Source organism: Micromonospora lutea (assembly GCF_016863535.1).
Lineage (GTDB): Bacteria > Actinomycetota > Actinomycetes > Mycobacteriales > Micromonosporaceae > Micromonospora > Micromonospora lutea.
Genome location: NZ_BOPB01000001.1, coordinates 283,737 through 335,549, shown reverse-complemented (window position 1 = coordinate 335,549; position 51,813 = coordinate 283,737). Strand labels below are relative to the sequence as shown.

Genomic DNA, 51,813 nt, shown 5'->3' with positions numbered 1-51,813 from the left:
CGTGGCCGATCCGGTGCCGGATGTGGCCGGTCCGCTGCCGGGGCCACCGGGGGCGGGCCGCCCGACGGCCGCCTCGACCACGGCGTGGTCACGGGTGGTCATGGTCTTTCCTCTCCGTCGCTGGCACACCGACCAGTTGCCGGGTGTGCCGATCAGGTCGCGGGCGCCCCTGCGCGGTCGTACACCCGCCCGGCCAGTGAATTTCGGGCACTGCCAGTGCGCTCGGGTGCGCTCGTTTCGCGGGCACGCCGAAGGTCGGGCTGCCACGGTGTGCGGCCCCGTTCGGCGGGTGGTGGTTCGGATGCCGGCCGGGCGGCCGGGTCAGGGTGCGGTGGGCAGTTGGACGTCCACCCGCAGCCCGCCGTACTCGGCCGGGCGGGCGGCGATCAGGCCGTCATGCGCCTGGGTGATCGAGCGAGCGATGGCCAGGCCGAGGCCGGCGCCACCGCTGTGGTTCGTACGATCCCGGGCCAGGCGCCGGAACGGCTCGAAGAGCCCCGCCACCGCCTCGGCCGGCACCACCTGGCCCGTGTTGACCACGGTCAGGGCGGGACTGCGACCGACCGTGACGGTGAGCGTGCCCCCCGGCCGGTTGTACTTGATCGCGTTCTCCACCAGGTTCGACACCAGACGTTCCAGCAGCACCCGCTCGCCCATCACCACCCGGGGCTCCAGGTGACTCTGCACCGTCACCCCGGCCTCGGTGATCCGGTCCTGGTACGCGGCCAGCACCCCGGTAACGATCTTGTCCAGCCGCTGCGGTGTACGTGAGTGCAGCCCCTGGTCGCTCTCGCTGAGCGCGAGCAGCCCCTCGATGAGCCGCTCGTTGCGTTCGTTGGTCTCCAGCAACTGCCCGGTCAGCAGGTCCAGTTGTTCACCGGTGAGCGTCCGGGACATGCCGACCTCGATCAGCGTCCGTTGGACCGCCAACGGCGTACGCAGTTCGTGGGAGGCGTTCGCCGCGAACCGCCGCTGCCCCTCGTAGCCCGCGGCGATGCGCTCCATCATCTCGTCGATGGACCGGGCCAACCGGGCCAGTTCGTCGTTGCCGCGCGGCCGCAGCCGGTGACCGAGATTCTGCGGTCCGACCTGGGCGATCGGCCCGGCCAGGTCCCGCACCGGGCGTAGGCACCACCGTGCCGCGGCCCAGATCCCGGCGACCGAGAGGGCGAGGATGCCCAGCCCGGTGAGCGGAACGGCCAGACCGATGAGTTCCCGCGCCGGTGCGCACACCAGACTCACGCCGGGCACCCCGGTGTGGCAGATCCCTCTGGCGCCCGCCCACACCCCGCCGAGCACCCACTGCGTCAGGCCGGGCAGGGCGCACCCGACGAGCAGGGCGATCACGCCGACCAGCACGATCCGCCAGCGCGGGGTCACTCGGCACCACCGATGCGGTACCCGGTCCGGGGAACGGTGTGGATGATCTGAGGCGAGCCGAGCTTCTTGCGCAGCGTCATCACGGTGACCCGGACCACGTTGGTGAACGGGTCAGCGAACTCGTCCCACGCCTGCTCCAGCAGGTCCTCAGCGCTGACCACCCGGCCTTCGGCGCGGAGCAGCACGTGCAGCACCGCGAACTCCTTCGGGCTCAGGTTGACCGGACGACCGCCCCGGGTGACCGTGTGCCGAGCCACGTCCAGACGTACGCCCTGTGCCTCCAGCACCGGCGGTACGGCCGGGGCGGAGCGGCGACCCAGTGCCTGTACCCGGGCCACCAGTTCGGCGAAGGCGAACGGCTTGGTCAGGTAGTCGTCGGCGCCCAGCCCCAGGCCCTCCACCCGGTCCCGGATCCCGGCGGCGGCGGTGAGCAGCAGCACCCGGGTACCGGATCCGGACTCGGCGAGGCTGCGACACACCTCGTCACCGGTATGTCCAGGCATGTCCCGATCCAGCACCGCGACGTCGTACCGGTTCACCCCGACCCGCTCGAACGCTCCGTAACCGTCGTAGCAGACGTCCACCGCCATCGAGAGGCGACGCAGCCCCTCGGCGACGGTGTCCGCCAACAACCGCTCGTCGTCCGCTACCAGCACCCGCACGCTTCCGCTCCCCGTTGGTCTCGCTGTCGGGGCATACGTTCCCAGGCCACAGTTAAGAGTTCCGTAAGCACCCGCCACCCCAATACTCCACGTAACCCCACCCCACCCCACTCCCCCGCTCCCCGCTCCCCGCTCCCCGCTCCCCGCTCCCCGCTCCCCGCGATCATGCAGTTGTGGCTCCCGTTGTATCCACATACGCCCCTTATGACAGGTGCCACAACTGCATGATCAACGGGGCGGGCGGGGGCGAGGGGGCGGGCGAAGGGCGGGGTGGGGGCGAAGGGGCGGGGTGGGGCGTGGGGTGGGGTGTTGTTAGGGGGTGAGGAGGGAGCGGATGGTGGTGGTGATGTGGGTGGGGCGGCGGTAGAGATCGTGGGCAGTGAAATGCCGCATCCGCCAGCCCTCGTCCGCCAGCCAGTTCATCCGTATCCGATCTTGGCGGAGACGATCAGGATCGAGGTGGGAAAGCCCGTCGTACTCAATGCCGATCCGGTACTCGCGGTAGGCCAGGTCGAGCCGGTAGACCCCCAGACCATCCCGGTCGTAAACCCAGCACTGAGGCTCCGGAACCGGCAGTCCTGCGTCCACGAGAAGCAGTCTCAGTTGGCTTTCCTGGCGGCACTCGGCGCGAGGGTCGGCCAGCTCGACCAGCCGTCGCGCCTGACGAATGCCGCGCAACCCGCGATGTGCTGCGATCTCACTCCGCAGATCGTCGATGCCGCAGGCGCCAACTCGTAGACAGAGGTCCAGCACCGGCAAGGCATCCATCCGTCGTAACGTCCTCGCAAGATCGATCGCGCAGCGAGCCGCAGGCGCACACGGTACGCCGCCAGTCCAGATCGGATCTCGTACCGGCACGACGGACTCGTGCGTGACAACGCCCCGCAGGCGCGGCACCACCAGACCGGCCGGCACGATCACGTGCAGATCGCCGGAGCGGATGTCGCCGAATCCGTGCAGCGACGCACCACTCTGGTAGCCGAGGGCGCACCCGTCCGGCAGCCGCTCGAAGACCGCCGCGAGCCGGTCTTCAGCGAGCCGGTCTTCAGCGAGCCGGTCTTCCGGGCCGGGGCTGGTCGCCGGCCCGTACACCCCCCGACTCAACCGGGCGATCGCACCCGCCTCAAGCCGGCACCTGACCCGCCCACGGCTCCAACCCGACGCCAACAACTCGGAGTATCGAAAAACGTCCGCCACACCACCGGACTGTGCTCCGATATCGAGCCGCCTTCAGCCCCCTGTGGACAACCAACAGCCCTGTGGAAAACCCCCACCCCACCCCACCCGTCTGCTAGCCCCAGCACCCCACCCCGCCCCGGTCCCGCCGATCATGCAGTTATGGCACGTGGCAAAAAGTACATAAGGTAGCGAAACGACAACCACAACTGCATGATCGACGCAGATAGGGGTGGGGGTGGGTTAGTCGCAGCCCCAGCCGTCGTTGTCGCGGTCTAGGTCGTAGATGTCTGTGCCGATGACTTTGACCGGACCGGTGACGTACGCGGGCCCGTTGCCGCTGCCGCCGGCGCAGTCGACATCGCTGGCGATCGGCACGCACGGGGTGTAGTTGGGGTCGCACCGGGAGGCCGGCTTGGTGCCCTCGGCGATGACCTCGGTGACCGGCTTCTTCGTCACGACTGAGCTGACCCGCTTCTTACTGGTCTGCACCCCGTCGACCACGGTCACCTCGTAGGTCACGGTGCGTACGCCATCCACGCCCCGGGTACGGACCACCCGTTTTCCCTCGGCCAACGACGAGTCCTGCACCGTGCGGGTGCCGTGCCGGATGGGTTTCTTCTCCACCACGCTGCGCGTCTGCACCACGGGGGTGGGGGCAGCGGTCTCCTCTGACCTGGTCGCCTCCGACGCATCACTCGCCGCCGGAACGGGCTCCGACGCATCGCTCGCCGCCGGAACGGGCTCCGACGCATCGCTCGGCGTCGGATCGTCGGAGCTTGCCGGTACGGGCTCCGCACCGTCGGGGGTGGGAGCAGCCGGCGCGGGTACCGCCGTGGCGACGATGGCCGGCGCCGGTTCTTCGGCGGCAGTGCCGGTACGCACCGGCTCCGGCTCATCGACCAGGGCGCCCACGAACGTGCTGCCCGCGCAGCAGAGCAGGACGAACGACATGAACACTCCACCCAGGATCATCGTGACCCGATGGCCAGGGCTGAGCCGGCTGAACCAGTTCGACGGTGGGGCGGAGAAGACATTCGGATTTGTCACATCCACGAGTCTCGTCGGCGGTACTCACCGTGCCATCCCCTGCCACGTTGATCGCCCTCACCGAATGCACTGGTCCGGTGACCGTCAGGGCTGCGACTCGGCTCCGATCGTCACCCCGCCGACACGACTGGCTGCCGACCGTCATCGAGGTCGACAGCGCCGCTCCTGCGAACGGACGAGTCGAGCCGAGCAGCGGGCGCACCGACCGGGCAGCGTCGTGGCGAGCACCAGCAGCAGCGCGACCAGGAACATGGCCGTGCCGATGACGTTGACCTGCGGTGGGACACCCCGCTGGGCGGCACCCCAGACGTACATCGGGAACGTGACGGTGCTGCCCGAGTTGAAGTTCGTGACGATGAAGTCGTCGAAGCTGAGCGAGAAGGCCAGCAGGGCGGCGGCCACGATGCCGGGCAGCACCAGCGGCAGCGTGATCCGGCGAAACGTCTGCCACTCGCTGGCGTACAGGTCCATCGCGGCCTCCTCCAGCCGCCGGTCCATCCCGGCCAGCCGGGCCTTCACGGTCACCACCACGAACGACACGCAGAACATGACGTGGGCGATGACGATGGTCCAGAAGCCGAGCGGCACCCCGGCGGAGACGAAGAGGGCGAGCAGCGAGGTGCCCATCACCAGCTCGGGCGTCGCCAGCGGCAGAAAGATCAGCACATGGAGCCCGGAGCTGCCTCGGAACCGGTGCCGGGCCAGGGCGAACGCCATCAGCGTGCCGAGGGCGGTGGCCGCCACGGTGGCGAGGAACCCGATCTGCACGCTGCGCAGCACCGCGTCGCACATGTCGGAACTCGCGCAGGGGTTGCGCCAGTTGTCGAGGGTGAACTCGTGGAAGTCGTACGACAGCCGGCTCGACGGGCGGTTGAACGACAGCGCGGCGACCACGACGACCGGCAGCAACAGGTAACCGAGCACCAGCAGGGCGACACCCATCACCCAGTGTTCGGCGAGCCAACGGGACATCCTCACAGGACGTTCTCCGTGCCGGCCCGGCGGAGGTGTACGACGACCACCGCGAGGATCACCGACATCAGCAGCATCGACAGCGCCGCGCCCTGCGGGTGGTCGAGCCGGACCAGGAACGCCGAGTCGATGACATTGCCGATCAGGTACTCGTTCGGGGTGCCGAGCAGTTCGGCGTTGATGTAGTCGCCGGTCGCCGGGATGAAGAAGAGCAGGGCGCCGGCGATCAGGCCCGGCCTCGACAACGGCAGCGTGACCCGCCGGAACGTCTCCAGCGGGCCCGCGTACAGGTCGCTGGCGGCTTCCAGCAGCCGGCGGTCCAAGCGTTCCAGGCTCGCGTACAGCGGAAGCGCCAGGAACGGCAGGAAGTTGTACGTCAGGCCGAGCACCACCGCGATCGGGGTGGCCAGCAACCGTCCGTCGGGGCCGAGCAGGTGCACGTCGCGCAGCAGCCCGACCAGCGCACCGTTGTCCGACAGGATCGTCTTCCAGGCCAGCGTACGCACCAGGAAACTGGAGAACATCGGCGCGATCACGCAGACCAGCAGCAGGTTCTTCCACCGGCCGGCCTTGCACGCGATGGCGTACGCCAGCGGATAGCCCATCAGCAGCGCCAGCGCCAACGCGACCCCGGCGTACAGAAAGGACCGTCCGAACTGTGGCCAGTACGCCTGAACCGCCGCCGGATAGTTGCCGAACGCCCAGCTCAGCGCGTATCCGGTGGAGATCGAGCCGGTGGGGTCGTAGAGGCTGGCTCCGGCGAGCTGCACCAACGGCACGGCGAAGAACAGCAACAGCCAGGCCGCGCCCGGCAGCACCAGCAGGTACGGCAGGACCCGGTGACGCCCCGATCGGGCGGCCGGCGGCGACGGCTGCCCGGCGCCGGCGGACAGGTGAGCCAGCACGTTCACACCGTGGCCCCGCTCATGCGGACACACCGACCGGCTCGCCCGCCACCGGCGCGGTCGGATCCGGTGTCTCGGCACGGCGGCCGAGCAGGAAGGCGTGCCGCGGATTCCAGTACGCCACGGCCCGCTCACCGATCGCGAAGCGCTGCTGGTCGCCGCTGTTGGCGACGAAGACGCTCAGTTCGACACCCCCGGCGGTACGCAGCAGGTACTGGGTGCTCACCCCAAGGTAGGAGGCGTCGGTGATGGTGCCGTCCAGGTGCTGGTGTCCGGCCGGCACCCGCAGCGCCGCTGTGGCCAGGTGCAGCTTCTCCGGGCGTACGCCCAGAAAGACCGGACCCCGGTCGGTGCGGGACCGGCCGGCGGGCACCGAGAACCGCGCGCCCTGCGCGGTGACCAGCAGATCGTCCCCGCTGCCGCCGGTGACGTCCCCGGCGATCAGGTTCGACTGGCCGAGGAACCTGGCCACGAAGGCGGTCGCCGGGAACTCGTAGATGTCAGCCGGTGCGCCGAGTTGCTCGATCCGGCCGGCGTTCATCACCGCGACCGTGTCCGCCATCGTCATGGCCTCCTCCTGGTCGTGGGTGACGTGCACGAAGGTGATGCCGACCTCGGCCTGGAGCCGTTTGAGTTCGACCTGCATCTGGCGACGCAGCGTGAGGTCGAGCGCGCCGAGCGGCTCGTCGAGCAGCAGCACCTGCGGATGGTTGATCAGTGCCCGGGCCAACGCGACGCGTTGCTGCTCGCCACCGGAGAGCTGGGCGGGTCGTCGCCGCTCGTACCCGTCGAGCTGCACCAGGGACAGCATCTGCCGCACCTGCCCGCCGACCGAGCGGATGCCGCGCCGCCGCAGCCCGAAGGCGACGTTCTCGAAGACGTCCAGGTGCGGGAAGAGCGCGTAGCTCTGGAACACCGTGTTGACCGGTCGCCGGTACGGCCGCAGCCGAGCGATGTCACGGTCGCCGAGCAGCACCTGCCCGCTGGTCGGTGTCTCCAGGCCGGCGATCATCCGCAGGGTGGTGGTCTTGCCGCAGCCGGACGCGCCGAGCAGGGCGAAGAACGAGCTCTGCGGGATCGTCAGGCTCAGGTCGTCGACGGCGGTACGCCTGCCGAACGTCTTGGTGAGGTTGGCCAGCGTCAGGTCGCCGGCCGGAGTCTCCCGCGTCATGTCAGGCTCCGATGACCTGCTGGAACTTGGTTTCGTACGCGCGTTCCTGCTGCTCGTCGAGGGTCATGAAGACCCGGGCCTTGGCGAGCATGGTCTCGTCCGGGAAGATCAGCGGATTCGCGGCCAGCTCTGGATCGATCTTCTCCATTTCGGCCTGCGCCCCCTGGACCGGGCAGATGTAGTTGACGTAGGCGGCGAGTCGGGCGGCGACGGCCGGGTCGTAGTAGTAGTTGATCAGCTCCTGGGCATTGGCTCGGTGGCTGGCCCGGTTCGGCACCAGCATGTTGTCCGACCAGAGCAGCACGCCGGAGTCAGGCACCACGAAGGTGATCCGTTCGTCGTCGAAGCCGAGCTGGATGATGTCGCCGGACCAGCCGATGCACGCGGCGACGTCCCCCTTGGCCAGGTCCGGGGCGTAGTCGTTGCCGGTGAAGCGGCGGATCTGGCCGGAATCCACGGCCCGCTGGAGTTTGTGCAGCGCGTCGTCGAACTGGGCTGGGGTGAACGCCGCCGGATCGTGACCGTTGGACATCAGCAGCAGGCCCATGGTGTCGCGCATCTCGCTGAGCGCGGTCACCCTGCCCTTGAGGTCGGGGCGGGTGAGCAGTTCGTCGACGGTACGGATCTCTCCGGTGACCCGGCCGTTGTAGGCCAGCCCGGCGAGGCCGGACTGCCACGGAATGGCGAACTGGTTGTCGACGTCGAAGGAGCGGCCCCGCAGCGACGGCAGGATGTTGGCTTCGACGTTCGGCAGCTTCGACGGGTCGAGTTTCTGGATCCAGCCGAGGCGGATCATCCGGGCGGCCATCCAGTCGGAGAGCACCATGATGTCGCGCCCGATGCTCTGGCAGGCGGCGAGCTGGTGCTGCACCTTGCCGAAGAACTCGTTGTTGTCGTTGATGTCCTCGGTGTAGGTCACCTGGATGCCGCTCTCGCGGACGAACCCGTCCAGGCTGGGACGCTTCGACTCGTCGTCGGAGTCCACGTCCAGGTACTGCGGCCAGTTGGAGAAGGTCAGCGTCTTCTCCGAGCCCGACAGGTCCTCGCTGACGCACCCCTGTTCGGTCTGCTGCCCGGCGGGGGTGCCGCAGCCGGCGAGCGTGCCGCCGGCCACCAGCAGGGCGGCCGAGCCGAGGGTGCCGGAGAGCAGACCACGCCGGGTGAGGGGCCGCAGGACACGACGCATGTGACTCCCATCGAGGATCATCATCGGCGGGCGGGGTGGGCACGCCGGTGAGAAAGGCGGAAGGGCCAGTGGCGAAGGACGCCTGATCCTGACATGAGTGCGTCGCGGTCGACGGAGTGCCGTCGACCGAGGCGCTGACCTTACGGTTGAGGCAGCGCGGGAGCCTGCGCGGTGGCGGCGACGAAGGACCGCCAGGCGTCGGGAGTGAAGGCCAGGGTGCCGTCGTCGCGGGCCTTGCTGTCGCGCACCAGGACCCGGCCGGGCAGATTGTCGGCCACCTCGACACAGTTGCCGCCGTTGTTGCTGCTGCGGGTGGCGGTGCGCCAGCGGGCGCCGGTCATCTCCATGTCGTCGCCACTTCCCTGATCAGCTCGATGGACCGTCGGCGGGGCAACGCCTCACCGGTGACGCTCTCCCACCTCGCGCCCAGGCTAGCAAGGTCGGCACTGTCGGTCACCACCTGACCGCGCAGCTGATTGTCCAGATAGGCCGCCTCCGCACCGTCGGGCATCCGGGCCAGCACGAACGGCCCGGCCAGGCCGGTGTGCCACGGGTTCTCCGCCGGAATCACCCGGACCTGGACGTGCTCCCGCTCGCCCAGTTCCGCCAGATGTGCCAGTTGCCCAGCCATGACGCCCGGATCGTGGCCCACCGGCCGCCGCAGCACGATTTCGTCGATCACCGCCACGAACTGGAGCGGGACCTCGCGCTCCAGCACCCGCTGCCGCGCCAACCGCGCCGCCACGATCTCCTCCACCTCCGCCGGCGACACCAGGCCACCGGTGGCCAGCACCGATCGGGCGTACGCCTCGGTCTGGAGCAGACCCGGCACGAGCAGCGGCTCGTACGACCGGATGGACCGGGCATCCTGCTCCAGTTCCGCCCACGCCCGGAACCAGGGCAGATCGCGGCGGCGGAACGGTTCCGGCCAGAGTTCGGCGGCCTTGCGCCCGAGCAGATTGGCGACGGCGATCCGGGTCCGTGGGTGCGGAATCCGGCCGTCCGCCAGCCAGCGAGCGGCCGTCTTCGGATCGACACCCACCTTCCCGGCCAGGGACTCGGCCGTCTCGCCCCGGTCCGCCATCGCCACCCGCAGCGCCTCGTTGCCCACCACTCCGTTGCCCATCGCACCCTCCCGACTCGCGTCACACTCCGGCGCACGCTAGTCACCCGGAGTCGCCATGTCGGCCTCCTGTCGGCGTGTTGCGCCCGGACCTGTTTCGCGCATCCGAGGTGCTCTTCAACTGCCCCCGAAATGCCCTGGCGGCGCCCCTCGCCCCGGTCCGGTCCGGTCCGGTCCGGTCCGGTCCGGCCGGGCCTACTCTTACGTCCTTACGTCCTTTGCTCTGCTTCAACTCACGCAACGGTTTGCGCTGGAATGCTGTGCGTCCGGTGAAGCAGAGCAAAGGACGCGCACGAGCTACCCAACCCCGGCCGCCGGACCTGGCTCGCACGACACCACCGTCGACGGCCCTCGTGATCAAGAGCTTTGATCGCCAGAGGTCTGGAATCGCGACGGAAACGTCTTGATCAACCCGAACAGGGCGGGCAGGGGGTCGACCTTCGGGGGGTCAGTGGGTGGGGGGAATCACGCGGAGGTGGCCGCGGCGGGAGGTGGAGGAGGAACCGGGGGGTGGGGTGGGGTGGTTCTGGTCGTCCTGGGGCGGACGGGGAGCGGGGCGGGCGGCCTCGCGGACCGCCTCGGCGAGAGCCACCAGGTCGTCGGTGGTGGGCGGCGGCGGCTCGAACTCGCCCTCGTGCCGGACCACTTCCCAGCCACGCGGAGCGGTCAGACTCCGGGCGTGCGGCTCACAGAGGTCGTACGTGTGCGGCTCGGCGAAAGCGGCAAGCGGGCCCACCACGGCGGTCGACTCGTTGTAGACATAGGTCAGCGTGGCGACCGCTTGCCGGGGGCAGCCGTTGCGGGAGCAGCGCCGTGGTGACCTCACCGGCGCAGGGTATCTCCATTACCGGCTCCGGCGCACCGGTTCGCGTTACGACACGCCCGTCTTGGTGATCACATTTCTTGGCTGGTGCCGCAACGCGCCAGGTGGTCGGCGCTGACGCGGCCCGGAGCGGACCGGAAGCTACGCTTTGGCTCATGACGAGCCCGGAACACCGCCGCCCCGGCACCGGCCGGCGCGCGCACCGCGACCGGCATGGACGCGGTCTGCGCGGGCGGCTGGTGCCGGCCACCGTGCCGCTGGCACGGACCAAGGCGGAGATCTTCGACGACCTGGTGCTGGACACCGTCGAGACGCTGGAACGTCGGTTCGCCAAGGAACTGGCCGGGGTGGAGTTCGCCGTCGAGGACGTCCCGCCCGACCTGAACGTCTACGACTCCGATGTGCTGGAGGACGGCGAGGTGCCGCTGGCCCGGCTGCTGCCCGGTCGACCCGGCCGCCAGGAGATGCCGCCCCGGATCGTGCTGTACCGGCGGCCATTGGAGTTCCGGGCCATGGACCGCGAGGATCTCGCCGACCTGGTCCACGATGTGATCATCGAGCAGGTGGCGAACCTGCTCGGCGTCGATCCGGACGAGTTGGCCTGATCGCGACCGCCACCCCAGCCCGGCAGCCCCCAGCCCGGCGACCCCAGCACCCCAGCCCGGCGACCCCAGCCGACAGGCCTCAGCCGGCCACCCCGGGCCGACCCGGATGGGGACGGCCCCCCAACCGTCCCGCCCCACGTCCGGTCAGGCCGCCCGGCGCTTGAGCTTGCGCCGCTCCCGTTCGGAGAGCCCACCCCAGATCCCGAACCGCTCGTCGTGGCCGAGAGCGTATTCGAGGCATTCCGTCTTGACCTCGCACCGCGAGCAGATGCGCTTCGCCTCGCGGGTCGAGCCGCCCTTCTCGGGGAAGAACGCCTCCGGGTCGGTCTGCGAGCACAGGGCCCGCTCCTGCCACTCCGGCGCGTTTCCGAGCAGGTCGGCCGCCTCGAGCTGGCCGTCCATTCAGTTGCCTCCTTGTCGCGCACCGGCGTCGTCGCCGCTGCAACCCCCCACGCGAAAGGCGTGCTTTGTCCGTCCCGTCCCGTTATCGTGCGTTCCGTGCGAACAACCCCATTCAAATTACACGCGTGTAATGCGTGCGCCGTCAAGCCAAACTTGATAATGGAGTCGCCCTCCCGACACGCGTCCCGGGCGGCCGTTCGCACCACCCGGTCTCGCCCTGCCCTATCGATTCAGACCCCGGCCGAGTAACGCCCTCCCCGGCGAGTTGCCCGAGTTTTCTCCCGTGGCGCGCCGAGCGCCGCAGGAGTGATCGGGCTTCGCGCCGACGCCGGAGAAGCCGTCCACCAAGATCCGTTGATCTTGATGCGCAAGGTTATCCCGACTTCGCCAACCCTGCTCGCCGAGCGGGCGAACAACGACCACGTCCAGCCCACAATGTGGACGGGACGCGGGTGGAACAGGGTCGGGCGAGCCAGCCGGTCGAGGTGGTCAAGCTGGTTCGCAAGGCGAATCCGGCGACCTGCGGCCGGTGACAATGGTCGATCAGGCCGGTGCGTCGCTGTCTCACCACACGGTACACACATCGGTCGGACGGTTCGGACAGGCAGCACTGTGGAACTGCCTGTTCCGATGGTGCATTTCGAAGCGGTAGGTGCCGTCCGTCAGGCCGCGATATGACCGTACGCGGTCGTACGCCTCCGCACCGGCCGGCCGGCCGCCGCAGCGATTGCCCGCAACTGCTCCTCGGTACGCGCCGACCCGTTGTCGGATCCGGCCATCCGCGAGATCGTCTCCTCCATCAGCGTGCCGCCCAGATCGTTGCAGCCGCTCCGCAACAGCTCGGCGGCACCGGCGTCACCCAGCTTCACCCAGGAGCACTGGATGTTGTCGATCCGGCCGTGCAACAGCACCCGCGCCATTGCGTGCACCACCCGGTTCTCCCGCCAGGTCGGCCCGGACCGGGCGATGCCGGCGAGGTAGATCGGCGCGTTGGTGTGCACGAACGGCAGCGCCACGAACTCGGTGAACCCGCCGGTACGGTCCTGCACCCCGGCCAGTACCCGGAAGTGCGCCAACCAGTGCGCCGGGTGGTCGACGTGGCCGTACATCATCGTCGAACTGGACCGGATGCCCAGCTCGTGGGCCGTGCTGACCACCTCGACCCAGGCGGCGGTCGGCAACTTGCCCTTGGTGAGCACCCAGCGCACCTCGTCGTCGAGGATCTCCGCCGCAGTCCCCGGGATGGTGTCCAGTCCCGCCTCGCGCAGTCCCGTCAGCCACTCCCGCACTGACACGCCGGCCTTGGCCGCGGCGGTGACGATCTCCATCGGCGAGAAGGCGTGCACGTGCATCTCCGGCACCCGGGCCTTGATCGCTCGGACCAGATCGGCGTAGATCGTCACCGGCAGCTTCGGGTCGATGCCACCCTGCAGGCAGACCTCGCCGGCACCGGCGTCCCACGCCTCCTGCGCCCGATCGGCCACCTGCTCCACCGAGAGCCGGTACGCGTCGGCGTCCCGTTCCCGCTGGGCGAAGGCGCAGAACCGGCAGCCCACGTAGCAGACGTTGGAGAAGTTGATGTTGCGGTTGACCACGTAGGTCACGTCGTCACCGACGGCGGAGCGACGCAGCTCGTCGGCGATGCGGCACAGCTCGTCCAGGGCCGGTCCGTCCGCGCCGAACAACGCCAGCGCGGCATCGGTGTGCCGGGGCTCCAGCAGGGCCGCCGGGTCGTCGGCGGCCAACCGCAATCCGGCCCGCAGGTCGGCGTTTCCGGCGTCGACACCGACCGGCCGACCAGCGTCGGCACCGCCCACCGCCTTCGCCGCCTCCGGAGCATTCTCGCCACCCGCTCGTGCCGGTGGCACAGCCGCCTTCGCGGCGACCTCCGCCCAGTCGCCGTAGACGTGGTCGAAGTCTCCCCGGCGGTCGTCGGTGCGCCCCGTCGTGTCGATGGTGGCGTGCAGGTCGGTACGCCCGCCGAAGGTTTCGTCCGGCTCCTGCCACGGCCGGCCCACCGGACGGGCCGCCTCGACCGCCAGCCCGGTCGCCGGGTCAGCCAGCGCGGTCACGTGGGGCAGCAGCCGGGCGTCCAGCCACGGTTCGCCGGCCTGGACGTACTCCGGGTAGACGGTCAAACGCTCGCGGAGGGTGAAGCCGGCCGCCGCGGTGCGGGCCGCCAGGTCGTCGAGCTGCGGCCAGGGGCGTTCCGGATTGACGTGGTCCGGGGTCACCGGCGAGACGCCGCCCCAGTCGTCGATGCCGGCGCGCAGCAGCAGGTCGTACTCGCCGGCGATCAGGTTCGGTGGCGCCTGGATACGGGCCTTCGGGCCCAGCAGCACCCGGGCCACCGCCACGGTGGCCGCGAGGTCGTGCAGCTCCGCGTCGGGCATCCCGCGCATCGCCGTGTCCGGCTTCGCCCGGAAGTTCTGCACGATCACCTCCTGGAGGTGGCCGTACTCACGCTGCGTACGCCGGATCGCGAAGATCGCGTCGACCCGTTCGGTGAGGGTCTCGCCGATGCCGATCAGGACGCCCGTGGTGAACGGGACGCCGACGCGTCCAGCGTCGTCGAGCACTCGCAACCGGACCGCCGGTTCCTTGTCCGGGGAGCCGTAGTGCGGGCCGCCGGGCTCGGACCACAGCCGGGTGGCCGTGGTCTCCAGCATCATCCCCATGCTCGGTGCCACCGGCTTGAGCCGCTGCAGTTCCGCCCAGGAGAGCACACCCGGGTTCAGGTGCGGCAGTAGACCGGTCTCCTCCAGCACCGCCACGGCGCAGGCCCGGAGATAATCCAGAGTGGAGCCATAGCCGCGTTCGTCCAGCCACTGCCGGGCCGCCGGCCAGCGCTCCTCCGGCCGGTCGCCAAGGGTGAACAGGGCTTCCTTGCAACCCTGCGCCGCACCGGCGCGGGCGATGGCCAGCACCTCGTCGCGGTCGAGGAAGGCCGCCGGCAGCCGGTGCGGCACGGTGGCGAACGTGCAGTAGTGACAGCGGTCCCGGCAGAGCCGGGTCAACGGGATGAAAACCTTCTTCGAGTACGTCACCACGCCGGGCCGACCAGCGTCCCGCAGACCCGCGTCACGAATAGCACCGGCGATGCCGAGCAGTTCCTCCAGCGCCGCGCCCCGGGCGGTCAGCAGGGTCGACGCCTCGTCGACGTCGAGCGCCCGCCCGGTGGCGGCGCGGCGCAGAGCCCGCCGGACGCCCCCGTCACCCGACCCGCGCTCGCTCTGATCAACCATCCGCTCAGCCTAAGCGCTGAGGTCCGGTCCGGCCCCCGCCCGTGGGCAACCGCACGTGCTGACGACCCTCGCTCAGCTCGACTGGTCGCCCGGGTCGATCCGCTGGGTACGGTCGGCCTCCCCGTCCCCCGACCGAGGAGTCGACCGGTCGACGTCACCGTCACCCGATCTCGGAATCGCCTGGGTCGGCTCGGCTGCCTGATGCGGGATGGCCTGGGTCGGCTCTGCGCCCCGATGCGGGATGGCCTGGGTCGGCTCGGCACTCTGGCGCGGGTCGTTCCCGGCCGGGTCGCCCTGGCGCGGGATGCTCTGCGTCGGGTCGGCCGAGGCCGGTTGTCCGAACGGCGGTGCGGCCGGGGAGGACGGCGGTGCGGCCGGGGAGGACGGCGCCGTCGATGGCGGTGGCACCGCCGGCTGCCCGTGCGGCGGCCAGGTGTGCGGCGACTCGGGCGGCCCTCCGGCGGAAGGTGACCCGCCTGCGGAAGGTGATCCGGCGGTCGGCCAGCCCGGCTGGCCGTGCGTCGCGCTGCCTGCCGGGTAGCCGCCGGGCTGGTCGGAGCCGGGGTGACTCGGTTGACCCCCACCCGGTTGACCGGCGTAGCCGGCCGGATAGCCGGGGCGGTCGGCACCCGGCCAGCCGCCCGACTGGCCAGGCTGTGCCCAACCGCCGCCCTGGTGACCAGGCTGGCCACCGAACTGACCCGGACCACCCGGCGGCTGCGGCCAGCCCGGCTGCGGCGTGCCGTACAGGCCAGGCTCGGACTTGGGACGCGGCACGTGGTAAAGCCGCTGCCAGACGCTCCACACCACGTACGCCGCCGCCGCGAACAGCGCCACCCAGGCGATCCGGATGAGCAGACCGGTCATGGCGTCGAAGAGCTGCGCTTCGGCCAGCCGGCCGACCACCCAGATCAGCAGGGTCAGACCGCCGAGCACGGTACTGACCGCATACTCGATCAAAGCCACCTGCGTGATCAGTTTCGCCCGCCCGGCGACCGGGGCCAGATGCGTGGCCAGCAGCACCGCCAGCACCGGCAGGACGACCGCCTCCACGCCGATGAAGGCGAAGAACGAGTTGCCGGCACGCCCGGTCACCGTGCTGTAGGCGCCCTGCGGGGTCAACAGCCGGATCAACCCCACGAAGAGGAGAACGGCGTTCGCGCCAAGGAGCACGAGGGCGATGAGTTCACGCAACGGTCCGGTCACCTGTCGGGCCGGGGTCGGGTCGGTGGGTGGCGGCTCGGCGGGGCTGGTCACGAACTCTCCCTGGGGCGAAAGCGGACAGAGGCCGACGTGAGCCTAGTCTCCCGGGGCGCGTGGCTGCCGAAGGCGTCACGTAGGCGAGGATGGACGAATGCGCATCGTGGTTCTGACCGGCGGAATCGGCGGTGCCCGGTTCCTGCTGGGGGTGCGGGCGTACGCCCGCGAGGTGGGCGCCGAGGTGACCGCGGTGGTCAACGTCGGCGATGACCTACGGCTGCACGGGCTCCGGATCTGCCCGGACCTGGACAGCGTGCTGTACACCCTCGGCGGCGGTGCCGACCCGCAGCGGGGCTGGGGGCGCGTCGACGAGAGCTGGACGGTCAAGAACGAGCTGGCGGCGTACGGTGCCGAGCCGAGCTGGTTCGGGCTGGGTGACCGGGACATCGCCACCCACCTGGTACGCACCACCATGCTTGACGCCGGCTATCCGCTGCACCAGGTCACCGAGGCGCTGGCCACCCGCTGGCAGCCCGGCGTACGCCTGCTGCCGGCGACCGACGACCGCCTGGAGACGCACGCGGTCACCGACCTCGACGGTGGCCAGCGGGCGATCCACTTTCAGGAGTGGTGGGTGCGGTACCGGGCGGAGATCCCGACCCACCGGTTCGTCTTCGTCGGCGCGGAGTCGGCGAAGCCGGCACCCGGCGTGACGGAGGCGATCGCCGGGGCCGACGTGCTGCTCGTGGCACCCAGCAACCCGGTGGTCAGCATCGCGCCGATTCTGGCCGTGCCGGGCCTGCGCGAGGCGGTGACGACCAGTCCCGCCCCGGTGGTGGGCGTCTCGCCGATCATCGGCGGTGCGCCGGTGCGCGGCATGGCGGACCGCTGCCTGGCGGTCGTCGGTGTGGAGTGCACCGCTGGCGGGGTCGGCGGGCTGTACGGGAGCCGGGCCGCCGGTGGTCTGCTCGACGGCTGGTTGGTGGCCGAGGAGGACGCCGGAACACTGGTGCCGGACGTGACGGTCCGCGCGGTGCCGCTGCTGATGACCGACGAGGCGGCGACGGCGGCGATGGTCCGTGCCGCGGTGGAGTTGACGTGAGACTGGAGATCCTGCCGGTGCCCGGCATCGGGCACGTGACCGAGGGCGACGACCTGACGGCCCTGATCGGAAGCGCGGCACCGTGGCTGCGCGACGGGGACGTGCTGGTGGTGACCAGCAAAATCATCTCGAAGGCCGAGGGACGGCTGGTCGACGTACCCGCTGACGGCCCGGACCGGCAGACCGTCCGGGACGAGGTGCTGGCGGCGGAAACGGCCCGCGTGGTGGCCTCCCGCGGTCCGACCCGGATCGTGCAGACCCACCACGGCTTCGTGATGGCCTCGGCCGGAATCGACGCCTCCAACGTCGACAAGACCCGGTTGGTGCTGCTGCCGGTGGACCCGGACGCCTCGGCCCGCGCGCTCCGCGCCGGTCTGCGCGAACGGTACGGCGTGGACGTCGCGGTCGTCGTCAGCGACACCATGGGTCGCCCCTGGCGTAACGGGCTGACCGATGTGGCCCTCGGCGTCGCTGGGATGGACGCCATCCGCGACCACCGGGGCGAGGTCGACCCGTACGGCAACGAGCTGGTGCTCACGCAGATGGCGGTGGTCGACGAACTCGCTGCCGCAGGCGAGCTGATCAAGGGGAAGTGCGACCAGATGCCGGTCGCGGTGATCCGCGGTTACCTGACGCCGCCGCTGACGGGCGACGGTGAGGGGGCCCGCGTCCTCGTCCGGGACGCCTCGATGGACCTGTTCTCGCTCGGCACCGCCGAGGCGACGGCGGCCGGGTTGGCGGCCGCCGCCACCCTGCCGGACCGCCCGGGTGAAGCCGCAGCCGACCCGGCCGCCGTCGACCGGGCGATCGCCTCGATCGTCGACGTGATCGCGCCCGGCACCGTCTTCACCCAGGTCACCGACGATGACGTACGCCACGCGCTGGCGGCCATCGTGCCGGGTTGGCCGGCCCGTGCCACCGGCCTGGTGCTCTGCTCACCGCCCACCCCCGTGGGTCCGGTCCAGTTGGTCCGGTTCGGCACGGACGTGCAGCGTCTGCGCACCGCCCTCGCGGCGGTCGACGTCCCCACCCAACTCCTCCCCCCACCCAACGGCACCACCGCCGCCGCCACCCTCGCCCTCTGACCCGCGCACACCGCGCCGGCGTACCCACCAGCACCCGTACGCTGGCACGGACGATAGGAGCAACAGTTGTCGACGCCCCCGATGGTGGACGAATCCCCGCGCGGCGACGCGGACGGCTGGACGGTGTTGCACGCCGACGCGGTCGCGGTGCTCACCGCTTGGACGCCGACCAGCCCGGACGCGGCGGAGGCCACCGACCGCACCCTCGATCTGCTCAGCGCCGGGCCGATCGCGATGAGCCGCGAACACCGGGCCGGTCACGTCACCGCCAGCGCGTTGGTGTTCGACGCGACCGGCACCCAGGTGCTGCTCTGCCTGCACGGAAAGTTCCACAAGTGGGTGCAGTTGGGTGGTCACTGCGAGTCCGGCGACCGGACGCTGGCCGGCGCGGCGTTGCGGGAGGCCACCGAGGAGTCCGGCATCACCGGTCTGTCGATCGATCCGACGCCGATCGACGTGGACGTGCACCCGGTGGCCTGCCAGGGTGGGTCGCTGCACCACGACGTGCGTTTCGCCGTGTTCGCTCCGGTGGGAGCGACGGAACGGGTCAGCGTGGAGTCCGAGGCGCTCGGCTGGTTCCCACCGGAGCACCTACCGCAGCCGCTGGCCGGCGGCACGGCCCGGCTCGTCACCCCGGGCCTGGCAGCCTTCAGACGAGCCTCTCCGCACCCCGTTTCCTGAGCCTGCCTCAGGCCCGCGCCCTGGTCCACGCCGCGATGTGCACCTCGGCGCTGGACCCCCAGGTGAATTCCTTCGCCCGGTCGAAGCCCGCCTTGGCCAGCGACAACCGGCGCGGCTCGTCGTCGAGCAGCGCGCTCAGGTCGACGGCGATCTGGTCAGCGTCCTCGCTGGTGTACGCCACCGCGTCGCCCCCGACCTCGGGCAGCGACAACCGGGGGGTGGTGAGCACCGGGGCGGCGCACGCCATCGCCTCCAGGATGGGCAGTCCGAACCCCTCGCCGTAGGAGGGGTACGCGGCCACCAGCGCCCCGCCGAGGAAGCCGGGCAGGTCGCCGTAGCGCAGGTAGCCGGGACGCAGCAGGCGCAGGTGCGAGGGCACCTCGGCCACCGCGCGGTCGATGTCGTCGTCGTGTCCCTGCCCGCCGGCCACCACCAACGCGGGCGGGTCCTGCCGGTCGGTGACCGCTCGGGCCCAGCCCCGGATCAGGTTCGGCACGTTCTTGCGGGGCTCCTTGGCCCCGAGGAACGCGACGTAGCTGCTGCCGCCGAGCCCCAGGCGGGCGCGAACCCGGGCCTTCTCCTCGTCACTGGGCTCGTGGAAGGCATCGTGGTCGACGCCGTGGTAAGCCACGTCAATCTTGGTCGGGTCGGCGTCCAGCAGCCGGATCAGCTCGTCGCGGGTGGCCTTGCTGGGCACGATCACCCGATCCGCGCGTCGCAGCGAGGTCTTGATGGCGCTGCGGAAGAACGTACGGCGGGACTTGTCGTAGTGCTCCGGCTCGGTGAAGAACGTCGCGTCGTGCACCGTCACGGTCACCGGACAACCGGCCCGCAGCGGGCAGGTGTAGAAGGGTGCGTGCAGAACCTCGGCGCCGACCTGTTGGGCGAGCAGGGGCAGGCCGGTCTGCTCCCAGGCGAGCCGGGCGGGCCGGTGCGCGACCGCCGCCGGAGCCGGGATGATCTCCGCGTCGGGGAGCATCCGGCGGTACCGCTCCAGATCGGTGCGGAGGCTGACCACGACCAGGTCCACCGCCGATCCGCACACCTTGCCAAGGGCGCCGAGCAGGCCGTCGACGTATCGACCGACGCCACCGCGATCGGCGGGAACACTCGTGGCGTCGATGAGCACGCGGGGCGGACGGCCGGCGGTCACAGGGCGACTCCTTGCAGTGGCAGGACTGTGGGGAACAACACTCCGGCAAGCCTACGCCGGAGTCGGGTACGGACGCTGACTGCGACCCGACGGTACGCCGACTTGTCGCTGTCATCGAATACGGACGCCGGGCGCGTATCGTTCGCGTCGATGGCCGACAACATTGCCCGGGTGTTCGCCGACGCGATCGCGACCGACCCGAACCGTCCGCTGCTGACCTGGTACGACGACGCCACCGGCGAACGCACCGAGCTTTCCGGTGCCACGCTGGCGAACTGGGTGGCCAAGACGGCCAACCTGCTCGTCGACGAACTGGCCCTCGGGCCGGGTGGCACCGCGGCGGTGCTGCTGCCACCGCACTGGCAGAGCGCAGCCGTGCTGCTCGGCTGCTGGTCCGCCGGGTTGACGGTGCGACCGGCCGGGTTGACGGTCGCGGAACGCCCCGGCGACGTGGACGTACTCTTCGCTGCCGCCGACCGTGTCGCGGAGGCTGACGCCTGGTCGGCGGATGAGCGGTACGCGCTCGCGCTGCACCCGTTCGCGCTGCCGTTGCGGGAGGTCCCGGCGGGCTTCGCCGACTACGTCACCGAGGTACGCGCGCACGGCGACCACTTCACGGCGTACCCGCCGGGTGGTCCCGACCACGGCGCGCTGCGCGACCGGGCCGCCGCCCGCGCCGCCGAGCTCGGCATCTCCGCTGGCGACCGGCTCCTGGTGGACGTCGACCGGCACCCGGACCCGCTCGACTGGCTGCTGGCTCCGCTCACCGTGGGCGCCACCCTGGTGCTCTGCGCCCATCTGGATCCGGCTCGCCTGGCCGAGCGTCAGGCGACGGAGCGGGTCACCCGCACCCTGAGCTGAACCTCCCGGCCAGCCCGGCTGAGGACGGCCTGACCGGGGCGACCCGGTCAAAGAGACGTCCTCCCAGCTGCCACCACCTCCCACATCACCGTTAGTGACAATTACCCACCGTTGCCGTGCCGGCAGGGGCGGACCTACCCACCTCGACGCTTTGCTCTGCTTCAACCGACGCACAACCGGCTGAGCTGGACCGACGTGGTTGGCGCGCGGTGACAGGCAGGCGTCCGAAGCTGCGGAGGGTAACCGTTGCGTGGGTTGAAGCAGAGCAAAGGGCGCGGAGGGGTGCTGGGGTGGTGGGCGGCGGCGGCACGCTCAGTGAGGTGAGGCGAGTTGAGGTGAGGTGAGGTGAGGGGAGGGGAGGGGAGCCGCCGACCGGGTGGAACTGGCAAGGGGTTGTCAGGTGGCGGGGTGCTGCGGGGCGCGGTGCTGGGCCAGGGTGGCGAAGGCGGCCAGGGAGTCAGGGTTGGCGAGAGCACCCTTGGCGGCGGCCTGATCGACCGGAGTCCCGGTGAGGATCTTCTTCACCGGCACCTCCAGTTTCTTCGCGGACAGGGTGCGCGGCACCGCCCGGACCTGGTGGATCTCGTCGGGGACGTGCCGGGGAGACAACGACGTCCGCAGCTCGCGGCAGATCTTCTTCCGCAGCTCGTCGTCGAGGGAGAGCCCCTCCGCGAGCACCACGAACAGCAGCAACTCACCGGCGCCGCCCTCGTCGTCTTCCAGGTGCACCACCACCGAGTCGACGATGTCGTCCAGCCCTTCCACGACCGAGTAGAACTCGGCGGTGCCGAGCCGTACCCCGCCCCGGTTCAGGGTGGCGTCCGAGCGGCCGGTGATGACGCAGCCGCCGCGCGCGTTGATGGTGATCCAGTCGCCGTGCCGCCACACACCGGGATAGACATCGAAGTACGCCTCCCGGTAGCGGACCCCGTCCGGGTCGTTCCAGAAGCCCACCGGCATGCTCGGCATCGGCTTGGTGATCACCAGCTCACCCAGCTCACCGATCACCGGGGTGCCGTCCGGCGAGCGGGCCTCCACCTTGGCTCCCAGGGCCCGACAGGTGATCTCACCGGCGTGCACCGGCAGCAGCGGGACACCACCGACGAAACCGGTGCAGACGTCGGTGCCGCCGGACAGCGACTGGAGCTGAAGGTCGCGGCTGACCGTGTCGTACACCCAGGTGAAGCCCTCGGCGGGCAGCGGCGCGCCGGTGGAGCCGAGACCGCGCAGCGCGGAGAGGTCGGCGATCTCACGCGGGACGAGCCCGGCCTTACGGCAGGCCAACAGGAACGGTGCCGAGGTGCCGAAGTAGGTGGTGCCGGTCTGCTCGGCCAGCCGCCACATCGCGCTCAGGTCGGGGTGGCCCGGGTTGCCGTCGAACAGCACGATCGCCGCGCCGACCGCCGGCCCGGAGGCCAGGAAGTTCCACATCATCCAGCCGGTGGTGGTGAACCAGAAGAACCGGTCCGTCGGGCCCAGGTCGTGATGCAGGGCGAGCATCTTCAGGTGCTCCAGCAGGATGCCGCCGTGGCCGTGCACGATGGGCTTGGGCAGCCCGGTGGTGCCGGAGGAGTAGAGCACGTACAGCGGGTGGTCGAACGGCACCGGGGTGAAACTCAACGGTTCGTCGGTTTCGGCTGCCAGCTCCGCCCAGGCCAGCGCCTCGTCCGGTGACGAACCGTCGGGATCGAGGTAGGGGATCGAGACGGTGTGCCGCAGCGTCGGCAGCGCGGCCCGGATCGCGGCCACCTCGGCCCGCCGGTCCACCGGCTTGTCGCCGTAGCGGTAGCCGTCGACGGCAACCAGGATCTTCGGCTCGATCTGCTGCCACCGGTCGGTGACGCTGCGGGTGCCGAACTCCGGCGCGCAAGAGGAGAAGATGGCGCCGAGGCTGGCGGTGGCCAGCATCAGCACGTACGTCTCCGGGATGTTCGGCGCGTACGCCGCCACCCGGTCGCCGGTGGTGACGCCGAGCCGACGCAGCCCGGCGGCGACCCGGCGGACCTGCTCGCGCACCTGCCCGGCGCTGAGGGTGACCGGTGCCCGGGTCTGCCCGTGTGCCACGACCACCGGCTCGTCGTCGGCCCGGCCCGGCATCCGCAGCACGTTCTCGGCGTAGTTCAGGGTGGCACCGGGGAACCACCGGGTACCCGGCATGTCCCGGTCGGCCAGGGTGGCGGTGGGCGGAGTGTGCGCGACGACCTCGAAGTGGTCCCAGATCGACCGCCAGAAACCGTCCAGGTCGGTGACCGACCACCGCCACAGGGCGTCGTAGTCGGCGAACGTCAACCCCCGGTGCTCGGCGAGCCACCGCAGGTAAACCCCGATCCGTGACCGTTGGAGCACGTCCGTCGGTGGCGTCCACAGCACGTCCGTCACTGGTCCACTCCTCCCCTGGCCCGGCACGACGCTGTGCGGTGGGCCGTGGCGCCATCTTGCCCTACCTCGAAGCGTCATTCTCCGCACCCGCGCCCGGCGGGCGCATGTGCCCAGACCACATCCCCCGCAGCCGACCAGTGTGGCCGTGACGCGGGGAAGACCCACGAATCAGGTCGCAAGGCCTCAGGGTTCGTTGCGGGCCGCCTGGATCGCGCGACGGCGGGCCAGCCGGTGTGCGCGGCGGATCTCCGCCTCGCGCCAACGTCGCTCGTCCTCCGGCGTCTCCGGCAGCACCGGCCGCACCGGCCGGGGCGCTCCGCCCACCTCGACCCCGACGAAGACGAGGTACGCGGTGGCCACCCGCACCGGCAACTCGTCGGCGGTGTCCCAGCGCTCGGCCATCACCCGTACGCCGACCTCCATCGAGGTCTGTCCGGTCCAGTTCACCTGGGCGTACGCGTGCACCAGATCGCCCACCCGGACCGCCTCGGAGAAAACGATCTCGTCGATCGCGGCGGTCACCGCCGTGCCGCCGCTGTGCCGCGCCGCCGCCGCGCCGGCCACGTCGTCGACGAACTTCATCAGCACCCCGCCGTGCACCGTTCCGTACAGGTTCACGTCGACTGCGGTCATGATCCGACTGAGGGTCACCCGGGAGTACGAGGTCGGTTTACCCGGCAGTGTGGTGGCGGGGTGCTCGGTCATGCCGGAAACGGTACGGTGCGCGGATGCGACATCTGTGGAGCTTCCTCGCAGGGCTGGTGGTGGTGCCGGTCACCTGGGTGCTGGTCACCCTCGGCCAGGATGGGTCGGCAGGCACCGTCAACCGGTGGGTGGAGATCGGCACATCCAACACGGCCAACCTCATCGAACCGGCCGTATACCTCGCTGTCGGCGGCATCGTGCTGGGTCTGCTCGGCACGCTGCGCATCTCACCGCTCGGTCCGCTGGTGGCCGGGCTGCTACTGGTCACCCCGTACGTCGGGCTGTTCATCGCGCCGTTCCGGGTACGGGAGCGCATCCCGTCCGGCTGGGAGTTCCTCGGCGACCCGCTGCCGCTCCGGCTGCCGGTGGAGAACGGAACGCTCTTCCTGATCGGCATGCTGCTGCTGATCGCGACGTTCAGCGGGCAGCGCTGGCGCCGCTGGCCGACCACGGTGCCACAGCCGGTGCCGGCGACGCCCGAGAAGTCGACACCGGACCCGACGTTGACCGACTGGTCAACGACCCCGTCGGCGGAACGCGACACCGAGCCGCTGAGCCTGGGTTATCCGGACCCGGATCCGACACCCACCGAGCCGCTGCCCCGGCGTACCGGAGGTGGCTCGCCCTGGTCAGCTCCACCGGGCAACCTGCCCCGACGTGACGACGCCACCAACTGATCCGGCAGCCTGTTGGTCACCTCCGCCCGGCGAGCGCACGGGCGGAGGTGACGGCGGTCAGCCCCTGAGCAGTTGGCGGGCCATCACGATGCGCTGCACCTGGTTGGTGCCCTCGTAGATCTGGGTGATCTTGGCGTCGCGCATCATCCGCTCGACCGGGTAGTCACGGGTGTAGCCGTACCCGCCGAGCAGCTGGACCGCGTCGGTGGTGATTTCCATCGCGGCGTCCGAGGCGAAGCACTTGGCCGCCGCGCCGAAGTAGGTCAGATCGGCGTCGCCCCGCTCCGACCGGCCGGCCGCCGCGTACGTCAACTGCCGGGCCGCCTCCAGCTTCATGCCCATGTCGGCGAGCATGAACTGCACGCCCTGGAACTCGGCGACCGCCTTGCCGAACTGCTTGCGCTCGGCGACGTACCCCTTGGCGTAGTCCAGCGCGCCCTGGGCGATGCCGACGGCCTGCGCGGCGATGGTGACCCGGGTGTGGTCCAGGGTCTTCATCGCGATGGCGAAGCCGGTGCCCTCGGCGCCGATCATCCGGTCCGCCGGGATCCGGACGTTGTCCAGGTAGACCTCGCGGGTCGGCGAGCCCTTGATGCCCAGCTTCTTCTCGGGGGCACCGAAGCTGACCCCCGGATCGGACTTCTCGACCACGAAGGCGGAGATCCCCCGGGACCGGGCGGTGGGGTCGGTCGACGCGAAGATGGTGTAGAACTCCGACACACCGGCGTTGGTGATCCAACGCTTCACGCCGTTGAGCACCCAGTGATCGCCGTCGCGTACCGCTCGGGTGGTCATCGCGGCGGCGTCACTGCCGGCCTCCGGCTCGGAGAGGCAGTACGAGAACATCGCCTCGCCGCTGGCGACCGGCGTCAGGTAGCGACGCTTGAGTTCGTCGGAGCCGGCCAGCAACAGCGGCATGGTGCCCAGCTTGTTCACCGCCGGGATCAGCGACGATGAGGCGCAGGCCCGGGCGATCTCCTCGATCACGATCGCCGTGGCCAGTGCGTCCGCACCCGCCCCGCCGTACTCGACCGGGATGTGCGGGGCGTGGAAGTCGGCGGCGCGTAGCGCGTCGTACGACGCCTTCGGAAACTCACCGGTCTCATCGGCCTCGGCGGCATGCGGAGCCACCTTGGCCGCACAGACCTCACGTACGGCTTCCCGAATCGCCTCGTGCTCCTCGGGCAGGCGGTACGCGTCGAACGACTGCTCTGCGGCCATGTCAGCCCCTCCCCTTCACCGCTATCATGCGCAGTCTGTAGCGTCACCTGGACGTCCACCGCGCAGACTGAAGGATAACGACCACAGCTCAGGTGATGTTACCGGCGCGTAGGCTGGGCCATGACGAAGCCCGACGCCGCTCAGCGATGATGGAACCAGCAGACGAAACCACCTCTCCGGCGCCCGGCCCTGGCGCCGCAGCGGAACGCGACGCAGCCACGCGGCGCCAGTGCGAGCGGAGAAGACAGGCGTGACCATCCCGTACCCGAACACCCAGCCGGTGCCCGCCATCGCAGCGGTCACGCCGCCCTCGGGCGCCTCCCGGCCGCGGGTCACCTTCCTGGGCACCGGCTACCTTGGCGCGACCTACGCCATCTGCTACGCCGAACTCGGCTACGAGGTACTCGGTTTCGACGTCGACGCGGACAAGATCGCCAAGCTCAACGCAGGCGAGGTGCCGATCCACGAGCCCGGCCTCGACGAGTTGCTGCGTCGCAACCTGGCCGCCGGGCGGCTCCGGTTCAGCACCGACATCGCCGAGACCGCCGAATTCGGTGACGTGCACTTCATCTGTGTCGGCACCCCGCAGCGGGCCGACGGGATGGGCGCCGACCTGTCGTACGTCGAGGCGTCGGTCACCGGCCTGGCCCAGCACCTGACCCGCAAGGCGCTCATCGTCGGCAAGTCCACGGTCCCGGTCGGCACCGCCGACTGGGTGGAACAGCTCGTCGGCAAGCACACCCCGGCCGACCTCGGTGTCGAGGTGGCGTGGAGCCCGGAGTTCCTCCAGGAGGGCTTCGCCGTCGACGACGTGCTCCGCCCCAACCGCATCGTGGTCGGCGTCAAGAGCGAATGGGCCAACGGCATGCTCTACGCCGCGCACAAGGGTGTGTTCGACCTCGCCGCCACCGAGGACCGCGAAGTACCCCTGGTCGTCACGGACTTCGCCACCGCCGAGTTGGTCAAGGTCGCCGCGAACGCCTTCCTCGCCACCAAGATCTCCTTCATCAACGCGATGGCCGAGGTCTGCGAGGCCTCCGGCGGCGACGTCACCCAACTCGCCCGCGCCATCGGCTACGACCCGCGCATCGGCAACCGCTTCCTCCAGGCCGGTCTCGGTTTCGGCGGCGCCTGCCTGCCCAAGGACATCCGCGCCTTCCAGGCCCGCGCCCAGGAACTCGGGGCCGGGGAAGCCCTGCGCTTCCTGCACGAAGTCGATCTGATCAACCTGCGTCGCCGGACCCGAGTCCTGCAACTCGCCGCCGACCTGCTCGGCCGTCGGTCCGGGCCCGCCGGCCCCGACCTGTCCGGCACCCGCATCGCCGTACTCGGCGCCACCTTCAAACCCAACACCGACGACGTACGCGACGCCCCTGCCCTCTCCGTCGCCGCTCTGCTGCACAAGGCCGGCGCGGACGTCCACGTCTACGACCCCGAGGGCATGGACAACGCTCGTCGGGCCGTACCGGAACTCACCTACGAACCCGACATCGCCGAAGCGGTCACCGACGCCGACCTCGTCTGCGTTCTCACCGAATGGGCCGACTTCCGCAACGCCGACCCCAGCCTCCTCGGCGACCTCGTCGCCGGCCGCCGCGTGGTCGACGCCCGCAACTGCCTCGATCCGGCACTGTGGACCCAGGCCGGCTGGGAGTACCGGGGCATGGGGCGCCCCTGAGCTCTTGCGGCGCCGTTCGCGGCCGGCTTCGGCGCCATGCCCCTCAGGGGTCCGAGCGGGTTGCCGTTGATCGCGTCGTCTGGTGATGTTGGCGCTTGACCCGCCGACAACTGTCGAATTCCCGGCCCGCTTTGGGCATGCTGCGACAGTGGGAATCCACAGTGCGGGTGGAGGGGTGTCGTGGCGAGCTTTCAGTGCCCTTCGTGCGACCGGGAGATCAAGCCGGCGGTGCGCTGCCCGCACTGCGGTGCGCACCAGCCACAATGGTCCGAGCACCTAGCGGATATCGACCGGTCGATCGCAGAGATCAAGGCCCGCGAGGCCGCCATCGCCCGGGAACAACGGCAGCTCGCCGCGAAGATGCAGGCCGCGCTCTTCCAACGGGACATCCTCTCGCACGCCGGCAGTCAGGGTGACGAACGACTTCGGCAGGCCACCCGTCCGCGCCGCGTGCTACGCCGTCGGCCGCCGCGCCGCCCGACGGCCGAGGATGCCTCGTCGCCCCGCGACGGTGCGGGCCCACCGCCCCGGGTACCCCGACAGGGCACCACCGGAGCCCAGGAGCCACCGCCACCGACCGAGCCGGTCTGGCTGGACGCCGACGACCCTGAGCACCCGCCGGAGGCCTCCTCACGGGAGGTCCAGAACATCCCGCTCGGCCTCGGTGCGCTGCTGCTCGGCGTCGCCGCGGTGGTGTTCGCCGTGGTCGCCACCAGCTCCATGGACGCGTTGGTACGCCTCGGCATCCTGCTGCTCGCGACCGTGCTCATGCTGCTTGCTCCGCCGGTACTGGTCCGCCGCGGACTGACCTCCACCGCCGAGACCATCGCCGCCGTCGGTCTGCTCCTGGTACCGCTCGCCGGGTACGCCCTCTGGGCGGTGGACCGGATCGGCAACGGTGGTGCCTCCGGTGCCGTCTTCGCCGGGGTGATCTTCGCGGTCACCGCCGCCGTCTCGGTCGGCTATGCCGGGTGGACCAGGTTGCGCGCGCCCCGGTTCGCCACCGTGCTGGCCGCCCAGCCGGTGCTGCCGCTGCTGGCGTACGACCGGATCACCGGCCCGGCGGGCTGGGCGCTGGTGCTGACCCTGGTGGCGCTGCTCGACCTGTGGCTGGCCCGTTCCCCGGTCACCGTGGAGCAACCGCTCACCGACGCCACGGTCGACCCCGGCCGATCGGGTGCCCCCCGGCAGCGGTCGGCCGAGGAGAGGCCAGCCGACGGTAGGCCGGAAGCGGCGCCGGAGGAGGGCGGCGAACTGCTGGACCTCACCGTTGGCGGTGCGGGGGCGACACCGACCCGACCGGTGCCGGGGCTGCGGGAACTGACCTGGGCGCTGCACGGCGTGGCGGTCGCCATCGCCCTGGCGTACGCGGTGACCGCCCTGCTGCGAACCACCACCGTGCCGGGCGCGACCGGCACCGGGCTGGTGCTCCTCCTCGCCGCCGCCGTCTGCCTGGCCGGGACGCTGGTGCTCCGTCGCCCACCCCTGCCCGACCTGGGCGCGGGCGTGTTCACCCTCGCCGTCATCGGTGCCCTGGGACGGATAGCCTCGGTGGCGCTGCCCGGCCGCGCCCTGCTGTTGATCGCGATGGTCATCACGGTGACCGGTCTCGCGGTCCGGGCGGTACCGGAGTCTGCCCGACGGGGCCCCCAGTTGGCCTCCGCAGTGGCGTTGACGGTCAGCGGAGTGGTGGTCGCCGGCAGTGCGCTGCGCGCCGGGATCGCCCCGGTCGAGGCGGCGCTGCCGGCCTGGGCCGCCGACCTCGACCGGTACCCGGCCGAACTGGCCGCCGCCGTGGGACCAGCCGCCTGGCAGCTCGCCGCCAGCGCCTTCCTGCTGACCGTGGCTGCGGTGCTGGCCCTGCCATCGGAGATCCGACGGGAATTCGCGGTGACCGGTGCGGCGCTCACCGCACTGGCCGTACCTGCCTCCTTCGGACTGGCCTGGACGTTGGCGCCGTGGCCGATGGTGCTGACCGCGATCGGCATCGGGGCGGCCGGCCTCTCCGCGCGTGCCCCCCGCGCCGCGCTGGCGCACGCGGTTGCCGCCGCCGTGGTCGGGCTCGCCGGTGCCGGCGCGGCCCTCGCCCGGCCGGCGCTGACCGCCGCCGTGCTGCTCACCTTCGTCGTGGCCGGTGCGGTGATCGCCGCCGCCCCGCGGATCCGGCTCGCCCCGGCCGCAGCGGACACCGTCTCCGCCTGGGCTGCCGGAGGGGCCGCCGCCGCGCTGCCCGGAGCGGTGGCCGCCTTCGTCGCGGCCACTCTGCCGGTCGACACCACGCCGACCCCGGCGAGCCTGCGCGAGGCGACCGTGCCGGTGCTCGCGGCCAGCTTCCTCGCCGTCTGTGTCACGCTCGGCTACGCAGCCGTCGTGCAGGTGTCGCAACGTCAGATCCCGGTACCGCTGTCGGTGGGCACCGGCCTGGGCGCATTGGTGGTCGCCGCGGCCGGGTTCGGCTCACCGGGCGCCACCGTGGCGGACGCCTGGGTCGCCGCGCTGCTGCTGGTCGCCGCGGTACTGCTCTTCCTGGCCCCCTCCATCGACACCGGCCGCCGCTCCGATCTCGCCCTGGACGGCTCCGACCTGGCGGCCGCCGCGGTGACCGTCGCGCTGGTCGCCACCCTGCTGCGGATCGGCACGGTACTGGCACCGGCCGGGCAACTCGCCATCGCCGCCGCGCTGGTCCTGGTGGTCGCCGTGGCGGCGCGGGCGATGCCCGAGGAGTGGCGTCGCGGGCCGGTGCTCGGCCTCACCGCCGGTGGGGTGCTGATCGGGCTGCTGGCCGGCTGGATGGCGGTGCGCGGTGGCGTGGGCGTGCTGGCCACGCCCGGACCGATCTGGAACGGAGACCTCAGCGGCTGGCCGGCCGCACCGACCGGCGGTACGACCTGGCAGGGTCCGATCGCCCTGGTGCTGCTCGCGATCGCGGCGGGCATCCTATTGCCACCACCCTGGCGCTACGACGTGGCTGGGGTGGCGGTCGTGCTCGCCACCATCGGCGCTCCCGCCGCGTTCGAGCTCACCTGGTGGTCGCCGGTCCTGATCGGCGGCATGGTCGCCACCGTCTTCGGGATGGCCGCGGTCGCCACCATCGATCCCAGGGCGGCGCTGTCCCGGATCACCGTGGCCGGGGTGGTGGCGCTGCACGCGGCCGGCGCCGGCCTGGTGCGGCCGTGGACGACGGCGCTGGCCCTGGGCAGCATCGTGCTGATCGGCACGGTGGTGGCCGCGCTGGCCCGCAACATGGCGGTGCCACTCGTCGAGGACATCGAGACGGAGGGCATGCCGCCGCACCTGGCGCAGATCGGTGGCGCGGGCGTGGGCGCGGCACTGCTGGCGCTGCCGGGCGCCACCGCCGCCCTCGCCGTCGAATTCGGCCACGCGCCTCAGGTGGTGCTCACCGCCGGGCTGGCCGCGTCCAGCCTCGGTCTGGCCGCGGTGGCCGCAGTCCGCCGGCAGATTCCCCAGTACCTGCCCTGGGCCAGCGCCGGGGTGGTCGGCGGGGCGAGCGTGACCGCCCTCGCCGCCGTACCCATCGCCCTGCCCATCGGGGTCTACGCCGCGGCGGCGGCACTGCTCGGGGTACTCGCCGAACTGGTACGCGGGGCGACCGAGCCACCGGCCGGCGCAGCCCAACCGGTGCGCCGGTGGACCGTACTACTCGACGGGGCGCTGCGCCGGCTGCCCGACGACAACCGCCGCCAGTGGCGGGTGAGTCCGGCCGCCGGTGCCCTGGCCGCCGCCGCCCTGCCGACCGTCCTGGCCCTGGTCTCCATCGCCCCAGCGCTGGTCGCGGCTCTCGTCGACCCGCACCGCACCATCGGTCGGGTCTGGCAGGGACCACCGGCGGCCCTGCTCGATCCGCCATCGGCAGCGGCCAATCCGACGCATGTGCTGACGGCGCTGCTGCTCACCGTGACGGCGGCCCTGGCCGCCACCGGGTTCAGTGGCGGTCGCCGGTCCCGGGCTGTGCCGGTGGTCCTGCCCGGTGCCGCCGTCACCCTGCTCATCGCCCCGATCGCGCTGGGCGGCGGCTGGCCGGCGAGCACCTTGTCGGCCCTGGCCGTGTTCACCATCTCGATGCTGGGTCTGGCGCTGACGCCGCCACCGGCCCTGGTGGAGCCGGCCCGCTCGTTGCGGCTGGCCCGGGTCCTGGTCTTCATGATCGGGCTCGCTGCGGGTGGGGCCGGTCTCGCCGGCAGCCTCGCCACCCGGGAGTTGACCCTGTTCACCCTCGGTGGGGCGGTCGGGGTCGGGTTGGTGGCCGCCCTCTACGGCCTCACCTCCCGAGCCCGTCTCCTCGGTTGGCTGTTCACCTCACTGATGGCGCAGCTGTTCGTTCTCACCGCTGGCCTGGTGGCCGGACTCGCCCCGGTCTGGTCGGCGTTCGGGGTGCTCGCGGTCGGCGCGGCGTTGCAGATCTTCTCCGCCACCCTGCCCCGGCTGCGTCGCCCCGAGGCACGTCGCGAGGCGGCGACCGTGGAGTGGAGCGGACACGCCGCCGCACTGATCGCGCTGGCGCTGGCCTTCGACTCGCCGCGGCACATCGCCGCGCTGCTCGCCGCCTGGGGTGCGGTCCTTGGTCTCGCCGCGACCCGGCCGGGCCGCCAGCCGGCGGAGCGACGGGTCCTGTTCTGGGCGGTGGTGCTCTGTGAGATCACCGCCTGGTGGATCCTGATGCGGGTCGCCGAGGTGGCCCTGCCTGAGGCCTACACCCTGCCGTTCGCCGCGCTGGCCCTGTTGGTCGGGGTGCTGGAACTACGCCAGCGCACCGACCTGAGCAGCTGGGTGGCGTACGGACCAGCGCTGCTCGCCGCCTTCGTACCGACCCTGGCGATCGTCCTGGCCACGGATTCGAGCACGATGCGTCAGGTGCTGCTGCTGCTCGGCGCGGTCGCCGTGCTGGTCTTCGGTTCGATGACCCAACAGCAGGCACCGGTCATCGTCGGTGCGGTGGTCACCGCCATCACGGCCGTGCACGCGCTGTTCAGCCTCGGACCGTGGCTCGCGCTGATCCCGCTCGGCTTCCTGCTGCTGATCCTCGGCGCCAGCAACGAACGCCGCCGCCGCGCCCAGGAACGCCTGCAGACCGCCCTGCGCGGCATGCGCTGAACCGCTGCTCGTTAGGAAGGGCCCCTTCCTATACACCAGGCGTTAACAAGGTGCCCTTCCTTACAGGGAGGCGCGGAGTGCGGCGTCCTTTTCGGCAACCAACTGCTCCAGGTCGGCCTGGTACGCCGACATCCGGTCGAGCAACGCGCGGTCAGCGGCGGCGAGAATGCGGACGGCGAGCAGACCGGCGTTGCGGGCATTGCCGATCGACACGGTCGCCACCGGCACACCGGCCGGCATCTGCACGATGGACAGCAGCGAGTCGATGCCGTCGAGATGCTTCAGCGGCACCGGTACGCCGATCACCGGCAGCGGGGTCACCGAGGCGACCATGCCGGGCAGCGCCGCGGCACCGCCGGCCCCGGCAATGATCACTTTGAGCCCACGGCCGGCGGCAGCCCGACCATAGTCGATCATCTTGACCGGAGTGCGGTGCGCCGAGACCACCTCGACCTCGTACGGCACCTCGAACTCGGCGAGCACCTCGGCGGCGGCCTTCATCGTCGGCCAGTCCGAGTCGCTTCCCATGATCACACCGACCGTGCTCACGCCGCTCATTCCTCCGCTGTTCCGTCCCGCAGCCAACTGGCGGCCCGGGCAGCCCGGGCGCGTACCTCGTTCAGATCGTCGCCGAGCACCGTGACGTGGCCGATCTTGCGGCCGGGGCGCACCTGCTTGCCGTACAGGTGGACCCGGGCGGTCGGCTCGGCGGCGAAGAGATGGTGCAGCCGCTCGTCGACCGACATGCCGCCGGGCTGTCCACCCAGCACGTTCGCCATCACCACCACCGGAGCGGTCAACGAGGTGTCGCCCATCGGGTAGTCCAACACCGCCCGCAGGTGCTGCTCGAACTGCGACGTCCGGGCACCCTCGATGGTCCAGTGCCCCGAGTTGTGCGGACGCATCGCCAATTCGTTGACCACGAACCGGCTGCCACCCGGCGCCGCCGGATCGGCCACCTCGAACAGCTCCACGGCCAGCAGGCCCACCACGCCGAGCGCGGTGGCCAGGTCGATGGCGAGCTGCTGCGCGGCGACCGCCAGTTCCTCCGCCAGGTCGGGAGCCGGGGCCAGCACCTCGACGCAGATCCCGTCGCGTTGCACCGTCTCGACCACCGGATAGACCGCGACCTGCCCGAACGGCGAGCGCGCCACCTGCACGGCCAGTTCCCGGCGCAGCGCCACCCGCTCCTCGACGATCAGCTTCGTGCCACCGGCGAGCAGCGTCTCCGCCAGCTCGGTCGCCGAGGCCGGGTCGGTGGCCGGCCAGACCCCTCGCCCGTCGTACCCGCCCCGGGCGGCCTTCAGCACCACCGGCCAGCCGACGTCGTCGCCGAAATCGACCAGGTCGGCAGGAGACGTGACCGGTCGCCAGCGCGGGTTCGGCGCGCCCAGCACGCCGAGCCGCTCCCGCATCACCTGCTTGTCCTGAGCGTGCACCAGCGCGTCGGCGGGCGGGAACAGCTTCACCCCCTCGCCGGTGAGGGCCCGGATGTGCTCGGTCGGGACATGCTCGTGGTCGAAGGTGACCACGTCGCAACCCTTGGCGAAGGTGCGCAGCGCGGCGAGGTCGGTGTGGTCGCCGTACTGGACGTCGGCGGCGACCAGGGCCGCACCGTCGTCCGGGGTGAGCGCGAGCACACGCAACGACTGGCCGAGGGAGATGGCAGCCTGGTGGGTCATCCGGGCCAGTTGGCCGCCGCCCACCATGCCGACAACGGGCAGACCGGTACGGGAATCCATAACGGCGTCAGCCTATCCGGGCCGGTCCCGGCACCGATCGGCGCATCCGGCTCAGCGCAGTTGCCCCACCAGCTCCTCGACCCCGGTGACCGGTCGCTGGCAGACGAAACCCCGACAGACGTACGCGGCGGCGCGCCCGTCGACCAGCGGACGGTCAGCCAGCAGCGGCACCCCCGGCTGGTCCGGCTGCCCCGCCACGATCACCGCACCGGGTGGGGCGTGCCGGTACGCCGCCGCCACCAGCGGGTCACCCGCCGGATCCTCGGTCGCCACCGCGATCTCGTACGGCCCGGAGAGCAGCGCCTCGCCCACGGTCGCCGCGTACCCGGTGAAGCGGGCGTGCCGCCCGACGATCGGCGCGACGGTGGACAGCGCCGCCTCAGCCGCCTCGCGGTAGCGGTTCTCCCCGGTCAGCGCCGCGTACGCGACGAGGGCCGCGACGATCGCGGACCGACCGGAGGGGGTGGCATTGTCCGTCGGGTCGGCCGGCCGGGCAACCAACTGCTCGGCGTCGTCGGCGGTGTCGTGGAACGCCCCACCGGGCGCGGCGAAATGGCGCAACGCGGCGTCGACCAACTGACCGGCCAGTTCCAGCCACCGTCCCTCGCCGGTGACCTGGTGCATGGCGCAGAACGCCTCGGCCACGCAGCCGTAGTCCTCCAGCACGCCGGCCGGATCGCCGACCCGGCCGTCGCGGGAGGCGCGGCGCAGCCGTCCGTCCACGACGTGCACCCGGGCAAGGTACTCGGCGGTGTCCCGCATCGCTCCGTCGGCGACGATGGTGACCCCTTCCAGCAGGTTCGCCTCACCCTCGGTGCCGATTCGGCCGCTGGTCTCGACCAGCCGGACGAACTCGGCGAGCGCGGTGATGGCCAGCCCGTTCCAGGCGGCCACCACCTTGTCGTCGCGGGCCGGTTGGGGGCGGGTGTCCCGGGCGGCCAACAACCGGCCGACCACTGCCTGCCAGCGCTCCCGCACCGCCGGATCGGCATCGTCGACGTCGCGGGCCAGCCGCAGCACGCTCGCGCCCTTCTCAAAGGTGCCGGCCTCGGTCACCGCGAAGAGGTCGGCGGCCCAGCGGCCGTCCTCCTCGCCCAGCACCTCGACCAGTTGGGTGGGCGTCCAGACGTAGGTGAGACCCTCGACGCCCTCGGTGTCCGCGTCCAGCGCGGAGGCGAAGCCCTGTCCGGGCCGATGCAGCTCGTCGGCGAGGAACCGGGCGGTGTCCCGGGCCACCCGCAGCGCCAGCGCGTCACCGGTGAGCCGCCACAGCTGGGTGTAGACCCGCAGCAGCAGGGCGTTGTCGTAGAGCATCTTCTCGAAGTGCGGCACGGTCCAGTGCGCGTCCACCGAGTACCTGGCGAAGCCACCGGCGAGCTGGTCGTGGATGCCGCCCCGGGCCATCGCCTCACAGGTGTGCCGGACGATCTCCAGGCTCCGCGCCGAGCCGGTGCGCTGGTGGTGGCGCAACAGGAAGAGCAGGTTCATGTGCGGCGGGAACTTCGGCGCGCCGCCGAAACCGCCGTTGACCTCGTCGTACTCGCTGGCCAGTTGGTCGGCGGCGGCGTCGAGCAGTTCGGCGGTGAGCGGGGCGGTAGGGCCGCCGACGGCCTGGGCGCCACCGATCGCCTCCACCACTGCGGCGCCCTGCCGCAGCACGGCGTCGCGCTGGTCCCGCCAGGCGGTGCCGACCGACTCCAGCAGCCGGATGAAGTTGGCCCGGGGGAAGTAGGTGCCGCAGAAGAACGGGGTGCCGTCCGGCGTGGCGAAGACCGTCATCGGCCAGCCGCCCTGGCCGGTCATCGCCTGGGTCGCGGTCATGTAGACCGCGTCGACGTCGGGCCGCTCCTCGCGATCCACCTTGATCGAGACGAAGCCCTCGTTGAGCAGCTTGCCGACCGTCTCGTCCTCGAAGGACTCGTGCGCCATCACGTGACACCAGTGACAAGCCGAGTAGCCGACCGAGATCAGCACCGGCACGTCGCGCCGTTTCGCCTCGGCGAACGCCTCCTCACACCAGGGCCACCAGTCCACCGGATTGTCGGCGTGCTGGAGCAGGTACGGGCTGGTCGCCTCCGCAAGTCGATTCACCCGTCGACCATAACCACCCCACCACCCACTCCGTGTTGATCAAGAGGTTTTCGTCCTCCGGGAGCGCTCTCGCATTCCCGAACTTCTTGATCGACGCGGTGCGGGTCGGGTCAGGAGGCGCCGTCGGCGCGGAGGGGGAGGACGTTGCTGGGGGCGCTGTCGCGTAGCGACCCGAGGACGGCGGCGATCTTGTCGGCGGGCATCGGCTTGAAGAAGTGATAACCCTGGGCGGCGGTGCAGCCCAGCTCGACCAGCGCGGACCGCTGCGCGGCCGTCTCCACCCCCTCGGCCACCACCCGCAGGCCCAACTGGTGAGCCAGCCCGACGGTGCTGCGTACGATGGCCGCCGCCTCCGGCGACTCCGCCATCTGCAGGACGAAGGAACGATCCACCTTCAGCTCGTCCACAGTGATCCGGGCGAGGAACGCCAGCGACGAGAAGCCGGTACCGAAGTCGTCCACCGCCAACTGCACACCCATTGACCGCAACGCGATGAGCACCTGGTCGATGACCTCCAGTTCGCTCATCACCACCGTCTCGGTGATCTCCAGGACGAGCCGGTCCGCCGGCACCTGGTGCCGGCGCAGCGCCTCGGCGATCTCCGCCGGCAACCTCGGATCCAGCAGGCTACGCGCGGAGAGGTTGACCGAGATGGGGACGTCGAGGCCGTCCCGGGCCCAGTCGGCGGCCACCGCGAGTGCCTTGTCCAGCACATAGCGGGTGAAGGCGCCGAGTTGCTCGCTGTTCTCCACCGGCCGGATGAAATCGGCGGGCCCCAGCCAGCCCCGCCGAGGGTGCCGCCAACGGATCAACGCCTCCACACCGGTCGGCGCCCCGGTGACCAGGTCCACCGCCGGCTGCAACACGAGCACCAACTGGTCGTCGACCAGCAACGCCTCCCGCAGCTCAGCGAGCAGGGCCAGCTGGTCGGTGCTGGCCGCGTCGCGGGAACTGTCGTACGCGGCCACGCTGACACCACCCGACTTGGCCTGGTACATCGCGATGTCGGCGCGACGCAGCAGTTCGGTCAGATCGGCGGTGCCGGCCGGAGCCACCACGACCCCGACGGAGACCTCGACGGACATCCGCACCCCGGCCACCTCGGTGGGCGCGGCCAGCCGCTCGGCGATCTCCCGGGCCTGACGCAGCGCGTACGCCATGGGTGCGGCGCGGTCGCCGACCACCGGGACCGAACTCAGCAGCAGGGCGAACTCGTCGCCGCCGAGGCGGGCCAGCAGGTCACCGGAGCGGGTCACGGCACCCAGCCGGTTCGCGGTCAACCGCAGCAGCTGATCGCCTGCGGCGTGCCCGAGGGTGTCGTTGACCTCCTTGAACTGGTCGATGTCCAACAGCAGCAGGGCGACGGGATGGTCATGGGCCAACTTCCGCAACGCCTGGTCACCCTTGCCGAGCATCGCCGCCCGATTGGCCAGGCCGGTCAGCGGGTCGTGCACCGCCTCATACGAGGAGCGGGCGGTGACCAGGCGCAGTTCCCGGTGGGTGGCAGCATCGTGCAGAGCCCCGGCGAGGGTGTCGGCGAAGGCCGCGTGGGCGTCGCGTTCCCGCCCGGTGGGTGGTGCCGTGTCAGGGAATCGCACCCGCAAGCGGCCGACCCGGGTGTCGCCGACCACCAGGTCGCGGACCAGTTCCACCGGTTCGGGTTCGTCATTGCCGGGCGGGGCGATCTCCCGGTCGACCACCTGACCGCCGGGGTCGCCCCGGTAGCGGCGCCACCGTCCGTCGCCGCGGATCACCTCCACGTCGACCAGTTCCGCCTCGAACAGCGCCAACGCCCCGGTGACGCCCGCCGTGGCCGCGCCCCGCTCGTCGAGTTGGTTGAGGGTGTTCGTGGCCTCGGCGAGTGATCGCCACATGCGCCGGTCGCGGTCCTCACGCAGTCGCTGCCGGTAGGTCTGCTGCAACAGCCACAGCGGGGCGGGCAACACCAGCAGCCACCGTGGGTCGATCTCGATCAGCACCACCACCAGCAGGCCGATCACCACGTTGCCGACGAACATCAGCAGTTTGCCGCGCAGCGCGGCGAGCAACGGACGCCCGATCGGCATGCCGTGCCGCAGTGCCAGCATCATTGCGCCCAGCCAGACACTGGCCAGCAGGTAGGCGGCGGCACCGGCAGCCACCGCGAGCGCGAGCGTTGGATTCGGAGCGGCCAGCATCGGCTGCGCCAGGGCGGTGGTGATCGCCACCGCCAGCGCGGTGGCGGCGGTCTGCGCGCCCGCCACGCGGACCACGTCCCAGGTGGTGCGGCCGTCGTCGACCACCGAGAGAGCCGTCCAGGCGAGCGTGACGCCGAGCAGCGCGGCTCCCGGCAGCCAGCCGGGTGGCACCAGGTAGAGGCAGACGATCAGGGCAGCTTCGGCCCAGGTGGCACTGACCACGCCAGCCGCGGCGCGGAATCGGAGCCGGGCCAGCTGAGAGAGGGCGAAGAGGGCGATCGCGAGGCCGAACCGAACCGGCCCACCGAGCGGGTCGTCGGCCGGCAATCCGGCCGGCAGGCTCAGTCCCACCACTGCGGCGACCAACGCGGTGCCCATGAGCGCAGCGGTGAGCAGGCGCAGCCCGATCGGCGTACCACGGCCTGCGGGCCGGTCGAGCGGTTGACCGGCCCTGCCGGAGGTCACCGACCCCCTCCCGCCGACCTGAAACAGGCCACGCGGCGGGCGGAGTTGACTGCGGTGGTCATCGGCGCCCCCTCCCGCGCAGCTTGGGGACTTCTGGTCCCCCCGGCGGAAGGCTAAGCCAAACCGGATGGTCGCAACAGGGGTCGACCATCCGGTTCGGCGTGAATCATGCCCCGATCAGCCGTCGCGGCGCTGCTGGTGCCCGTTGGGAGTGTCTGTGGATGAATCCTCCGTCACGATCCCACCTGTCGGATCACCGGCCGAGCGCTCCATTGCCCCCGTGCCCGGTGACGTGGGCTCCTGACCAGGGAATTGCTGCGGAAGTCGGCGCAGCCGAGCGTTCATGTTCCGGATCAGCAGCACGGTGGCGGCACCGAGAACGAGGATGAGAAACAGGCCCATCGGCCCAGCCAGGCCACCCGTGCGGGTGTCCCCGAAGTTGTTCTGGGCGAGCACCTCGACAGTGGTCAGCATGGGATTCCTCCGGTTCGCGGTGTGCGACCAGGGTAGCCCGCAGCCCGCTCAGCGGGCATGGGCCGTGCCCCGTACGCCGGCGAACAGGTCGGACTCCGGCGTGGGGCTGTCGACCGACGACCGAACCAGCTCGAAATCCTCGGTCGGCCAGGCATGCTGCTGCAACTCCATCGGCACCTGGAACCAGAAGCCGTCCGGGTCGACCTGGGTGGCGTGCGCGCGCAGCGCGTCGTCACGGACCGGGAAGTACTCGGCGCACGGGACCCGGGTGGTGATCCGTGGGCCCTTGTCGGGGCGGTCCTCCCAGCGGGTCAGCCACTCCGCGTACGGCGACTCGACACCGGTCGCGACCACGGCCTCGTGCAACGCCAGGATCTTGCCCTTGGAGAAGCCGATATCGTAGTAGAGCTTGAGCGGCTGCCACGGCGCTCCCAGCTCCGGGTAGCGCTCGGCGTCACCGGCCGCGTCGAAGGCCGCCACGCTGATCTTGTGACACATGATGTGATCCGGGTGGGGGTAGCCACCCTGCTCGTCGTACGTGGTGACCACGTGCGGACGGAACTCGCGCATCAGGCGGACCAACGGACCGGCGGCCACGTCCACGTCCTGGAGAGCGAAGCAGCCCTCGGGCAGTGGCGGCAGCGGGTCACCCTCGGGCAGGCCGGAGTCGACGAACCCCAGCCACGCCTGCTCGATGCCGAGGATCGCGCGCGCCGCGTCCATCTCCGCGCGACGGATCTCGGCGATGTTCGCCCAGACGTCGGGCCGGTCGAGCTTGGGGTTGAGCACACTGCCCCGCTCACCACCCGTACACGTCACGACCAGCACGTCCACCCCCTCGGCGACGTACTTCGCCATCGTCGCGGCGCCCTTGCTCGACTCGTCGTCGGGGTGCGCGTGAACGGCCATGAGTCGAAGTTGCTCTGCCAAGGTCGGCGCTCCTCGTCTCTGCCCACCGGCGACCCGCCCCGGGCCCCCGTTGACCTGACCTGCCAAATTCCTCCCCGTAGCGGCACTGGGCCGCGCCGGCCTGTCATATTTGACCCCAGCCGTACGCGACGCTGAGCCAGATCTGGCGACCGAGTCGAACAGGAATGGCGGACTCTGCCATTCTTGCCGATACCGCTGACAACAACGCCAGGGAGATACCTGCCGGTGACCGAGACGCACGCCACACTTGGACCGAACGCGCCGGTCTTCCCGCCCGGTCGGTACGGCCACCGTCGCGCGCCCCGACGCCGCCGGCCGGTGCTGGCGGCGCTGCTGGCGCTCATCACGGTCGCGGTGCTCACCGCCGTCTCGGTCCGGCTCTACCGGCAGTACGGCGACCCGGCGTACGACGCCCAGGTGATCAGCTATGGCGACATCACGGACAAGCAGGTCGTGGTCGACTTCCGGGTGAACCTGCCCGACGGCGGCTCGGCGGTGTGCGTCCTGCGTGCCCGGGACCATGCCGGCGCCGAGGTGGCCCGCGAGCAGGTGCCGGTGACTGCCGCCCCCGGGCAACGTCAGGTCACCGTGCGGCACCGCCTGGCCACCGAGGCTCGGCCCTTCATCGGTGAGGTCGTCCGCTGCCGGCCGGCCGCCTGAAATCTGGACGTTGGTGATCCCGCAGCCCTCGGCAGACAGCGGCTCGCCCTGACCGGCGCGCTCCCCCCGCCTTCCCGCGCCGGCCGGCGGATCCGCTGCTCAGGCGGCGACGCCGTCGCCCGCCGGGTCGGGACAGCCCCCTCCGCGCGGCCGTCGTGATCGCCGACCCTCGTTGTCGTGGGGCACTGGTAGCTTGGAGGTTCACCTGTCAGCCAGCACGCACAACCGAGGAGGACCGCCTGTGTCCAATGGCAACGAGGCGCCCGCCACCTGGCTGTCCCAGGACGCGTACGACCGCCTGAAGGGCGAGCTCGACGAGTTGATCGCCAACCGGCCGGTCATCGCCGCCGAGATCAACGCCCGGCGCGAGGAAGGCGACCTGCGCGAGAACGGCGGCTACCACGCGGCCCGCGAGGAACAGGGCAAGGCTGAGGGGCGCATCCTCTACCTCAAGGAGTTGCTCCGCACGGCCCAGGTCGGCGAGGCACCGACCGTCGACGCCGTGGCACCCGGGATGGTCGTGACGATCTACTTCGACGACGACGCCGACGACACGGAGACGTTCCTGCTCGGCTCGCGTGAGATCGCCTCCACCACGGACCTGACGGTCTACAGCCCCGAGTCGGCCCTCGGCCAGGCGATCCTGGGCGGCAAGGCAGGTCAGGCCTGCACCTACACCGCACCGAGCGGCGCCGACATCAAGGTGACCGTGGTCAGCTTCGAGCCCTTCTCCGGCTGATCCTCGTCCGCCGGCCCGGCCCGGCAATCCGTTCGTCCAGAGGCGTGACGCCGCCGCGTCACGCCTCTGGTGCGATCGTCACCTGGTAGCCGCTGGCCCGCAGAGCGCTGATCAGCATGTCGGAGTGTTCGACACCACGGGTCTCCACCGACAGCGCCACCTCGACCTCACCGAGGTGCAGGTGCGGGTTGGCCCGCTGGTGCACCACGTCCACCACGTTCGCCCGGTTCTCGGCGATCTCGCTCAACAACGAGGCCAACTGTCCCGGCCGGTCCGAGCAGCGCACCGTCACCCGCAGGTAGCGCCCCGCCGCCGCCAGACCGTGCTCGATCACGCGCAACATCAACAGCGGGTCGATGTTGCCGCCGGAGAGCACCACCACCACTGGCGCGGTCACCTCGACCACGCCGGCCAGCAGGGCGGCCACGCCGACCGCGCCCGCCGGCTCCACCACCTGCTTGCCGCGTTCGAGCATCATCAGCAGCGCCCGGGAGATGTCCTCCTCGGAGACGGTGACCACGTCGTCCACGAGCTTGCGGACGTGAGCGAAGGTGACGTCACCCGGCCGACCGACAGCGATGCCGTCCGCGATGGTGCTGAAGGCCGGCAGCCGGACCGGCTCGCCCGCGACCAGTGACGGCGGGAAGGCCGCCGCCCCGGCCGCCTGCACCCCGATCAGGCGTACGTCCGGCCGCAGCGCCTTGGCGGCCACCGCCATCCCGGAGATCAGCCCTCCCCCGCCGACACCTGTGACGATCGTGGTGACCTGCGGGCACTGCTCCAGAATCTCCAGCGCCACCGTGCCCTGCCCGGCGATCACGTCCCGGTGGTCGAACGGATGGATCAGCACCGCGCCGGTGCGTTCCGCGTACGTCTGCGCCGCCACCAGCGACTCGTCGACCGTGGCACCGACCAGCTCGACCTGAGCGCCGTAGCCTTTCGTGGCCGCCACCTTCGGCAGTGGCGCGTTCACCGGCATGAAGACGGTGGCCCGGGTGCCGACCAGACCGGCGGCGAGCGCCACGCCCTGTGCGTGGTTGCCGGCACTGGCCGCGACGACGCCCCGGGCCCGCTCCTCCGCCGACAGCCGCGAGATCCGCACGTACGCGCCGCGTACCTTGTACGACCCCGCCCGCTGGAGGTTCTCGCACTTGAACCAGACCGGCCCGCCGAGCGCGGCGCTGAGTGGCCGGGACGGCTCCAGCGGAGTGGTACGGACGACCCCGTCGAGCAGTTTCCGTGCCGCACGCACATCGTCCAGGCTGACCAGTTCCGTCATGCCTAGATCGTGCCACCCACCCCGTGCGGCACCCGCGACGGCTGGCTCCGGCACGGCCGGCACCGGCCCCAGCAGATGATCACGTGTTGGCGGGCGACCCCGTTCCGACGCGCGGATAACCGGGAGCGTGTCGGGGCCATGGGGCCGCCATCTCGAACTGACCGGCGACGCCGAGCAGCAGCAGTTCCGAGCCGGGCGGTCCGACCAGTTGGACGGCGAGCGGCAGCCCGTCCGGGCGGCGGCCCACCGGCACCACCAGCGCGGGCAGGCCGGCGATGTTCCATGGCGCGGCGTACGGCGCGTACCGGATGCTGGCCTGCATGTTGGCCTGCCAGGAGCGCGTCGACCAGCTGACGGCCGGCGGCGGCGCGCTCGCCAGCGCCGGGGTGAGCAGCAGGTCCACCGAGTGGTCGGAGAAGAAGTTGATCGACCGTTCGCGCCAGGCCAGCCGGTCGGCCTCCCGGACGTACCCGCGCCGCAACGCCCACTCGCCGAGGGCGACGTGCCGCCGGCTGCGGCGTTGCAGGGTACGCCGGTCGATTCCGCCGACGCGCACCTCCGCCGCCGCAGCGGCGAACCAGGTGGCAATGCCCTTCAGGCCCAGTGTGGTCGGGTAGATCGGGTCGGCCGGAACGGTGTCGTGTCCGGCACCGGCGAGCAGCCGGCCGGCGGCGGCGACCGCGTCCCGGTTCGGCGCGTCGGGTGAGACGCCCCGCACCGGAGACCGCAGCGACACACCGACCCGCAGCCGCTGCGGCGGCACGAGCTTGCTCTGGGCCCGGCCGGCCAGCACCTGGAAGCCCACCGCCGCGTCCGCGACCGTGGTGCTGAGCATGCCGTGCTCGGCCAGGCCGAACCAGTCCTCCGCGCCGAGCTGGCAGGGCACCACACCGCGACCAGGCTTCAAGCCGACCAGCCCGCAGCAGGCGGCGGGGATGCGAATCGAGCCGAGACCGTCGTTGCCGTGGGCGATCGGTACCAACCCGGCCGCCACCGCCGCAGCGGCGCCACCGGAGGAGCCGCCCGGGGTGCGGGAGAGATCCCAGGGGTTACGGGTCACTGCGGTCTCGTCGTCGGTGAGACCCCACAGCCCCAGCTCGGGCATCCGGGTGACGCCGAGGATCACCGCACCGGCTCCGCGTAACCGACGCACCACCTCGTGGTCGGCCTCCGCCACCGCGGTACGCACCGCGGCGGAGCCGTTCCAGGTGGGCACGCCGGCCACCGGAGTGTTCTCCTTGACCGCTACCGGCACCCCGGCCAGCGGCAGGTTCGCCAGGTCCTCCTGCTCGTCGACCTTCTCCGCCTCGGTGACCGCCTCCCCGCCGCGTACCGCGCGGAACGCGGCGAGGTCGGCGTCGGCCTTGGCGACGTGGTCGAGGTGGTCGGCAAGCACCTGGGTGGCCGAGACGTCGCCCCGGCGTACGCCCCGGGCGACCTGTTTGGCGGTCGCCCCGACCCAGGTCGGCATGATGTCCTGCACGGCCACCCTCCCAAGCCAGCGGTCAGCCCAGCGCCTGCTCCAGATCGGCGAGCAGGTCTTCGACCGTCTCGATGCCGACAGACAGTCGCACGAGATCGGAGGGAACTTCAAGCGGCGAGCCGGCAGCACTCGCGTGTGTCATCCGCCCCGGGTGTTCGATCAGGGATTCCACCCCGCCGAGGGACTCGGCGAGCACGAAGAGTCGGGCCCGGTTGCAGATCTCGACGGCGTGCTCCTCACCCCCGGCGGCGCGGAAGGAGATCATGCCGCCGAAGCGACGCATCTGCTTGGCCGCCACCTCGTGTCCGGGGTGCGTCGGCAGACCCGGGTAGAGCACCTCACCAACCTTGGCGTGCCCGTCCAGGTACGCGACGATCCGCTCGGCGTTGTCGCAGTGCCGGTCCATCCGGACCCCGAGGGTCTTGATGCCGCGCAGGGTCAGCCAGGCGTCGAACGGCCCGTTGACCGCGCCCATCGCGTTCTGGTGGTAGCGCAACTGCTCGCCGAGGTCGGCGTCGGCAGTCACCAACGCACCGCCGACCACGTCCGAGTGCCCGCCGACGTACTTGGTGGTCGAGTGCACGACCACGTCCGCGCCGAGGGTGAGCGGCTGTTGCAGGTACGGCGAGGCGAACGTGTTGTCGACCACCAGCAGCGCCCCGGCGTCGTGCGCCACGGCGGCGAGGGTGGTGATGTCGGCGATGCCGAGCAGCGGGTTGGTCGGGGTCTCCACCCAGACCACCTTCGTGACCCCCGGCCGGATCGCGGCCCGCACCGCGTCCGTGTCGGAGACCTTGGCCGGGGTGTACGCCAACCCCCACCGCTCGGCGACCCTGGCGAAGAGCCGGTACGTGCCGCCGTACGCGTCGTCGGGGATCACCACGTGGTCACCCGGTCCGCACACGGCACGCAGCAGGGTGTCCTCGGCGGCGAGGCCGCTGGCGAAGGCGAGGCCGACCTGGCCGGCCTCCAATGCGGCCAGGCACTCCTGGAGCGCGTCCCGGGTGGGGTTGCCGGAGCGGCTGTACTCGTAGCCGAGTCGTGGCGCGCCGACGGCGTCCTGGGCGTACGTGCTGGTCTGATAGATCGGTGGGATCACCGCGCCGGTGCGGGCCTCGGGGTCCTGGCCGGCGTGGATGGCGAGCGTCTCGAAGCCGTGGGTCATTCCGCAACGTTAGTCGCCCTGCCCGCCCCATCGGATGAAACCCACCCCGCTGGGGGCTGGGTCATACTGGGCCGATGAGTCCGCCGGAAACGCTGCCGTCCCGCCTGGCCGGCGCGGCCGACCGCATCCCGACCTCGCTGGACCAGCTCACCGGCCCGGAGCGTGGCCGGGTCGTCCTGCCCCTGCGGTTGGCCTGGTCAGGGCTCAGCGAGTTCGAGATTTCCGACCCACGGCAACGACTGACCCTCTACCGGACGCTGCTGGACTGCGGCCAACGCGACGACATCATCCGTTACGTCAACGCGGCGCTGCTTCGCCACGACTGGCCCCGCATCAGGCGGCTCACGTCCAGGCGTCTGATCGCGATCTGGGAACGTCGGCTTCCCGAACTCGTTTCCTGAGCGTGGATGAACTACACCTCCGGTTGCTCCGTGTCGGCTTCGCCGCCGGCGACGACCTCGGGCTCGTCCTGGCTGGCGGCTACGCCCTCGGCGCGTACGAGCTGGTCGAACGTCCGTCACGAGACATCGACTTCGCAACGTCGACCCCGCTGCCGTTACCGGTCGTCGCCGCCCGCCTCGTCGACGCGTACGTCGCGGCAGGATTCGGCGCACACGTCGTCGAGGCGACCCCCCGTATGGCGCGGTTGATGGTCACCGCGACAGAAGAGGCATGCGAGGTGGACCTGTTGAAGGAGGCGATCGGTCCACCCACCATGCTCAGCCTGGGGCCGGTTCTCGCCTTCGACGATGCGGTCGGCCTCAAGATGCGAGCACTTCACGAGCGCGCCGCCCACCGCGACTACATCGACATCCACGCCGCAAACAACCGTCTGGCCTGGCGGGACCTGGAGCGGTTGGGTGCTCGACACACGGCCGGCTTCTCCCTGGAGGAGTTGGCCGACAGGCTCGGTGCCATCGGTGAGCTTGACGACGAGACATTCGGCGCGTACGGACTGACCGACCCGATGGTTGTCGAGCTGCGTGGCTGGGCTCTCGACTGGGAGGCGGACATCCGGTCTCGTCTGGCGAACGGAGAGAGCGGTCCGGCCGCGTTGGTCGTCGACGAGTGGGACGCGTACCTCGATCGGCTGTGACCGGCAGGGCAGCGGTGTTCGGTCCGGCTCAGAGCGACCGGCAGCAGGGGCGGGTCGCTCTTAGTCTGGTCGGGTGGCGGGGTGTGTGTTCTGCGGGATCGTGGCCGGTGAGGTACGGGCGTTCCGGGTGACCGACGAGCCGGACGGGGTGGCGTTCCTGGACACCCGGCCGGTGTTCAAGGGGCATGTGCTGGTGGTGCCGCGCGCCCACCTGGTCACTCTCGCCGACCTGCCGCCGGAGTCCATCACCGGCTACTTCGGCCTGGTGCGGCGGCTCGCCGTCGCGGTCGAGTCGGGTCTCGGCGCGGGCGGGACGTTCGTGGCGATGAACAACAGGGTGTCCCAGTCGGTGCCGCACCTGCACACCCATGTGGTGCCCAGGACGAAGGGCGACGGGCTCCGTGGCTTCTTCTGGCCGCGCACCCGCTACGCCGACGACCCCGACGCCACCTCGTACGCCGAGCGCATCCGCAGCGCCCTCGCCGCCGATCCAGCCTGATGATCTCGGCGTCGGGTAACCCCGAATTTGTTCGTTTCAGTACGCGCGGACACGTTGGCGGCGGAACCCGGCCTGAGCGGCGGTGGGGCGGGTAAGGAAGCGAGGCCCACCGGTGTTGCACGCGGGGAAGGGTACGAAAGGAGTTCCACCGTGTTCCTCCGCCGTATGAAGGCCGAGATGATCTCACCCGACCAGGCCCTGCCCGGTCGTCCCATCGCGATGCCGGTGGCCGACCGGCACGAGGTGCTCGGCACCCCGTTGAAGGGCCCGTTCCCCGAGGGCCACCAGGTCGCCGTGTTCGGTATGGGGTGTTTCTGGGGGGCCGAGCGCCTGTTCTGGACCCTGCCCGGCGTCTTCACCACCTCTGCGGGTTATGCGGGTGGTTACAGCCCGAACCCGACCTACGAGGAGGTCTGCTCCGGGATGACGGGGCACGCCGAGGTGGTCGAGGTGGTGTACGACCCCACGAAGATCAGCTACGAGGATCTGTTGAAGGTCTTCTGGGAGAACCACGACCCGACCCAGGGCATGCGCCAGGGCAACGACGTCGGTACCCAGTACCGGTCGGCGATCTACGCCAGCACCGACGAGCAGCTCGCGATCGCCGAGGCGTCGCGGGAGGCGTTCGCACCGATCGTGGCCCGCGCCGGCAAGGGCGAGATCACCACGGAGATCACCCGGCTCGGTGACTACTACCTGGCCGAGGACTATCACCAGCAGTATCTCGCGCCGACGAAAAATCCGAACGGGTACTGCAACCACGGTCCCAACGGGCTGAGTTGCCCGGTCGGGGTGGCTCGTACCGCAGGTTGAGCGCAGCCACGCACGGTAGGTGTGACGTGACGGCCGGCCCGCCGAGATCGGTGGGCCGGACCGGCGTCCGGGTCACCGGACCATGGAGGGCGTGACCACCTCGATGCCGCGCGTATTGCGGCATTCGTCACATCTGGAGCCGCCCTGCGAAAGCCGTAAAGACCACGAGACGCCCGGAAAAGCCCAGCGCTCGACCGACCTGAGATGCGCTTGATCGCGGGGCGCGGATTCTAGCAATGCTGTTACACGACCGTCATGGTCTCAACAGGCAAATCGCAACATCCTCTGGCAGCATGGGCCCACATGTGCGGACTGGCTGGGGAGTTCCGACGGGACGCGACACGCGCCGACGTCGCAGCGGTGGAACGGATGGCCGCCACCATGTGCGATCGGGGGCCCGACGGGAGCGGAGTGTGGTCACAGGGGGCGGTCGCCCTCGGCCACCGTCGACTGAAGATCATCGACCTGTCGGCCGCCAGCGGCCAGCCGATCGTCGACTCCGCCGCCGGCCTGACCGCCGTCTTCAACGGCTGCATCTACAACTATCGTGAGCTGCGCGCCGAGCTACAGGCCAAGGGCCACCACTTCTTCTCCGCCGGGGACAGCGAGGTCGTCGTCAAGGCGTACGCCGAGTGGGGGCTCGACTTCGTCGACCACCTGGTGGGCATGTTCGCCGTGGCGATCAGCGAACGGGACACCGGCCGTCTGGTGCTGGCCCGGGACCGGCTCGGCATCAAGCCGCTCTACCTCGCCGAGTCCCCCGGCGTGGTGCGCTTCGCCAGCACCCTGCCGGCGCTGCTGGCCGGCGGTGGGGTGGACACCACCATCGACCCGGTCGCGCTGGGCCACTACCTCAGCTTCCACAGCATCGTGCCGCCGCCGCGCACCATCCTGCGCGGGGTCGCCAAGCTGCCCCCGGCCACCATCCGGGTCTACGAGGCCGACGGGCGCAGCCACGAGCGGGTCTACTGGGACCCGCCGTTCCTCCGGCGCGACGAGCACGCCGGATGGTCGGAACGAGAGTGGCAGGACGCGCTGCACGAGTCACTCACCACCGCCGTACGCCGCCGGATGGTCGCCGACGTGCCGGTGGGTGTGCTGCTCTCCGGCGGCCTGGACTCCAGCCTGGTGGTCGCCCTGCTGGCCGGGGAGGGGCAGCGCGGGCTCTCCACGTTCTCCATCGGCTTCGACGCCGTCGGCGGCCGGGAAGGTGACGAGTTCCGTTACTCCGACGTGATCGCCAAGACCTTCGACACCGACCACCACCAGATCCGGGTCGCCGCGCAGGATCTCGTTCCGCCGCTGGAGGCGGCCGTCGCGGCCATGAGCGAACCCATGGTCAGCCACGACTGCGTCGCCTTCTACCTGCTCAGTCAGGAGGTGGCGCGGCACGTCAAGGTGGTGCAGTCCGGTCAGGGCGCCGACGAGATCCTGGGCGGCTACCACTGGTATCCACCGCTGGCGCAGGTCGGCCGGGAGCAGGCGCTCGACACGTACGCTCGGGCCTTCTTCGACCGGGACGGCGCCGGTCTGGCCCGGGTGCTCAACCCCGACTGGCTGGCCGACGGCGACCCGGCCCGGGAGTTCGTCGCCGCGCACCTGGCGCGACCGGGCGCGCAGACCGCGGTCGACGCCGGTCTGCGCATCGACACGCAGATCATGCTCACCGACGACCCGGTCAAGCGGGTCGACAACATGACCATGGCGCACGGGCTGGAGGCCCGGGTGCCGTTCCTGGATCACGAGTTCGTGGAGCTGGCCGCCGCCTGCCCGCCGGAGCTGAAGCTGGCGCAGGGCGGCAAGGGTGTGCTGAAGGAGATCGGCCGCCGCCTGCTGCCGCACGAGGTCATCGACCGGCCCAAGGGGTACTTCCCGGTGCCGGGCCTGACACACCTGGAAGGCAAGCTCCTCGACCGGGTACGCGACGCGCTGTACGCCCCCGAGGCCCGCCGCCGCGACCTGTTCCGCACCGATTACGTCAACGCCCTGCTCGACGCTCCCAACGCCGAACTGACCCCGTTGAACGGAAACAAGCTGTGGCAACTCGGACTCCTGGAAATGTGGCTCCAGAGCCACGGAATCGACTGACCGTGACCGACACCCTGGCCACCGGAGTCGCCCGGACAGACCGAGGTCGCGGCACGGGCAGACGGTACGAGCGGGTCGGACCGGGCGGTGATCCGATCGCCACGGGCGGCACCGCCGACCCGACCGCCGACGAACGTCCGGACGCTGGCACGGACGTCATCGTCGACTGCGGTTGGGGACGGCTGGTCTTCGGCCAGACCTTCGCCGACCAGTCCGCGGTCGCCGACGTGCTGCGCTCCGAGGCGGCCGGCTCCCGGGACATCTGCATCTACCTGCGCGACCCGCACGTGCTGGTCTCCCGGCTCCCCGACGAGTTGTTCATCGACCCGTCGCTGACCTACCGGCTGCCGCTCGGCGGCCAGCATCGCGGGCCCCAGCTCGGATCCGGCACCAGCGAGGAGGCCGGCACCGCCGAGATTCCGGCACCGCTGGACGGCCGCAACGAGCTGCCCGGGGTACGCATCCGTCGGTTGCGTGACGCCGCCGACGCCGACGCGGTCAACCGGATCTACGCGGCCAACGGCATGGTCACCGCCCCGGTCGAGGTGCTGGTCGACAACGCCGCGACCGACCGCTTCCTGCACCTGGTCGCCGAAGCGGCCAGCGGCGAGATCGTCGGCACGATCACCGGTATCGACCATGTGGCGGTCTTCGACGACCCGGACAACGGCGCCAGCCTGTGGTGCCTCACCGTCGACTTCAACCAGGCTCCGCCCGGGACCGGGCAGGCACTGATCACCGAGCTGGCCGCCCGGTTGGTGGCCCGGGGTCGCGCGTACGTCGATCTGTCCGTGCTCGCCGAGAACGCCGGGGCGGTCCGCCTCTACGAGCGGCTCGGCTTCTACCGCACCGCCACGCTCTGCGTGAAGCGGAAGAACCCGATCAACGAGCGGTTGTTCCTGCCGGCCATGCCGGTCGGCTACGACGGGCTCAACCCGTACGCGCGGATCGTCGCCGACGAGGCGATGCGGCGGGGTATCCGGGTGGAGGTGACCGACCCGGAGTGGGGGGAGCTGCGGCTGACCAGCGGCGGCCGGACCATCCTCACCCGGGAGTCGCTGTCCGAGCTGACCTCGGCGGTCGCGATGAGCCGCTGCGACGACAAGCGGGTCACCCGCCGGATCCTGACCGAGGCCGGCCTGTCGGTACCCCGTGGACGCACCGCCACCGGCGACGCCGCTGACGCGGAGTTCCTCGCCGAGGTGGGTCAGCTGGTGGTCAAGCCGGCCCGGGGCGAGCAGGGCAACGGCATCACCGTCGGCGTACGCACCCCGGAGGCACTGGCCGCCGCCGTCGAACTGGCCGCCCGGTTCTGCCCCGAGGTGTTGCTGGAGGAGCTCTGCACCGGTGAGGACCTACGGGTCGTCATGATCGATCACGAGGTGGTGGCCGCCGCCGTACGCCGGCCCGCCTCGATCACCGGCGACGGGGTGCACGACATCGCCGAGCTGATCGAGCGGCAGAGTCGCCGCCGGGCCGCCGCCACCGGTGGCGAGTCCCGCATCCCGCTCGACGACATGACCCGGGACGTGGTCACCGAGGCCGGTCACCACCTGCA

43 protein-coding genes (1 of these 43 cut by a window edge) are annotated in these 51,813 nt (G+C 71.1%); 16 read left to right on the top strand and 27 right to left on the bottom strand.

Features of this window, described 5'->3' with window-relative positions; genetic code table 11:
• Positions 1 to 321: 321 nt before the first annotated feature.
• From Vlu01_RS01545 to Vlu01_RS01495, 11 genes are all read right to left on the bottom strand, one after another.
• Positions 322 to 1,380 (bottom strand): sensor histidine kinase, encoded by a 1,059-nt coding sequence (locus Vlu01_RS01545; protein WP_203991567.1) that lies wholly within the window; start codon positions 1,378 to 1,380, stop codon positions 322 to 324.
• On the bottom strand, positions 1,377 to 2,042 hold the full coding sequence (locus tag Vlu01_RS01540) for a response regulator transcription factor (RefSeq protein WP_203991564.1): 666 nt from the start codon (positions 2,040 to 2,042) through the stop codon (positions 1,377 to 1,379). The genes Vlu01_RS01545 and Vlu01_RS01540 overlap by 4 nt, the downstream gene beginning before the upstream one ends.
• Before the next feature lie 312 nt (positions 2,043 to 2,354).
• The gene (locus tag Vlu01_RS01535) at positions 2,355 to 3,239 is read right to left on the bottom strand and encodes a type IV toxin-antitoxin system AbiEi family antitoxin domain-containing protein (RefSeq protein WP_203991562.1); all 885 of its coding nucleotides are present in this window, start codon (positions 3,237 to 3,239) and stop codon (positions 2,355 to 2,357) included.
• A gap of 222 nt (positions 3,240 to 3,461) precedes the next feature.
• A complete protein-coding gene (locus tag Vlu01_RS01530) occupies positions 3,462 to 4,268 on the bottom strand; it encodes a G5 domain-containing protein (RefSeq protein ID WP_239095621.1) in 807 nt (268 codons plus the stop codon).
• A gap of 141 nt (positions 4,269 to 4,409) precedes the next feature.
• A complete protein-coding gene (locus Vlu01_RS01525) occupies positions 4,410 to 5,240 on the bottom strand; it encodes an ABC transporter permease (protein ID WP_203991645.1) in 831 nt (276 codons plus the stop codon).
• 2 nt (positions 5,241 to 5,242) lie between these two features.
• Positions 5,243 to 6,151: an ABC transporter permease gene (locus tag Vlu01_RS01520; protein WP_203991559.1), complete on the bottom strand. Its 909-nt coding sequence runs from the start codon at positions 6,149 to 6,151 to the stop codon at positions 5,243 to 5,245.
• A 13-nt stretch (positions 6,152 to 6,164) separates the two neighbouring features.
• The gene (locus tag Vlu01_RS01515; RefSeq protein ID WP_203991557.1) at positions 6,165 to 7,316 is read right to left on the bottom strand and encodes an ABC transporter ATP-binding protein; all 1,152 of its coding nucleotides are present in this window, start codon (positions 7,314 to 7,316) and stop codon (positions 6,165 to 6,167) included.
• 1 nt (position 7,317) lies between these two features.
• Positions 7,318 to 8,502, bottom strand: a complete 1,185-nt coding sequence (locus Vlu01_RS01510; protein WP_203991554.1) for a polyamine ABC transporter substrate-binding protein — start codon at positions 8,500 to 8,502, stop codon at positions 7,318 to 7,320.
• Between the two features lie 140 nt (positions 8,503 to 8,642).
• Positions 8,643 to 8,849, bottom strand: a complete 207-nt coding sequence (locus Vlu01_RS01505) for a DUF397 domain-containing protein (protein ID WP_203991551.1) — start codon at positions 8,847 to 8,849, stop codon at positions 8,643 to 8,645.
• A complete protein-coding gene (locus tag Vlu01_RS01500; RefSeq protein ID WP_203991548.1) occupies positions 8,840 to 9,628 on the bottom strand; it encodes a helix-turn-helix domain-containing protein in 789 nt (262 codons plus the stop codon). The genes Vlu01_RS01505 and Vlu01_RS01500 overlap by 10 nt, the downstream gene beginning before the upstream one ends.
• Positions 9,629 to 10,073: 445 nt before the next feature.
• Positions 10,074 to 10,451 (bottom strand): DUF3499 domain-containing protein, encoded by a 378-nt coding sequence (locus Vlu01_RS01495; RefSeq protein ID WP_203991533.1) that lies wholly within the window; start codon positions 10,449 to 10,451, stop codon positions 10,074 to 10,076.
• Positions 10,452 to 10,603: 152 nt separating this feature from the next.
• Between Vlu01_RS01495 and Vlu01_RS01490 the strand changes: the two genes are divergently transcribed.
• Positions 10,604 to 11,053, top strand: a complete 450-nt coding sequence (locus Vlu01_RS01490) for a metallopeptidase family protein (RefSeq protein WP_203991529.1) — start codon at positions 10,604 to 10,606, stop codon at positions 11,051 to 11,053.
• Between the two features lie 144 nt (positions 11,054 to 11,197).
• Here the strand turns inward: Vlu01_RS01490 and Vlu01_RS01485 are convergent, their stop codons facing one another.
• The 3 genes from Vlu01_RS01485 to Vlu01_RS01475 form a co-directional block, all read right to left on the bottom strand.
• Positions 11,198 to 11,455, bottom strand: coding sequence for a WhiB family transcriptional regulator (locus Vlu01_RS01485; RefSeq protein WP_013731688.1), 258 nt, complete (start codon positions 11,453 to 11,455; stop codon positions 11,198 to 11,200).
• A 662-nt stretch (positions 11,456 to 12,117) separates the two neighbouring features.
• On the bottom strand, positions 12,118 to 14,700 hold the full coding sequence (locus tag Vlu01_RS01480; RefSeq protein WP_203991526.1) for a bifunctional FO biosynthesis protein CofGH: 2,583 nt from the start codon (positions 14,698 to 14,700) through the stop codon (positions 12,118 to 12,120).
• A 72-nt stretch (positions 14,701 to 14,772) separates the two neighbouring features.
• The gene (locus tag Vlu01_RS01475; protein ID WP_203991515.1) at positions 14,773 to 15,957 is read right to left on the bottom strand and encodes a hypothetical protein; all 1,185 of its coding nucleotides are present in this window, start codon (positions 15,955 to 15,957) and stop codon (positions 14,773 to 14,775) included.
• 97 nt (positions 15,958 to 16,054) lie between these two features.
• On the opposite strand from Vlu01_RS01475, the gene cofD reads away from it, so the two are divergent.
• The 3 genes from cofD (at position 16,055) to Vlu01_RS01460 (ending at position 18,768) form a co-directional block, all read left to right on the top strand.
• Positions 16,055 to 17,002 carry a 2-phospho-L-lactate transferase gene (gene cofD / locus Vlu01_RS01470; RefSeq protein ID WP_203991513.1) on the top strand — a complete coding sequence of 316 codons (948 nt, stop codon included), beginning with the start codon at positions 16,055 to 16,057 and terminating at the stop codon, positions 17,000 to 17,002.
• A complete protein-coding gene (locus tag Vlu01_RS01465; protein WP_203991509.1) occupies positions 16,999 to 18,087 on the top strand; it encodes a coenzyme F420-0:L-glutamate ligase in 1,089 nt (362 codons plus the stop codon). Before cofD ends, Vlu01_RS01465 begins: the two co-directional genes overlap by 4 nt.
• Before the next feature lie 81 nt (positions 18,088 to 18,168).
• The gene (locus Vlu01_RS01460) at positions 18,169 to 18,768 is read left to right on the top strand and encodes an NUDIX hydrolase (RefSeq protein WP_203991643.1); all 600 of its coding nucleotides are present in this window, start codon (positions 18,169 to 18,171) and stop codon (positions 18,766 to 18,768) included.
• A gap of 7 nt (positions 18,769 to 18,775) precedes the next feature.
• On the opposite strand, the gene Vlu01_RS01455 is transcribed toward Vlu01_RS01460, so the two are convergent.
• Positions 18,776 to 19,921: a glycosyltransferase family 4 protein gene (locus Vlu01_RS01455; RefSeq protein WP_203991506.1), complete on the bottom strand. Its 1,146-nt coding sequence runs from the start codon at positions 19,919 to 19,921 to the stop codon at positions 18,776 to 18,778.
• A 150-nt stretch (positions 19,922 to 20,071) separates the two neighbouring features.
• On the opposite strand from Vlu01_RS01455, the gene Vlu01_RS01450 reads away from it, so the two are divergent.
• Entirely contained in the window at positions 20,072 to 20,782 is a 711-nt protein-coding gene (locus Vlu01_RS01450; RefSeq protein WP_203991503.1) for a TIGR03089 family protein, read from the top strand.
• A gap of 396 nt (positions 20,783 to 21,178) precedes the next feature.
• Here Vlu01_RS01450 and Vlu01_RS01445 read toward each other — a convergent pair whose 3' ends face one another.
• Together Vlu01_RS01445 and Vlu01_RS01440 are read right to left on the bottom strand one after the other, a co-directional pair.
• Positions 21,179 to 23,161 carry an acetoacetate--CoA ligase gene (locus Vlu01_RS01445; protein WP_203991501.1) on the bottom strand — a complete coding sequence of 661 codons (1,983 nt, stop codon included), beginning with the start codon at positions 23,159 to 23,161 and terminating at the stop codon, positions 21,179 to 21,181.
• 183 nt (positions 23,162 to 23,344) lie between these two features.
• Positions 23,345 to 23,866, bottom strand: coding sequence for an acyl-CoA thioesterase (locus Vlu01_RS01440; RefSeq protein WP_203991486.1), 522 nt, complete (start codon positions 23,864 to 23,866; stop codon positions 23,345 to 23,347).
• Between the two features lie 23 nt (positions 23,867 to 23,889).
• Between Vlu01_RS01440 and Vlu01_RS01435 the strand changes: the two genes are divergently transcribed.
• The gene (locus tag Vlu01_RS01435) at positions 23,890 to 24,543 is read left to right on the top strand and encodes a hypothetical protein (RefSeq protein ID WP_203991484.1); all 654 of its coding nucleotides are present in this window, start codon (positions 23,890 to 23,892) and stop codon (positions 24,541 to 24,543) included.
• Between the two features lie 57 nt (positions 24,544 to 24,600).
• Here the strand turns inward: Vlu01_RS01435 and Vlu01_RS01430 are convergent, their stop codons facing one another.
• Positions 24,601 to 25,764 (bottom strand): acyl-CoA dehydrogenase family protein, encoded by a 1,164-nt coding sequence (locus tag Vlu01_RS01430; RefSeq protein WP_203991481.1) that lies wholly within the window; start codon positions 25,762 to 25,764, stop codon positions 24,601 to 24,603.
• A gap of 250 nt (positions 25,765 to 26,014) precedes the next feature.
• Between Vlu01_RS01430 and Vlu01_RS01425 the strand changes: the two genes are divergently transcribed.
• Both Vlu01_RS01425 and Vlu01_RS01420 read left to right on the top strand, forming a co-directional pair.
• Positions 26,015 to 27,442, top strand: a complete 1,428-nt coding sequence (locus tag Vlu01_RS01425; RefSeq protein WP_203991467.1) for a UDP-glucose dehydrogenase family protein — start codon at positions 26,015 to 26,017, stop codon at positions 27,440 to 27,442.
• 180 nt (positions 27,443 to 27,622) lie between these two features.
• The gene (locus Vlu01_RS01420; RefSeq protein ID WP_203991464.1) at positions 27,623 to 32,554 is read left to right on the top strand and encodes an SCO7613 C-terminal domain-containing membrane protein; all 4,932 of its coding nucleotides are present in this window, start codon (positions 27,623 to 27,625) and stop codon (positions 32,552 to 32,554) included.
• Positions 32,555 to 32,614: 60 nt separating this feature from the next.
• Here the strand turns inward: Vlu01_RS01420 and purE are convergent, their stop codons facing one another.
• From purE to mca, 6 genes are all read right to left on the bottom strand, one after another.
• A complete protein-coding gene (gene purE, locus Vlu01_RS01415; protein ID WP_203991461.1) occupies positions 32,615 to 33,103 on the bottom strand; it encodes a 5-(carboxyamino)imidazole ribonucleotide mutase in 489 nt (162 codons plus the stop codon).
• Between the two features lie 5 nt (positions 33,104 to 33,108).
• The gene (locus Vlu01_RS01410) at positions 33,109 to 34,296 is read right to left on the bottom strand and encodes a 5-(carboxyamino)imidazole ribonucleotide synthase (protein ID WP_203991458.1); all 1,188 of its coding nucleotides are present in this window, start codon (positions 34,294 to 34,296) and stop codon (positions 33,109 to 33,111) included.
• Positions 34,297 to 34,347: 51 nt separating this feature from the next.
• Positions 34,348 to 36,387 (bottom strand): thioredoxin domain-containing protein, encoded by a 2,040-nt coding sequence (locus Vlu01_RS01405; protein WP_203991455.1) that lies wholly within the window; start codon positions 36,385 to 36,387, stop codon positions 34,348 to 34,350.
• Between the two features lie 110 nt (positions 36,388 to 36,497).
• The gene (locus Vlu01_RS01400) at positions 36,498 to 38,942 is read right to left on the bottom strand and encodes a putative bifunctional diguanylate cyclase/phosphodiesterase (protein ID WP_203991641.1); all 2,445 of its coding nucleotides are present in this window, start codon (positions 38,940 to 38,942) and stop codon (positions 36,498 to 36,500) included.
• Between the two features lie 264 nt (positions 38,943 to 39,206).
• Complete coding sequence (locus Vlu01_RS01395) at positions 39,207 to 39,503, bottom strand: hypothetical protein (protein ID WP_203991452.1); 297 nt, start codon at positions 39,501 to 39,503, stop codon at positions 39,207 to 39,209.
• Between the two features lie 48 nt (positions 39,504 to 39,551).
• Entirely contained in the window at positions 39,552 to 40,433 is an 882-nt protein-coding gene (gene mca, locus Vlu01_RS01390; RefSeq protein WP_203991449.1) for a mycothiol conjugate amidase Mca, read from the bottom strand.
• A gap of 225 nt (positions 40,434 to 40,658) precedes the next feature.
• Here mca and Vlu01_RS01385 point away from each other — a divergent pair, with 225 nt between their 5' ends.
• Complete coding sequence (locus Vlu01_RS01385; protein ID WP_203991433.1) at positions 40,659 to 41,093, top strand: DUF4307 domain-containing protein; 435 nt, start codon at positions 40,659 to 40,661, stop codon at positions 41,091 to 41,093.
• Between the two features lie 241 nt (positions 41,094 to 41,334).
• Positions 41,335 to 41,832, top strand: a complete 498-nt coding sequence (greA, locus tag Vlu01_RS01380; protein ID WP_164446063.1) for a transcription elongation factor GreA — start codon at positions 41,335 to 41,337, stop codon at positions 41,830 to 41,832.
• A 58-nt stretch (positions 41,833 to 41,890) separates the two neighbouring features.
• Here the strand turns inward: greA and ilvA are convergent, their stop codons facing one another.
• From ilvA to Vlu01_RS01365, 3 genes are all read right to left on the bottom strand, one after another.
• Complete coding sequence (gene ilvA / locus Vlu01_RS01375; protein WP_203991430.1) at positions 41,891 to 43,111, bottom strand: threonine ammonia-lyase; 1,221 nt, start codon at positions 43,109 to 43,111, stop codon at positions 41,891 to 41,893.
• Between the two features lie 79 nt (positions 43,112 to 43,190).
• Positions 43,191 to 44,600: an amidase gene (locus Vlu01_RS01370; RefSeq protein WP_203991426.1), complete on the bottom strand. Its 1,410-nt coding sequence runs from the start codon at positions 44,598 to 44,600 to the stop codon at positions 43,191 to 43,193.
• Positions 44,601 to 44,616: 16 nt separating this feature from the next.
• Positions 44,617 to 45,759 (bottom strand): cystathionine gamma-synthase, encoded by a 1,143-nt coding sequence (locus tag Vlu01_RS01365; protein WP_203991423.1) that lies wholly within the window; start codon positions 45,757 to 45,759, stop codon positions 44,617 to 44,619.
• A 74-nt stretch (positions 45,760 to 45,833) separates the two neighbouring features.
• Here Vlu01_RS01365 and Vlu01_RS01360 point away from each other — a divergent pair, with 74 nt between their 5' ends.
• The 6 genes from Vlu01_RS01360 to ngg form a co-directional block, all read left to right on the top strand.
• Positions 45,834 to 46,160 (top strand): hypothetical protein, encoded by a 327-nt coding sequence (locus Vlu01_RS01360; protein ID WP_203991405.1) that lies wholly within the window; start codon positions 45,834 to 45,836, stop codon positions 46,158 to 46,160.
• A 2-nt stretch (positions 46,161 to 46,162) separates the two neighbouring features.
• The gene (locus Vlu01_RS01355; protein WP_203991402.1) at positions 46,163 to 46,855 is read left to right on the top strand and encodes a nucleotidyl transferase AbiEii/AbiGii toxin family protein; all 693 of its coding nucleotides are present in this window, start codon (positions 46,163 to 46,165) and stop codon (positions 46,853 to 46,855) included.
• Between the two features lie 73 nt (positions 46,856 to 46,928).
• Positions 46,929 to 47,354, top strand: coding sequence for an HIT family protein (locus Vlu01_RS01350; protein WP_203991399.1), 426 nt, complete (start codon positions 46,929 to 46,931; stop codon positions 47,352 to 47,354).
• Between the two features lie 150 nt (positions 47,355 to 47,504).
• Positions 47,505 to 48,167 carry a peptide-methionine (S)-S-oxide reductase MsrA gene (gene msrA / locus Vlu01_RS01345; RefSeq protein ID WP_203991396.1) on the top strand — a complete coding sequence of 221 codons (663 nt, stop codon included), beginning with the start codon at positions 47,505 to 47,507 and terminating at the stop codon, positions 48,165 to 48,167.
• 303 nt (positions 48,168 to 48,470) lie between these two features.
• Positions 48,471 to 50,255 (top strand): N-acetylglutaminylglutamine amidotransferase, encoded by a 1,785-nt coding sequence (locus Vlu01_RS01340; RefSeq protein ID WP_203991380.1) that lies wholly within the window; start codon positions 48,471 to 48,473, stop codon positions 50,253 to 50,255.
• A 2-nt stretch (positions 50,256 to 50,257) separates the two neighbouring features.
• Positions 50,258 to 51,813, top strand: the 5' portion of a protein-coding gene (gene ngg / locus Vlu01_RS01335) for an N-acetylglutaminylglutamine synthetase (protein ID WP_203991377.1). It continues 340 nt past the right edge of the window; only the first 1,556 of its 1,896 coding nucleotides appear in the window; it begins with the start codon at positions 50,258 to 50,260; its stop codon lies beyond the right edge, outside the window.

Bases quoted from the DNA above. Each gene is read 5' to 3' on its own strand.
- Vlu01_RS01490 (WP_203991529.1), top strand. From the start codon at position 10,604: ATGACGAGCCCGGAACACCGCCGCCCCGGCACCGGCCGGCGCGCGCAC.
- Vlu01_RS01360 (WP_203991405.1), top strand. From the start codon at position 45,834: ATGAGTCCGCCGGAAACGCTGCCGTCCCGCCTGGCCGGCGCGGCCGAC.
- Vlu01_RS01430 (WP_203991481.1), bottom strand. From the start codon at position 25,764: ATGGCCGCAGAGCAGTCGTTCGACGCGTACCGCCTGCCCGAGGAGCAC.
- Vlu01_RS01515 (WP_203991557.1), bottom strand. From the start codon at position 7,316: ATGACGCGGGAGACTCCGGCCGGCGACCTGACGCTGGCCAACCTCACC.
- Vlu01_RS01485 (WP_013731688.1), bottom strand. From the start codon at position 11,455: ATGGACGGCCAGCTCGAGGCGGCCGACCTGCTCGGAAACGCGCCGGAG.
- Vlu01_RS01525 (WP_203991645.1), bottom strand. From the start codon at position 5,240: ATGTCCCGTTGGCTCGCCGAACACTGGGTGATGGGTGTCGCCCTGCTG.
- Vlu01_RS01505 (WP_203991551.1), bottom strand. From the start codon at position 8,849: ATGGAGATGACCGGCGCCCGCTGGCGCACCGCCACCCGCAGCAGCAAC.
- Vlu01_RS01410 (WP_203991458.1), bottom strand. From the start codon at position 34,296: ATGGATTCCCGTACCGGTCTGCCCGTTGTCGGCATGGTGGGCGGCGGC.
- Vlu01_RS01460 (WP_203991643.1), top strand. From the start codon at position 18,169: ATGGTGGACGAATCCCCGCGCGGCGACGCGGACGGCTGGACGGTGTTG.
- cofD (WP_203991513.1), top strand. From the start codon at position 16,055: ATGCGCATCGTGGTTCTGACCGGCGGAATCGGCGGTGCCCGGTTCCTG.
- Vlu01_RS01435 (WP_203991484.1), top strand. From the start codon at position 23,890: ATGCGACATCTGTGGAGCTTCCTCGCAGGGCTGGTGGTGGTGCCGGTC.
- Vlu01_RS01400 (WP_203991641.1), bottom strand. From the start codon at position 38,942: ATGGGCACCGCGTTGGTCGCCGCAGTGGTGGGACTGAGCCTGCCGGCC.
- Vlu01_RS01395 (WP_203991452.1), bottom strand. From the start codon at position 39,503: ATGCTGACCACTGTCGAGGTGCTCGCCCAGAACAACTTCGGGGACACC.
- Vlu01_RS01450 (WP_203991503.1), top strand. From the start codon at position 20,072: ATGGCCGACAACATTGCCCGGGTGTTCGCCGACGCGATCGCGACCGAC.
- Vlu01_RS01500 (WP_203991548.1), bottom strand. From the start codon at position 9,628: ATGGGCAACGGAGTGGTGGGCAACGAGGCGCTGCGGGTGGCGATGGCG.
- ilvA (WP_203991430.1), bottom strand. From the start codon at position 43,111: ATGACGGAACTGGTCAGCCTGGACGATGTGCGTGCGGCACGGAAACTG.
- Vlu01_RS01365 (WP_203991423.1), bottom strand. From the start codon at position 45,759: ATGACCCACGGCTTCGAGACGCTCGCCATCCACGCCGGCCAGGACCCC.
- Vlu01_RS01340 (WP_203991380.1), top strand. From the start codon at position 48,471: ATGTGCGGACTGGCTGGGGAGTTCCGACGGGACGCGACACGCGCCGAC.
- Vlu01_RS01510 (WP_203991554.1), bottom strand. From the start codon at position 8,502: ATGCGTCGTGTCCTGCGGCCCCTCACCCGGCGTGGTCTGCTCTCCGGC.
- Vlu01_RS01440 (WP_203991486.1), bottom strand. From the start codon at position 23,866: ATGACCGAGCACCCCGCCACCACACTGCCGGGTAAACCGACCTCGTAC.
- Vlu01_RS01480 (WP_203991526.1), bottom strand. From the start codon at position 14,700: ATGGTTGATCAGAGCGAGCGCGGGTCGGGTGACGGGGGCGTCCGGCGG.